This window comes from Photorhabdus hainanensis (assembly GCF_018448965.1).
In the GTDB taxonomy this organism is placed as follows: Bacteria; Pseudomonadota; Gammaproteobacteria; order Enterobacterales; family Enterobacteriaceae; genus Photorhabdus; species Photorhabdus akhurstii.
In genome coordinates, this window is sequence record NZ_RCWD01000009.1 from 1 (window position 1) to 57,671 (window position 57,671).

A 57,671-nucleotide genomic window follows, 5' to 3' on the forward strand; every position below is an offset into this window, starting at 1 on the left:
TGAAATAAACTCATGAATAGAAATGCCTTTTTGGAATTGAATCTGATTTTTAGCCATTTTCATTTACCTCCACACAGACTTATTTTAAGTATACGCCTATGGGAGCTGAATTTAAGTGATAATCAGGATACTATATGGCTCAACATCTTTAGTGACAACGCTATTAGCAGCAACGATAGCGCCTTCTCCAATAGTAACGCCGGGCATAATCATTGAACGCATACCAAGCCACACGCCATCATGAATATGCGTGTCACCTTTGCCTACATACGCCTCTTCAATATATTCCATGAATGGATATAAACAGAACCAATCCGCTCTGTGTGTATTGTTCCCACCCATAAGAATGATAGTTTCAGCGCCGATGCAAACATAATCGCCAATATACAATTTATCAATTGGCCACTTAGATTCCCATTGAAGACTGATCTTATCACCATACAAATAGCGAACGACAGATTCTTCAAAACCGCCACTCCAGCAATCGCTATAATAGCTATGGGTTCCTTTGATGACAATACTTTGATTAGTTATAGCTTCATGTAAAAATTGGATTTTTGACCAATGTTTTTCTTTCATGGTAAATAGTCTCTATTAATTATTTATTTACCATAGAATGCTTTCTATGGTGATGTATTCGCACTCAAAATACATCACGCCTAGCTGATTCGGGGTTGATTTAATAATGGGATTCTTTTCATATTAGACAATGAGTTAATTATTAACTTATATTGATTATCATTCGTAAATTCTTTTGATTTAATTTACATCATATCAAAAGGTATATTTTCAATGCGACAGCATTTTCTAGAAATAATACAGAACTGGAGCGAGCGAAGGGAATCGAACCCTCGTATAGAGCTTGGGAAGCTCTCGTTCTGCCATTGAACTACGCTCGCTTAAGGATAACATAAATTATTATAGCGACTTCGTTGGCATCAGCAAGCCATTATCTGTTTCAGTTGTCTATATTTAAGGCAGTTGAAAATAAAAACTCCCCTAGCCGTTATGCTACAGGGGAGTTGGAATTTAAAATTTAATTCAAGCTGTTATTTCTGCGGGCGCATTGCCGGGAATAGAATGACGTCACGGATGGTATGGCTATTTGTCAGCAACATAATCATACGGTCAATACCAATACCCAAACCGGCTGTTGGCGGCATACCGTGTTCCAAAGCCGTGACATAATCTTCATCGTAGAACATGGCTTCGTCATCGCCTTCGTCTTTCTGGCGAACCTGTTCAGCAAAACGTTCCGCTTGATCTTCGGCATCATTTAATTCTGAGAAGCCGTTGCCAATCTCACGTCCGCCAATAAAGAATTCAAAACGGTCAGTGATAAACGGATTTGCATCATTACGACGCGCTAACGGAGAAACTTCTGCCGGATATTCAGTGATAAATGTTGGTTGAATCAGATGGCTTTCAGCCGTTTCTTCAAAGATTTCACACTGAACACGACCAAGACCCCAACCTTTTTCCACTTCAATGCCAAGAGATTCAGCGATAGCCACCGCTTTGTCCATATCATCCAAATCAGCCATGTTGGTTGCAGGACGATATTGGCAAATGGCCTCTTTCATGGTCATTTGGGCAAATGGTTTACCGAAATCGAATTCCTGCTCGCCATATTTAACCAGAGTATTCCCCAAAATATTCTGCGTCAGCGTACGGAACAGCTCTTCTATCAGGACGATAAGATCTTTGTAATCCGCATACGCCATGTAGAGTTCCATCATGGTGAACTCAGGGTTATGGCGCGGAGATACGCCTTCGTTACGGAAGTTGCGGTTAATTTCAAACACACGTTCAAAACCACCAACAACCAGACGTTTCAGGTAAAGTTCCGGCGCAATACGCAGATACATATCAATATCCAGCGCATTGTGGTGAGTAATAAATGGACGTGCCGAAGCGCCGCCAGGAATAACCTGCATCATTGGCGTTTCCACTTCCATAAAGCCTTTACTGACCATAAAGCTACGCAGGGCCGATAAGACTTGAGAGCGAATTTGGAAAGTTTTGCGCGACTCTTCGTTGGCGATCAGATCCAGATAACGCTGGCGGTAACGAGTTTCTTGATCAGCCAAACCGTGGAATTTATCCGGCAATGGACGCAGCGCTTTTGTCAGCAAACGCAGTTCGGTGCAGTGAACAGAAAGTTCGCCGGTTTTAGTTTTAAACAGTTTGCCACGCGCGCCCAGAATGTCTCCCAGATCCCATTTTTTAAACTGTTCGTTATAAATACCTTCAGGCAGATCGTCACGGGCAACATATAACTGAATACGACCGCCCATATCTTGTAGCGTTACAAAAGAAGCCTTACCCATGATGCGGCGAGTCATCATACGACCGCCAACCGTCACTTCAATATTCAGTGCTTCCAGCTCTTCCTGAGTTTTGTCGTCGTATTTCGCGTGCAAATCTTCTGAAATATTTTCACGACAGAAATCATTCGGGAACGCAATACCATTTTCCCGTAAAGTAGCCAGTTTTTCGCGGCGAGTTTGCAGTTCATTATTTAAATCGGGAGCCTGTTCAGCACCCTGTTGTTGTTGTGACATTTTAGTTCCTCATAAGCCAGCTTTAAGGCTTGCTTCAATGAATTTATCGAGATCGCCATCCAGCACCGCTTGTGTATTACGTGTTTCAACGCCGGTGCGCAAATCTTTGATGCGTGAGTCATCCAGAACATAAGAGCGAATCTGACTACCCCAACCAATATCGGATTTATTCTCTTCCATTTCCTGTTTATTGGCGTTCTTTTTCTGCATTTCCAGTTCATACAGCTTCGCTTTTAACTGTTTCATCGCCTGGTCTTTGTTTTTATGCTGAGAACGATCATTCTGACACTGAGTCACAATGTTGGTTGGAATATGGGTAATACGCACCGCAGATTCTGTTTTGTTAACGTGCTGACCACCCGCGCCGGATGCGCGATAAACGTCGATACGTAAGTCCGCCGGGTTAATTTCAATATCGATATCATCATCCACTTCGGGATAGATGAAAGCAGAACTGAATGAAGTATGGCGACGACCGCCAGAATCAAATGGGCTTTTACGTACCAAACGGTGCACACCGGTTTCAGTACGCAACCAACCATAAGCATAATCGCCCATGATCTTGATAGTCGCTGATTTCAAGCCAGCCACCTCACCATCTGATTCTTCAATGATTTCAGTTTTAAAACCTTTGGATTCAGCCCAACGCAGATACATACGCATCAGCATACTTGCCCAATCCTGAGCCTCGGTGCCGCCAGAGCCGGCCTGCAAGTCAAGATAACAGTCCGCACTATCATACTCGCCAGAAAACATACGGCGAAATTCTAACTCACCCAACTTGTCTTCAAGCTGTTCCAGCTCTACCACTGCTTCATTAAAAGTCTCTTCATCGTCAGCTTCTACTGCCAATTCCAGCAGGCCCTGTACATCTTCCAAACCTTGCTCAAGCTGATCGATAGTCTCAACAATCCCTTCCAGTGAAGAGCGCTCTTTACCCAAAGCCTGTGCTCGCTCCGGTTCATTCCAAACATCAGGCTGTTCCAGTTCAGCATTAACTTCTTCTAAGCGTTCTTTCTTGGCATCATAGTCAAAGATACCCCCTCAGAACCATTGTCCGTTCAGACAGGTCCTGAATGTGGTTTTTTACCGGATTAATTTCAAACATATTTTCGTGTCTTACGTTGTGTAGTCGTAGATAAATGGATAATTTTCGAACCGCGTATTGTAGCGGATTCGACACAGGGTTTATAGCACTTCAACAGATTTGTCACGTATTCATACAAGCGTACATGACAATAACTGGCTACCTACTGATCACGCGGTTAATAAGGCCAGAGATGTTGGATCAAAAGCTGTACATTACGGTTGCCACGAAATTCATTAACATCCAGTTTATAGGCAAGTTCTACTTCGCGGACACTGTTATCCGGCCAGCGGGTAGGATCAATATTGAACGCGATACCATCCAGCATCGGCCCACCGTTTAATGGCTCCACTATCACCTTTAAATGACGTTCTCCAACAATGCGCTGTTGCAGTAGCTTGAATTTACCGTCAAAAACCGGCTCCGGGAATGCCTGCCCCCAAGGACCGCCATCACGCAACATCTCTGCAATGTCCAATGACAGCTCATTGATCGCTAGTTCACCATCACTCCAGATAACACCTTCAAGTTGCGAAATATCTAACCAATCCGCCATTAACGCAGAAAAGTGACGCTGAAATTGTTCAAATTTATCCTGCTCAAGCGACAAACCCGCCGCCATTGCATGGCCGCCAAACTTAAGTATCAACCCCGAATGCAACGTATCAAGCCGCTCAAGCGCATCACGCATATGCAATCCCTGCACTGAACGACCAGAACCTTTCAAAATACCGTCCCCTGCCGGTGCGAAAGCGATCACAGGCCGATGAAAACGTTCTTTAATGCGAGAAGCCAGAATGCCGACTACTCCCTGATGCCATTCTGGATGATAAAGCGCCAGCCCATAAGGCAGCTCAGTGCTGGTACGTTCAAGTTTGTCACAAATTTGCAGGGCTTCTTGTTGCATGCCCTGCTCTATTTCACGCCGGGTATGGTTAAGACCGTCCAGTTCGCAAGCTATCTGCCGCGCCTTTGCCATGTCGTCAGTTAGCAATAAAGCGACGCCAATGGACATATCATCGAGGCGACCGGCGGCATTCAGTCTTGGCCCCAGAAAAAAACCCAAATCGCTGGCCGCTAGCTTATAGGCATCACGTTTTGAAACTTCCAATAATGCCCGAATTCCCGCACAGCAACGCCCTGCGCGAATGCGATTCAATCCCTGATAAACCAGAATCCGGTTATTGGCATCCAAAGGTACGACATCGGCAACCGTGCCTAACGCAACCAAATCCAACATTTCTGCCAGATTCGGTAGAGCAATTCCTTGCTTTTCAAACCACTGATCTTTTCTCAATGCCGCCCTTAAAGCCGACATCAGATAAAATGTGACGCCAACCCCTGCCAGTGATTTAGATGGGAAAGAGCAATCGGATAAATTGGGATTAATAATGGCATCGGCAGCCGGCAAAATATCGCCCGGCAAGTGATGATCCGTGACAATCACTTTCATACGGTGCTGATGGGCAGCCGCAACTCCTTCATGGGAAGAGATACCATTATCCACGGTAATAATTAGGTCAGCGCCTTTTTTGACGACCTCTTCGACCACCTGTGAACTTAAACCATAACCATCGTCAAAACGATTTGGCACCAGATAATCCAGATGTCGATATCCCATCGAGCGTAGTGATCGGATCGCCAATGCCGTACTCGTTGCCCCATCAGCATCAAAATCACCGACAATAACAATACGCCAGTGTTCATGAAGTGCTGTCGACAAGAGCGCCACCGCCTGTTCCACGCCGCTCAAATGCTGGTAATTCAATAACCCTTGAACGCCACGTTCCAATTCATTCGCTTGCTGGATACCACGAATGGCATACAAACGACGCAGTAATGGATGAATCTGTTGTGGAAGATGACTGTCATCCACCACCTGGCGGCGGCGGAGTTGTGTTTCAATATTCACTAAACTTATTTACCACGTTGCGCCAGTGCCGCTGCCAAAGCCTCTGGCGGCATATATCCACCTAACAGACTGCCATCCTTAAGGATAATCGCCGGCGTTCCCTGGACGCCAAACTGGAGACCCAATTTATAATGGTTAGCAATATCCACCTTACAGCTCTTAATTGGCGAAACATCTCCATCTTTAAACGCAGCATCCAATGATTTCCGCGGTGTCGCGCTACACCAGATAGATTGCATATCTTTAGCAGATTGGTGCTGCATACCCTGACGGGGGAACGCCAGATAGCGCACAGTAATACCCAGTTTATTGTACTCTTGCATGTTCTCATGCAATTTATGGCAGTAACCACAGGTAATATCCGTGAAAACGGTAACGACATGCTTCTCTTCTGGCGCTTTGTAGATGATCATTTGATCTGTCATTGCTTCCAGCTTTTTCATCAACAATTGATTACTGACATTCACAGGCGCGCTGCCACTGACATCATAAATTGGCCCTTGCAATAAATATTTCCCGTCATCAGAGAGATAAATAATTCCTTGCTCAGTCACTACCGTATTTAAACCAACAATAGGCGATGGCTGGATGCTTTCTGCTTTTATCCCTAATTTCTGCATTGTTCTATGAACAGCATCATCAGCAAGCGCATTTCCGCTAAACCAAGCCAGTAAAAGAGGGAAACATAACACGCTTTTTTTCATTTTCGGTTCCTTTAAATCCGTGCTCACCCACGCGGATGATGTTGTTGATGTAGCAATTTGAGCCGTTCTGTTGCTACATGAGTATATATTTGTGTTGTGGATAGATCACTATGCCCCAATAACATCTGCACAACTCGCAAATCAGCGCCATGATTAAGCAAATGTGTGGCAAATGCGTGACGCAAAACATGGGGAGATAACCGTTCAGTATCGATTCCAGCCAACAGCGCATAATGTTTAATACGATGCCAGAAAGTCTGCCGGGTCATTTGTCGCCCCCGTTTGCTAGGAAAAAGCACATCCAGCGCTGCGCCATTCAGTAACCCGGTTCTCCCATACTCCATATAATGCTCTAGCCAGTAAATCGCCTCTTCCCCTAAAGGTACTAACCGCTCTTTATTCCCTTTACCAATCACTCTCACCACACCTTGACGCAAGCTGACATCGGAAAGGGTCAACCCTACTAGCTCAGATACTCGCAAACCACAGGCATAAAGCACTTCAAGCATCGCCTTATCCCTTAGTTCCACCGGTTGATCTATACAGGGCGCATTAAGTAGATCCTCGACCTGCTTTTCACTCAAATCTTTAGGCAATCGCTTTGGTAATTTCGGTGCGGACAAAAGCGCTGTCGGATCATCTTCCCGCATTTCTTCCCGATAAAAATAGAGAAACAACTGGCGCATGGCACTGAGTAAACGCGCCGAGCTACTGGCTTTATACCCGCCATCCATGCGTTCCGCCAGAAAAGCGTGCAAATCTATCGTCTGGACAGATAATAAATTATGACCATGATGTATCAACCAGTTATCCAGTGCTTGTAAATCCAGCCGGTAAGAAGCAAGCGTATTTTCCGCGAGATCATGTTCCAACCAGATAGCATCAAGAAATTGTTCTATCAGTGGATTAGTCAACTGAGTTAGTTGTTTTGACACGAAACACTTTCCTTAAATCTGCACATCTCTGCTGGCTATTATACCCTATGGATTTCAAGATGCATCGCGACGGCAAGGGAGCGAATCCCCGGGAGCATAGAAAACTATGTGACCGGGGTGAGTGAGTGCGGCCAACAAAGAGGCAACTTGAAAGATGACGGGTATATGCCTGAAAAAGCAATTATTCTGTTACAATGCCAATCCAGATATTCAAAAACCATAATGATTAATGATGAAGATTGGTCTTTTTTACGGCTCCAGCACTTGCTACACCGAGATGGCAGCAGAGAAAATTCGCGATATCCTCGGTGAGGATTTAGTTGATCTCCACAATATCAAAGAGACAACACCTGAATTAATGGAAGAGTACTCCGTACTGATTCTTGGCATCCCAACATGGGATTTTGGCGAATTACAGGAAGATTGGTTGGATATTTGGGATCAAATTCCTTCCCTCGATTTACAGGGGAAAATTGTCGCCATGTACGGTATGGGCGATCAAATTGATTATAGCGATTGGTTTCTTGACGCTCTCGGTATGCTATATCACCATTTACGCCCTTCAGGTGTCCATTTCATTGGCTTCTGGCCGACTGAAGGTTATGAATTTACCAGCCCGAAACCATTAACGGATAATGGCTCACAATTTGTCGGGCTGGCATTAGATGACGTAAACCAGTATGAACAAACTGATGATCGTTTATCGCAATGGTGTATGCAAATCCTGCAAGAAATGGAGCCTCTGCTTTAAATCAGGAAAATTTCAGCTCAATCAGATATCAGGATATTGCAACAACAGTTGATTAATATGCCTCCATTCATCCTGTGACATACCATCGGATGCGACCCATAAACGGATTTTTTTCTGGTTATAAAAAGATTGAGCCGTAATTAATATGCCATAGCGACATAACCACGGGCGCCGGATAATTCGCCACTCGTGCTTCTTCCATTGCAACTTATTATCACTGAACAGAACTAAAAGCCCTTGTGATTTACGGATATTTTTCTGGCTACGCCCCCAACTGGCAATAATCAACAGTACCAAAGGGAGCCAGAAGATCCAGAAAACAGCGTTATCCGCAGGCCACGGAGCAAGTAGCACTATAAGCGCGACCACACCATGAACACAGGTGGAAATTAACTGGGTATGCCAAGATACCCTGAGATCACATTTCCACAGGACCACGATCTTTATTTCTATTCTGAATAAGTTTAATCATGCGAAATAGCTCTTCATCTTCTGGACGTCCATGATTCATCAGCCAGTTAAATAGATCAGGATCAGCACATTCAAGCAAGCAAATAAAAAGTCGTTTATCATCATCACTGAGTGAGTCATATTCATACTCAAAAAAAGGCATAATTGAAATATCCAGCTCACGCATTCCACGTCGACATGCCCAATGAATACGTGCTTTATTATCAATATCCATGTTCAAAAAATCCCCTTTTTAATTCTCATTGTTAGTTTTAACGCCATTAGCCATTAAGTTCGCCCGGCAAACTCATGCATCATGCCAGCTAATAGCAATAATAACTACTTGCATTGTGCTTCAGCTCTTTTACCATAATGCATCATTGACTCAAATATCTGACTGGCAGGATGTGTCATGGCTTATAAAATACCGTTCTCTTCACAATCTCCATCGTCTTCATCAACCCTTCCCCTGACATTAATATCACTGGATGACTGGGGCCTGATAACCGCAACTGGACCGGATACAGAAAAATATCTACAAAGTCAGGTTACAGCAGATATTTCCGCACTTGCAACGAATCAGCATGTACTTAGTGCGCATTGTGATGCAAAAGGCAAAATGTGGAGTAACCTGCTCCTCTTCCATCGTGGTAAAAGCCTTGCTTATATTGAGCGTCGTAGTGTGCTGGAAAACCAGCTTACAGAACTGAAAAAATATGCCGTATTCTCCAAAATTACGCTAGTTCAGGATGAAAACGCGGTACTGCTCGGCGTTGCAGGTAAAAACTGCCGCGAGGCGCTAAATAATATTTTCCCAACACTACCCGATGCTGATAACGCTGTCGTTGAATATGAAACTACGACTTTGCTCCATTTTACCTTGCCGTCTGAACGTTTCCTCTTGGTAACAAACACCGCAACCGTTGAGCAATTAACAGAAAAACTTCAAGCTCAGCTTAATAACAGCGAACAGTGGTTAGCTCTGGATATTGAAGCAGGTTTCCCGGTCATTGATGCCGCAAATAGCGCGCAATTTATTCCTCAAGCAACTAACCTCCAGGCATTGGCAGGCAGTATCTGTTTTAAAAAAGGGTGTTATACCGGTCAGGAAATGGTGGCCCGCGCCAAATATCGCGGCGCCAATAAACGCGCCATGTACTGGCTGGCTGGCAGTGCCGCCAAAACTCCTATGGCTGGAGATGATTTGGAATGGCAATTAGGGGATAGGTGGCGGAGAACCGGTACCGTTTTGGCTGCCGTTAAACTGAATGATAATAGTGTCTGGATACAAGTCGTCATGAATAACGATATGGAAAATCACAGTGTATTCCGTGTCCGCGACGATGAAGGACATTCACTCGCCATTCAGCCTCTGCCTTATTCTCTCGATGAAGAAAAATAATTGATGAGGTTTATATGTCGTTAGCAGTACCTACCGTTGATTTTGGCCCTTTTACGAATGTCATCGGTTTTTTGATGGAGCTGGATAAGCTAAAAAAAGTTCAGCGGCGAACTAAGTTACTGGATAACTATCGTCGGGAAAATTCAGCCGAGCATAGCTGGCATTTTGCTATCGCCGCAATGAGTTTTGTTCCCTATGTAAAAGAGGTGGATATCCAGCGTGTTATTCAAATGGCATTAATTCACGATATTGTAGAAATTGATGCCGGTGATGTGATGGTTTACGATTTAGCAGCCCGTGAGGCCATTCATGAACAGGAAGTCAAAGCCGCCCACCGTCTTTTTGGTTTACTCCCCGAACCACAGAAAAGTCATTTTATGTCACTTTGGCAAGAGTATGAAGCAGGAGAAAGCCAAGACGCCCGCTTTGCTCTTACACTGGATAGACTAATGCCGATGCTGATGAATCTGTATAATAAAGGGCAGAGTTGGGTAGAGGATGGTATTCGTTTTGAGCAGGTGATTAACCGCAATGAATTTATTGCCGATGTCTATCCTGAATTATGGCAATATCTGCTGCCGCAATTGAAAATCGCACAGAAGAAAGGTTGGTTAAAATAACTTTTCTCAAAAACTTTACACTACAAATTCAGTGCACACACTCACCATATGTGCACTGAATTAACTACAAACTACGGTTGTTTTAACACTATTTAGCACCGATATAAAACCTGCAAATCGAACCAAATTTCTATTTTCTAAATAGCTAATAGTCAGAATTTTGCCCCTGACTAATCACCAGATTAGCCAGAGCGAAAACATCGATTTTTTTCTGGCAGAAAATAAAGAATATAGACACCTCAACAACAGGCAGGCAGGCAGGCAGGCAGGCAGGCAGGCAGGCAGGCAGGCAGGCAGGCAGGCAGGCAGGCAGGCAGGCAGGCAGGCAGGCAAAAAAATAATTCCGATGAAAATTAATCAGGCAAGTATTTATTTTTAAATAAAGCAATTAGATGCAATATTTAAATAGCACAATTTAAAGTATTAATATAAACCTCCACTTTTTCCATTAATTATGGAGAATATTTCCGTGATACATCACTACTTTTCAATAGACGATAATTAAAAACTTCAATTCTATATTTATCTCATTGTATTATTAGAAAATAACAATCATTATTGTTTTAATTTTAAAAAACAACAATAAAATAGAAATCCATAGATATCACTGAATATTGAAATTATGAATATTATTTAAATTAAAGATAGAAAATAATTCTTCTATACAAGAGTAAGATTATTTCACGGATAAAATTCAACCTTTAAATAAACTCATTTTACAAAGATAGCCGAGGCGTTAAAAGTTAATAATCTGAAAGCCCTATCGGGCTTTCAGAAAATACTTTGGAACAGTTCACTCAGGTTATTCCTACTTCGCAATTAACTTAACTTGCAATCGATACGTAATCAACGACGCAAGTTCCGACAGTGGCTTATTGTTCAACAACAATTCCAATGGAATATCTACGCGTAACTGTTTGTTAATTTTTTGCACCAACATCACCCCATTCAGCGAATCAATACCATTGTCAGTCAGTGGTTGATCCGGATGAAAAACCTCAGCTTTCGTCCCAACAATCTCACCGCAGAAAGCCTGTAATAAACTGACAACATCATCCAAGTTATTGGCCTCAAGCCCCCTGTCTGCTGGTAAAGCCTGAGCTACGCTTTCCTGCTGAATATCACGAAATAATGCCAGATGGCGCATTGGACCGGAGAGTAATACTGACCAATCAGCCAAGAACGGCACCAGTTGCGGCTCAATGCGGGCAAACAGACGCTCTAACGTGGCTAACCCCTCCTCTAAGCTAAATAGCGGCAGCCCATTGTCTTCGGACACCGGGAGCATGCGACTATCTCGTAAAGCAATACCTGCCTTCCACGGCCCCCAGTTAAGGCTCAACGCAGGTAAACCTTGCTGACGCCGCAAATAGGCCAAGCTGTCCAGCATGGCATTTGCGGCTGCATAAGATGCCATACCCGGCAAAGACAATAATGAGCTTATTGAGGAAAACATAACGAAATGCTCTAACGGCGCATCAGCTAATGCCTGATGCAGTGTCCAGGCAGAAAGTGCTTTAGCGGCAAATACTCTATCGAAAGCCTGAGTACTCAGTTCACGATATCCTTGAGCTTCAACATGCGCGGCACAATGAATTACGCCTCGTAACGGCTGACTGGCCCGTTGCCGATACTGAGCCAGACAATTATTAGTCATTTTTACATCACCCAGATCAACCGGCAGATATTCTGCTTCAATCCCCTGTTGACGTAGCATTTCCAGTAACATCTGATCATCCGTCTCAAGCGTATGACAACGGCCGATCAACAACAAATGACGAGCACCATGCTTTACCATCCAGGAAATCAACTGACGTCCCATTCCCCCGAAAGCGCCCGTCAGCAAATAGCTGCCGTCTGGACGAAAATGCACCAACGGCAACAAAGGCGGTATTTCTGGCAATGGCACAAGACGTAGCGCATAGCGTTGATCACGACGCAGAGCTAATTGATCCTCACCATCATCCGTTAATAATGCATTCCACCACTGAGCTGGCGCAGTAGTACTGTCAATATCCAACAACCCTCCCCAGAGTGAAGTCGCTTCCTGTTGACCGATGACCCGCATCATTCCCCATAATGCCGCCGCAAACGGATCAGGCAGATCTTGTTCAGTCACCTGATGAGCATATCGAGTTATGACCCACAGGCGTGGTTTCACCGCTCGTTCCGCCAGTGCCGCACATAAATAGATCAAAGCATGATAGGTCTTGCGTGGATTATGTAACGGCCAGAGGATCAGTATCCTTTCAACCTCGGAAGGAAGCGTATCCACCAACTCCTGAACTTTCTGCTCACTGTCAGGCAGGCCAGAACGTAGATAGGCATATCCACCACGCCGTCGCAATTCACTCGCCAATTCCTCTGCCAACACAGTTTCACCGCCAAAAATAGCCCATCGTGCTAAACATGGTGCTAAAGGTGCTAGCAATGGGCAAGAAGGCACTTCACGCCACAGGGGTTGACCTATCACCAGATTGTGAGGCACTGGCAATAAATCGCTTTTCCTGTTACTGACAAGCTGAACGCAAAATCCTTTGATTTGGCAAATCAGTATGCCGCGGTCAGTGCATACATCAATATCACCAAGCCACTGTTGTTGTGTCTGCTCAGTCATTCGAGCACAGGCTCTCACTCGGCCGGATAGTTTACCGTTAATGCGTAGATGTCGAATCGTTACCGGAATACGGAAATCGCTAGCAGGGATTGGAGCATTAACGCCAACAGACTGAATCGCCAGCAGCGACTGGAAAATGCCATCCAAAGCCGCCGGGTGGAAATTCATTCCCTCTGGCGTAGGTGGCAACTCAATCTCACAGATTGTCTCCTTTTCACCGATAATCGCTTGACACAGAGTACGGAATACCCCGCTGTAACTAAAATGCAGGTGTTGAAACGCCTGATACAACTCTTCCTGACATAATTCCTTCTGATACAATACCCCCTGACACAATGTCTCCTGAGCCTCCTGATTCTGCGTACCAAGATAGCGCTCATTTACAACTGATGATGGGATAACACAGGCAGTCGCGCCCGGCACGACAATGTTTACTTGTGCACTGGCTGCAAATTGGTATTGGGTATCTTCATCCAGATGACTGGCTGTGTATACCTGCACTTCCATTCGCTGGCGATCCAAGCGGGTTTTTAGTCTGAATTCCATACCGGGTTCCAGCAGTAAAGCCGATTGCAACACAATATTATTCAGCGCCAATCCAACACCCGGAAAGCAGATACGAGCCGCGGTTAACATGACTTCGATATAACCGGCGGCAGGGAACATCGCATTTCCCATGACGACATGATCGAGTAGCCAAGGCGCCTGCTCAACAACCAATTCAGCCTGCCAACTCTCGCTACCTGGCTGTGCCTCGCCCAATAACACACCGCTCGACTTGCGCAGCCGGTGGCGACGGCTGATTTTCGGTTCATGCCAATAAGATTGCTGATGCCAGGGATAAGTTGGCAGATCGATTAAATGAGCCATAGGCGTCATAGTCCGCCAATCAGGCTCAATACCGGCTTCAAATAATTGGCCCAATAGCTGTGACCAGTTTTGCCCTGTTCGACAAGCAAACACCTGGCCGCGATAAGGTTTACTCCAATCCTTCAATCCACCGCTCAACAGGGATGTGGGTGAAATTTCAAGGAAATGGTGGAAACCTGCTTTCAGCATATTTTCCATCGCATCATCAAAACGAAAGGGTTCGATCATATTGTCAGCCCAATGCTCAGGACCCAACTTATCATTAATTTTCTTCCCTGTGACTGATGAGAACACAGGTAATAAGGGTTTTGAGGCCGGAATAGTCGCAGCATCGGCAATTAACCCTGCCCGGAGTGGTTCCAGCAATGGAGAATGGGCAGCAATACCATAGTTAATGTGGCTAATGGCGATACGATGATGTTTTAAACGATGGGAAATGGCAGTTAATCCGCTTACAGGACCCGATAACAGACAACTATTGGCGCTATTTCTTCCAGCAATCACGACTGCGGGATCAACATCATGGGCAGACAAATAGGGCTGTATCTGTTCCACCGTAGCCGCCACCATCAACAATCCGCCCTTCTGATCCAACGCGCTTTGCAGATCACGATAGCGGTAATAACGATGATACAAAAGTGTCAATGCCTGAGTCAGATCATAAATTCCCGCCAGATAACAAGCCGCCATTTCACCGGTACTATGACCAAGCAATGCCGCTGGCCTAAATCCCCACTGCTGCAACTGAGCGACCATAGATATTTGTACCGCAAACTGCACCGGCGGCGCCATTAAATCGTCAGTAACCAGTAATGCAGCACGTAGAGACGGCGCAGAAAACTCAGCCCAAATAGCTTCGCAACGCCTGAATTGCTCGGCAAATGCAGGAAATAACTGAAACCAAGTTGCCACCTCCTGCCACCCTTCACCGCCAACACCAGGAAACACCCAAGCCAAGTGATCTACCTTTCTATTATTATGCTTCGGCGACAGACTCAGATGCGTTAACTGTTGTCGCAACTGTTTTCGATCACTAAATATTATGGCTTTACGCAGCGGGAAACGGTGACGAGTCATCGCTGAACTGTAACATAGATCATCAAGGGCAATCTCTGGCTGCTGCTGTAGTAAATCGGCAATACGCTGTGCTTGTTGTGTCAGGGAAAACTCAGATTGGGCAGATAATGGCAACATAAAAGCCTGCCCTTCGGTTTCGCGAAGTTGTACGCAAGGGGCCACATAATTACTCAATACCACATGGACATTCGTCCCGCCAAAACCAAAAGAATTCACTCCCGCGACAACTCTACCTTTAGGCAATGACGTTAACTGTCGTGGAACCTGCAATCCTAATTCCGCAAAACGGATATAGGGGTTAGGCGGATCGGCATGTAAATTGCCCGGCACTTGCCTTCGCTGTAAACATAATACCGCTTTAATCAATCCGGCAATGCCCGCCGCGGCTTCTGTATGACCAATCACGGATTTACACGCACCGATCAGTAATGGGCGATCTGTCGGTTCTGGACGACATACCAGCCCCAAAGCTTCTGCTTCTATCGGATCACCGACCGCCGTTCCAGTACCATGAGCCTCAATATAATCAATCTCTTCCGGCGAAATCCCCGCCTGAGCGCAAGCTGCTCGAATCACCCGCTGCTGTGCCGCGCCGCTTGGTTGGGTCATCGTGGCAGTACGGCCATCCTGATTTGCGGCCGAACCGTGGATCACTGCCAAGATGGGATCGCCATCCTGTAAAGCCGCACTCAAGGGTTTCAGCAAAACAGCGCCCACCCCCTCACTACGCACATAACCATCAGCGTTAGCTGAAAAGCTGTGACAACGATTGGTAAGCGACAGAAAACCAGTACGGCTTTCCACTATCGAAAAATCAGGGATCAGCATTAACTGACTGCCGCCTGCCAGCGCCAATTGTGACTCTCCCCGCCGTAAACTGTCACAAGCCAAATGTACCGCCAATAAGGACGATGAACAGGCGCTATCGATGGTCAAAGACGGCCCTTGAAAATCAAACGTATGGGAAATACGGTTTGACAGCATGGTTCCCATTGTGCCAGTTGAGGTATAACCCGTCATCTGACGCAAATCAGTAAATTGCAGGTGCAAATAATCATGAGTGAAAGCGCCAATATAGACACCAACCGCCTGACCCGCCAACGATTTTGGTGGTATTCTCGCACGCTCCAACGCTTCCCAAGTTACCTGCAACATCAGACGATGTTGTGGATCAATAAAAGGCGCTTCTGTACTACTGATATTAAACACCGCCGCGTCAAAGCCAGCTATATCAGTGATAAATCCCCCTTCTCGCGACACCATTCGCCCCGGCAGATTGCGATCACGGGAACTATAAGCCTGAGTTGACCAGCGTTCGGGGGGGACTGGGGTAATAGCGTCACTTGAACCACACAACAGTTGCCAAAATTCTTCTGGGGAGTTAACGCCCCCAGGAAAACGGCAACCCATACCGATAATGGCAATCGGCATATTGTCACTTCTCATCATATTGATATCCATAGTGGGATTCTTTACTCCGATCTGTTACTTACCCGATTATCGCGCTTACTCATTAACACCATTCAGTCGGACTAGGAATACATTTCGGCGGATGAGGTGGTAAGCCAAAGCTCTGACCCCTCTCTCCCTTATTTATAGTCGTTTAGCCAGTCTAAAGCCTGATTATCACCATGCTTCTGTGCATGACCGTTAACATATACCTTGCCAGCGGTACCTGCATCGCCGGATTTTCCATCAGTACCAGCGTCACCAGATACTCCGTCATGACCCTCACTATTTAATTCACCACTACTTAATTCACCACTACTACCGCCACCTGACCCACCTATTCCGCCTGTTCCTCCCTTACCACCTATCCCTCCATTTCCGCCATAACCTTTATATGACAGCGCATTAATTACTGGCTGACCCTGAGTAAAATTGACATAGATGTTACCACTGTCCCCACCTTTACCCCCATTCCCCCCATCCCCTCCATTTCCGCCATCTCCTCCCCTGCCTCCATATCCAGCAATACATTTTTTTGTTGCATCTCCTCCATTTCCCCCATTCCCTCCATTCCCCCCATTACCGCCATATCCACCATTCCCCCCCTTACCGCCTATCGATGCCGCGTTGACTACTCCAGTAAAAAGTTCAACATCAATAATGACATCATTCGCACTTCCCCCCCTTTTGCCATCCATCCCTTGCGCTCCAGAAGAACCGCCAGTTGCATCAGTGCCTGGTGTGGATTTAACAGAGCAACCGTGTTTATCCTCTGAACCAATATAACCATTGCTGCCATTCACTCCATTACTTCCCTGTTCGCCCCCAAAACCATCGGCTCCATCAAGACCTTTACTGACAATGCTCTGCTTTTTATCATTGCCATTCCCTACAACAGTGTTAGCTTCGACCTTACCATTAGTGCGGTAAATAATTTGACCTCCCGGTTCAATGATTATCTGGTCATACACCAAGACAACGGGTTCGCCATAATCATCTTTATCTTCAACAATCAATGGCGCACCTGCGGTAACAGTAATTCTTTCGCCACTGTATAACGCAACCTTCATCGGGAAACGCTTAGCATTAAGAATTCTTTCATAATCTTTAACCAAAGCAGAATCACCATAAATATAGGCCCTAAAAGCTTTGCACAAATCGATATGATAACCGGTGACATTTGCTAGTCGTTCAGCAGAAAACGGTTCAGGTAACGGATGATGGGACTCCATTCTGCCAGGGCCATACTCACTGTCAGAAATACCCCCGAGCGCTTTCAGCTCCTGTATGGTTTGTACCGTAAAAAACGCAGGCGGCACAGAAGCTGTCTCTGGATCGTTAGAGAATATTACCTTGCCGGCAAAATCCGAGGTCTTAAGTTGCTTTGGCTGCCGTTCTACACCAATCAGATTATAATCCTGACGTAATACCGCCAAGGTTTCAGCAACAGTTTTTCTTTTATCCACGGGAATTCTCCTGAGTTTATATGTTGTTTAAGATAACTTCATATATCCATTATCCATTTGGTCAATCTCCAGAATATATGCTGTTATTACTACCGTTCGTGGTACTGAATGACTAACGGCCTATCCCAATAGGGCTATTTTATTTGCCATTCTTTGCCGTAAAGAGCGAACCTGGGCAGTGCTCAGACAAAAGCGTTAGCTTTTGAACGCACTTCAGTGCGGCCCGTAGGGCGAGCGAAGCGAGTCATCCTCACGTACTACGTGTACGCTCCGGTTTTTCCGCGCTGTCCGAGTTCACTGTTCATTGATAAGAACGGCCTGCAACAATTACGCCTATTGGGACAGGCACTAAATAGTCAAAGTTTTTCCTTTGACTAATCACCAAATTAGCCATAGCGAAAACATCGATTTTTTCTGGCAGAGGATATAAAATTTCAACAACGGATATGCCAGAAAAATAATTTCCATAAGAATTAATTAGGTAAGCATTTATTCACTTTATATAAAGGGATTGGATATAACATTTAAATCACACAATTTGAAATATTAATGTAATTATCCATTTTTTTCATTAATTAAAGATAATATTTCTGTGATACATCACTATCTTTTTATGTATGCTAGTCAAAAAATTCAATTTTATATTTATCTCACTGGTTATTATTAGGAAACAAAAACAATAAATATGATTGTATTTTTCAAAAATCACAACAAGATAGAAATCTATAGATATTATCTAATAATGAAATTATAAATGTAATTTAAATAAAGGATAAAAAATAATGCTTATCTATACCCGTCATCTTTCAAGTTGCCTCTTTGTTGGCTGCACTCCCTTGCCGTCGCGATCCATCTTGAAATCCATTAGGTATATGTATTAGCTCAGACCAATCCAATTGCCGCACCACTAATGATTAGGGTTTTTTTCTTTACCGTTGATATATATCTTGCCAGTGGCGCCGTCATCGCCAAATTCTCCCACACGACCAGTTTTACCACTGAACCCATATTTTTCACTTTTTTTAGGAAAGTGTGGCATAGGGTTATCTCCAGGATACCCACCTATTCCGCCCAACCCCCCTCTCCCGCCTTCCCCGCCAAAACCACAATATGACTCAACCTCAAGTATTGGATCACCGTCAGAGTAATTAACATATATGTTGCCACTGTCGCCACCTTTACCCCCATTCCCTCCATTTCCGCCATCTCCTCCATTTGCCCCATTTCCCGAATCCGCACTAAGACACTTCCTGATTTCTCCATTTTTCAAAGGTCCCGAACTCCCCCCATTTCCCCCTTGTCCCCCGGCGCCGCCAAGCCCCCCGGTACCGCCATTTCCACCTCTGCCACCTAACGTTACCGCCCTTATTATCCCAGTAGCATATTGAACATCAATAGTTAGGTCATTTGCTCCTCCACCCGGAGCGCCATCACCCCCAGGCGCTCCGGCAGAACCCGGCGCACCATCCATACCCGGCGTAGCGTCAATTAAGCAGCCATATTTATCCGATATACCATCACCACCATCGCTGCCGGTAGCTCCACGAGATCCCATTGCGCCATCAACACCATTGGCGCCATGACTGCCTTTATTAATAATGCCTTGTTGTACAGAGCTTCCATTCCCTACAAGAGTGTTAGCTTCGATCCGACCATTAGTGCAGTAAATAATTTGACCTCCCGGTTCAATGATTATCTCGTCATACACCAAAACAACCGGTTCGCCATAGTTATCTTTATCCTCAACAATCAATGGATTATCTGCGGTGATAGTGATTTTTTCCCCACTGTATAATGCAACCGTCATCGGGAAACGCTTCGCATTAAGCATTTCTTCATAATCTTTGACTAAAGCGGAGTTACCATAAATATAAGCCCTAAAAGCTTTGCACAAATCAATATGATACCCCATGACATCCGCCAGTCGTTCAGCAGAAAACGGCTCAGGTAACGGATGATGAGGCTCCATTTTGCCGGGGCCATATTCACTGTCAGGCACACCGCCGAGTTCCTTCATCTCTTGTATTGTCTGTACCGTGAGAAATGCAGGCGGCACAGAAGCTGTCTCTGGATCGTTAGAGAATATTACCTTGCCGTCAAAATCCGAGGTCTTAAGTTGCTTTGGCTGCCGTTCTATACCAACCAAATGATGATACTGATGTAATTTCGCCAAAGTCTCAGCAACAGTTTTTCTTTTGTCCACGGGAATTCTCCTGAGTTTATACATTGTTTAAGATAACTTCACATATCCGTTGTTCATTTGACCAGGTTTTAAAGTATCTACTGTTATTACTACCGGTTGTGGTGCTGAATGACTAAATAGTCAGAATTTTGCCTTTGACTAATTACCAGATTAGCCATAGCAAAAATATCGATTTTTTCTGGCGAAGGATATTGTCACTTCAACAATAGATATGCCAGAAAAATAATTACTATGAGAATTAATTAGGTAAATATTTATTCACTTTACAGAAAGTGATTGGATACAACATTTAAATTACACAATCTAAAATATTAATGTAATTCCCCACTTTTTTCATTAATTAAAGAGAGTATTTATGTGATATATCGCTACCTTTTCGTGATTAAATTTTTTACCTATTTTATCATCGGTGAAAATTCGGTAGTGATAGTTGCGATGCTAAAAATCAGCAATCTGAAAGCACAATAGTGTTTTCAGAAAATGCTTTTGGTCAGTTCACTAAGATCATTCTTACTTCGCAATTAACTTAACTTGCAATCTTATCAGCACGAAAAAAACACCAAATAAAATACAATAATTTGATTTTATTATTAAATAAAAAATACTAATCATGTGAGAATTGGAGATAATACTTATATTATACAATGATAAAAATACATTATTACCAATGAACCATTAATTTAATTAACTTAATAACAAAGATTTCAAATAAATATGATAAAATTATTATTAATTAATCATTCCATTTATCATATTCCTTTAGAATTTTAGAAATATAAATAATACTGTGGAATGAAATGTTATTTTCGGGATATTTAATAACTGCGGATAACCACTCAAAACATAGCCGCTCAAAACAATAGTGCAGCCATTTCTAATGGCTGCACGTCAAACTATCAGTACTCAAGCACTTGTTCTTTCTGCGGCGCTTTCAGCAAACGCCAGGCTAGCAATACCACCCCCGCAGTCAATGCCGCTGTCAACCAGCTCATCATATGAATAGCGCTGGTGAATGATTCCGCCGCCGCTGTCATCAGTTTCTGCCCTTCTGATTCAACTAATGAGTTTGCTACAACGTAAGCTCCCGCTAGAGTCTCTAAAGCCAATCCAGCTTGTTCCTGAGAGACCTCATTCGGCAATTGTAATGTTATACGATAGAAGGCCGTGACCAATCCCCCCAGAATCGTCGTACCAAGTACAACACCCACTTCATAAGCCGTTTCGCTTATTGATGATGCCGCCCCCGCTTTAGAGGAGGGTACTGACGAAAGCACCAAATCGTTAGACACCGAAGCAATTGCTCCCACACTAATATCTAATAACGCAAAAGCAACAATCAGAGTGACTAAATCACTGCCGATACTCGCGACCAGAAGAAATGAAATACCTGCAATACTCAGCAAAATCGGCACCAGATAATGAGCCGGCACCCGTTGAGCAATGGGCACTATCGCCATCCCCATAACAATCGCCATTATTTGTCCGGGAACCAGCGCCAGGCTAGCCATAATCGGCTCCATACCGAGTACGATTTGCAAGACCTGGGTGGCAAAAAAGACAAAACCAACCAGCAATGCCAAGCTCAGTAAGTTAACAATAATCGAACCGGTAAACATACCGTTACGGAATAGGGAAAGATCCATCAACGGCACAGGCAGACGCTGTTGTCGGCGAACAAATAGCACGCCGGCAATAAGGCCAACCGACAGTTCGAATATGACACTCATTTCAAACCCATCACTGGCAAGGTGTTTAATCGCGTAAACAATACCACCCATAGCAACGATCGATAGCAGAACGCTATACACATCGATAATACCATCCTGTTTTTTATCGGACTCTGGCAATAACATCGGTCCGAAAATCAGCAACGGTACTAATACCGGTACTGCCAAGAGAAAAATTGCACTCCAATCGAAAAATTGTAATAGAACACCACCCACTACGGGACCTAAGGCTGAACCGATAGTTAATGTCGTCGCCCAAATAGCGACAGCCAATCGACGCTGTTCACGATCCTCAAAAAGCACGCTTATTAAAGCCAAAGTAGAAGGCATCAGCATCGCACCAAAAAATCCAAGTACGGCTCGCCCGATAATCAATTGTTCAGGTGAAGTTGACAGTGCTGTGAACACCGAAATAACCGTGAATCCCAACGATCCAAATAACAGTAATGAACGATGGCCGACACGATCGCCAATACTCCCCATTGATACCAATAAACCAGCCAATACCAATGAATAAGCATCAATTATCCATAATTGCTGACTTGCACTGGGTCCCAGAGCTTCCGCAATTTTTGGTAAAGCAAAGCTTAAGATCGTATTGTCCACAGTCACCAATAATACTGGCAACATCAATATCAGTAATCCCAGCCAATTTCTGAGTCCTGCCCGCCCGTTAGCCTCAGCAACTCTATTTAACGACATCCCCTCAACTCCTTTCCTATATCATTCAAGCGTTGAAAAAATATGCTGGCAATCAGCAGCACTGATATCGAGCTGTTCCCCCAGTTGTTGCGCAATATCTCCGAGGTTATTGCCAAATTCAGTTTGATCGCCAGCCTGTACTATCGAATTTAACTGTTGTATGGCATGCAGCAACGCCTGACGCGGTTCAGCAGCCATCGGGTTTTCATATTGAACGTCCCAGTACACTTCTATTGGATTACGTAAGATCCTTGATAATAACGCCAGCATTGTACGCATCGGCGGTGGCGCAATAGTTGCCAAGGTACGAATATCTAACGGACTTTTCGCCAGTACCAAGCCAAAAATCAGGATCGCGGCATGAGGCAAAGCCTGACAAAACGCCATAACCCGATCATGTTCCTCCGGCGTCATCCTACTGATACGCATATCAGCCTGCGTCAATACCCGCTCAATCCAATGTTCACTAACATGACAGTTATCGAGAATGACTGCAACTGGCCTTTTTTGCTCCGGCAAAGATGGCGAGAACATCGGGTTAACACCAATGAAAGGCTGCCCGGGGGCGGCAGCTCTTAACGCAGAATAGAAAGGGGCCTGAACCGAACAGGTTGACACGATCTGTACATCATCACCAATAGCAGACAACACCCAAGGCAACCCCTGTATAGCAACGGCTTCCGGTAAAGCGAAGACTACCGCCTTCGCCCCACTAAAAACCTCTCCCGCATCAGCCGCCGGGTTTAAGATATCAATCTGATAGTCATGAGAATAATAGTCATGAGAACGCATTCCCTGCGTTCGTTGGTCAACACTGTAGGCTATGTGACCACAGCGAGTAAAAAGGCGGCTCAATAAAGAACCAATAGCCCCTTGCCCACCAAGAACGACCACTTTATGGCTATTCACACAATGGTTACCTACACAATAATTACTCACGCACTTGCTCCACCATATGACTAAAACTGAAATAGGGCACACTCGCTTTGACCAATGTTTCTTCAAATTCGCCATAAGGATCGGAATGAGCGACAATTGCGCCTCCAATGCCAAATTCAGCACATTCTTGATGTAATACCGCTGTACGTATCACAATGCTCAATTCCACTTCACCACTGAAGGATAACCATCCGAGCGCACCGGAATAAACACCGCGTGCCGATGATTCTAAAGCATCAATAATCTCCATTGTACGTTTCTTCGGCGCGCCGGTCATTGATCCTCCCGGAAAACATGCCCGGATAGCTTCCATCGATGAAGTTTCTTCGCATAATTCACCGCGTATGGTCGAAACCAATTGATGTACAGAAGAGAAGCTCTCCACTTTAAATAATTCAGGTACATGCACACTGCCTGGGCGACATACCTGATTAAGATCATGGCGCACTAAGTCCACTATCATCAGATTTTCCGCCCTATCCTTAGTAGACTGACTCAATTCCATCTGCAAACGCTGATCATCTGCTACTGTTTTTCCTCGTGGCCGGGTTCCCTTAATCGGTCTGGATTCAATATTTCTGGTCTCATCAATACGTAAAAACGTTTCTGGCGACGCGCTGAGTACAGAAAAATCCCCACATGCCAGATAAGCGCCATAAGGTACAGGGCTGGCATAACGCATACGCCGATAAGCGTCCAATGGATGCCCTGAATAAGCCATCTTGGCCCTATTCGTCAGGCAGATTTCGTAGGACTCGCCATCTGTGATGTATTGAAGTGATTTATGGATTACATCTATATACTTCTGAGCGCCATATTCCAGACAAATTTTATTCTGATCAACCGCGCCAGGAATAAAGTCAGGTATCACTTCACCGGTATTTTCTGCATTGGTAATTAAAAGTTCCGGCGGCCAATTTTGTGGCTGTCCTATTGGCGAGATAAGACACTCATAAAGCTTATTCTGTTGGTGATCAAATACAAAAAAATGCGGAGTAAATATTAAGCTGGCATCAGGATATTCTGAACGGTATTTGTTGCTGCCGATTGTCAGCGCTTTTAATTCATACCCCAAATAACCGACAAAGCCGCCTTTAAATACAAATGGCATCGATTCTGGCGTCAAAATTTCCACAAAACCAAGCAACTCAGACATCAGTGAGAAAAAATCGCCTTGAACACTTCTCTCGCCATCAGGACCGGTCAAACGCAAACTCTCAGTCTGTACACTATATTCAAGTCTGACAGCGCCCTGTTCATTACCGCTTCCCATCATTGAGAAGCGGGCATTAGGTCTGTCGGAATTTTCACTATCAAGCCAGAAAGCGTGTGTATCATTGCCGTAACGTTGAATAAACAAGGATTCAGGATCGACTATCTCCTTACATTCACGATAATTCAGGTTGAGATATTGTCTTCCACCTACCGCAAGATAAGCCTCATTGACATCAGTGCATATATTCCGAGCGGCAACCTCCTGTTTATTATTCTCTTTATACATTTTCGCGATACGCACGAAATTACTGAGTAGCTCATGCCCATATTCAGAATCAATCGATTCAGGATGAAATTGAACACCCCAGATCGGCCTTTCGGTGTGCTCAATGGCCATGATTAAGCCATCATCAGTCCAGGCCGTACATTTTAGATTGTCAGGAAGCCGGGTACATACCAGCGAGTGATATCTGACCACTTCAAATTGCTCAGGCAAACCGAGGAATAATCCTTCTCCAATGTTCCTGATGCGGCTGCGATAGCCATGTACCGGATTGGGGGCATGTTCCACACAGCCGCCAAATGCCAGGCTAATTCCCTGATGACCGAGACAAATACCTAACAGTGGAACTTTGGCGCGAGCAATAACCTCAGCACAGACCCCAAAATCACTGCTTTCAGCCGGATGTCCCGGCCCTGGCGAAAGGACTACCGCATCATATTCGTCTATTGTTAACTCTTCATAAGTCAAAGAATTAGTGACTACAGACGGCACACTGCCCGTCACTTCATACAGATATTGAGCAATGTTTTGCGTAAAGGAATCATAATTATCAATGAGCAGTATTTTCATTATTCTTTACTTTCTCTTGTAACAACTGGTCAATCAGCTCTTCTTCTCGACAGCAAGTCTCTTCAATAACCAATTGAAATATTGATTCAGTATATTCAGGCCGTAACCCAAAATCTGTTGATTTATCCCGCAACATATCCAATAACGAGATAATACGTTGTGTCTGCATCATCGGAATATCCTGTTCCGCCTTTACCTCGGCGATTTTCATGCAGACTCTCATTCGTTCAGCAAGCAGCGCCAGAATCTGCATATTAATAACATCCAGAGATTCCCTGTAAGGTTGTAATATGTCCTGCTTATTTATTATTGATTGAGTCATATGTTTAATCTTCGTCACTGATTCATTTCAATTATCTTCTTTATTGATAAGCCGGCGTCGTTTATACCTGTGGAACTACAGCCTGTGGCTCCACCCAATTCAGCCCTTTTTCCCTTATTTCAAATAAGGTATTTACTAAGTGCCTGATTTCGTCGGCCTTATGTTCACTAGAGAAAGCAAAACGCAACATCGCATTGCCATCCGGGACCAGCGGATAAAATACCGGGAACAATAAGATGCCGTTATCACGCAGCAAACGCGCCGCTTCAAGCCCTTCTGCTTCATTTTCGAATAAAGCGCCACGAACGGGAGATTGAACACCGGCATTCATCAAATGGTTCCCCATCAGAGAATCAAACAGATTGATGTTTTTCCATAACTGCTCCTGCCGGATTTCTATCTCAAGGCTGAGATGAAGTTTTGCTGAGGCAACGTTAGCTGCCAACATCGGCACCATGATCGAATGACCAAAAACCAGAGGATTCGCTAAGGTACTGATCACTTCGACATCATCGGCACTTGCAACCACCACAAAACCTCCGGCGCCGCCAAATGCTTTGGATAATGAACCTGCAAGTATGAAGTTGGATGGCAAAACATGGTCAAGCGCAGCAAAGGCATAACCGGCGCCATGACGCCCCATAATGGAAATACCATGAGCATCATCTACATAAACATAGCCTCCAGCCACAGCCAATTGTCGAGTTAATTCCGCAACCGGAATTAAACCATTCATTGAACCAATACCATCAATCAGCAGGATAGGCGTCCGCTGATTCTCCTGACAGTTCTGCAAAGCTTGCTGTACTGACTGTGCATCTGCGCTATCAACCCGCGATACCGGTCCGAACTGTTCGAGAATACCGCGTAATACCTGCATAGATGCGTGAGCGGTTTTATCCATCAACCAATGTACAGGCCGGGAAAGAGGATAACTGGGTAAAGAACCACTACCCAATAACGGTAATACACCAAGATGAACATTGCTGGTGGAAGTAAACACAGCGACAGAACCACCCGGATAAATCTCTTCTAGCAGTTTCTCTAATTGCCCCAAATATTGTGGCCGCATCGCACCACGGGACGATGACAAATGTATCCCTGTGCGGGACATTGCCTGATTTGCCGCTTCAATTAAAGCAGGATGATGTTCTAATCCCAAATAAGAGCAGGAAACAAATTCAGTAAAAACTTTTCCTTCCTCTGTAGTAATTTGCTTACCTTGACGCTCTACCACAGTGAAACTGGTCAAACCTTCATCGATAGCCTGTGCTAAAGCGCCGGTTGTCCGTGACCGGCGAATTGTCATCCAATCCTGCTTGTGTTTTACATTCATTATTTAGATTCCAACTGGTTAAGTTCAAAGGAGCTTACAACCAACAGTGATTATCGAACTGCCCGTTGTGTCAGAAACATCTTCATCAATAATGGTTCGTACCAGAGAAAAACCAGCATCTGAAAATAATGCTCTGACGCTCTCTTCCTGGCTTTCACCATGTTCAATCACTAACCAACCCTCTGATTGCAATAACTGTTTAGCTTGTTTGATAATCAACCGCGTTAAGTCAAGCCCATCATCCCCCGAATACACCGACACATAAGGATGATGCTCCTCCCATTCCGGCAATATTTCCTGCTGTTCCGGCACATAAGGTGGATTCGCCACAATCAACGCCACCGATTCGTTAAATTGAGAAAATGCTTGCCAATCCCGTAAATCTGCTTTTAATGCATCGGCTTTAATCGACCAATTCGCCAACCGATGGATATTGCGCGTCAGGTATTGAAAAGCCACATCATCATATTCGACACAAGTGACCTTTAAATCCGGGCGACGTTTAGCAATGGCTAAACCGATGGCGCCGCTACCGGAACATAAGTCCAGAACCGCTGCCCCGTGAGGCGCTTGATATTCACTCTCCAGCCATTTATGAATAACCTGGCTATGAGGACGCGGAATAAATACCCCCGTCCCCACCGTCAGAGGCAATCCATCAAAATCCACAGTACCGACAATATGCCCAAGTGGGATCCGATTACAGCGTTCATGAACCGCAAGCATAAATTCATCACGGGCGCGATCCTTACAACGTCTTTCCAGATAACGATCAATCAGGCATGTGAGATCAGTTTCCACATCCCAAACCCCTGCCTCTGACAGTAATTTCCTGGCGTTATCAATGACGACTTGATCTTTCAGCGAAAAACTCATGACCATGCCTCATAATAACTACGTAACCGTTCACGCATGGATTCATAAATATGAGAGAAAGCGACCAGCTCCGGCGGTGGCGTGAACTGCGGATGAAGAGACTCAATTACATTCTGATAATTGCGCATCATCCCTTCATTCAGCAGTGGCAGCCAGTAAGGTTTGATATCCCAACGATATTCATAACCGGTGGCAAACATTTGTTGGGCGGTCTCTTTAGCCATTACTTCACGGGAGAAACCCACCAGCGGCGGACGAACGGGCTTGAAATCATCAAGATTAATCAGTCTATTTTCTACTCCGGTCAAAGCGTTGGCGATGTAATCCGCCAATAATGGCGACTGATGTAAGCCATCGCGATAAGTACCGGTAGCCAGCCAAAGACCATTCACGCCACATTCACCAATCAACGGGAATCCATCAGCCGGGATTGGCCGGTTGCCAACTTGGATTGAAAGGATTTCAGCATCATGTAAATTAATATCCAACTGATCTAACGCACAATCCAACAAGAACTGCACATCAGAAATCAGCGCCTGACTGCGTGGTTTTTCAGACAGAATATTGGTCGCGCCAAGATACAGCACACCATCACCACGTGGCACACAATGCAGCCCACAGGCAAATGCCCGGTTAGGGGTACGGATGACTGAGGTCGGCAATTCTCTGCCTTTTGGCATCTTGACCAGAATGGATACCCCATAACCGGCAAAGATTGGCGGAATCTGGCGAACAATAGAAGGTATATTTGATAACAGATCCAACGAGTGCGCACCGGCAGCTACAACGACTTTATCTGCCATTAAACGCTCACCACTTAGCAATTCAACGCCGGTGGCTAAACCCTCTTCGATTAGCACACATTTAATATTCTCTGCTTTAAGGACACCACCCTCAGCCACAAATGCCGCATCCAGCTTTTCCAGCAATAAATGCGAGTTCAGCGCATGTTCATCAGGGATATACAGAGCACGCAGCGGACGCACTAAATCGTTGGGTTTTAACCACTCAATTTCACGCGGATCAACAGTTTCATAAGCAGCCGCATAATCGATCAGAGTTTGCTCGATAGCCTCATAATTGATCGTGTCAATCTCTTCCATCCCGGCAGTGTTGAGTATCACATGAGTACCTTGAGCAGTGAACAGCGATCGGGTATCACCGGAAGCGTCAGCTAACCGTTGCGCCCAAGCCGGCCAAAGCTCTTTGGCGATACAATCCATATTCAATTTCAACTTACCGTGTTCACTCGCTAATAAACCACTGGTAATTTCGCCAAAACAACCATTCATTGCACCCGCCGCTTTGGAGGCAGCATTAGTTCGATCGGTCTCTCCAACCCTACAAACCGAGAAATTTCTGCTTGCCAGCTCATAAGCGATTGAACCTGCAATTGCCCCTGAACCAACGACAATAAAGTCGTATTTCACTTATTTACTCCTATATGGCCCGCGGCCAATCTATTTTAAATATTTTGTCAATAACGACGGAAAATAATTACCGTCCTCTTACAGTGAGGATATTTTTACTGCTTTACATCAATTGTAAAAAAATAACCCTGTGTTCATCCGCAATTAAAATGACGAATCACTCTCAGATTTATACTAAATTTAAAAACAAACATGCAATAACGAACCATTACATTAGAAATAGTTTCAATTTATTATCAACCAAATACAATCACCCATATTAATTAATTTATGAAAATAAAAATTTTCAACAAAAACAATATCTTAAAAAATAACAAAATGTCATTTATATTTAAAGTAATAATAACAGAAGATATTATTATATTTGAAATAACATCTGCAAATCAGGGATGAACAATAATCATCAAATACAAAACTGTCAAACAAATTTAGTCTTATATTATAAACAAAAAAATCATATAAATACTTTCAGTATAAAATAAAAACAATTTATATTTAAATTGTTACGGGGAACAATATTCTAAATGTCTTTTTTTCTTCAATAAAAAAACAAAAATTCTCAAGAAAGGTGTTTTTTTAAATTTATATTTTCCATCAACTTTCACCAATATAGATAGATAAAACACTCAAGTTATTATATCTTTATTAACTATAATATTAGTGATTATTTACGATTAACGTGCACGCAGTGAACATGCACATTTCAGATTATTGACTTTTAACGTCTCGACTATCACTGCTGAGTTTTCCTCAATAATGTTATATTCACCTATGCAAATAATATTAACTACACCTTATTCCAAGGTGATAAAACAGGTGTTAAGAAAACCATGTTTATCTTTCAGTGTGGTTTTAAAATCAGGAGAAAAGAGCAAGCACATCATGTTGTTAACAGTATTCACTTTCTCTCTTTACTTGCATTTTCCCTTTTTGGCGATCACCCCCTCCTTTTATCGGCAATGAGTAAACTAAGGGTTAAGAAAATCAGTGCGTTATTAATTCCCACTTTTAAAAGGTACAGAGTGATTTTAAAAATCTTATTTATCGTCATATTTAGTATATCTATCGGTGATATTATTCTTCGCTTATTTTACATTTAATCAATCTGCCATGATTATTTAAAGATGAGAATAAAGAGGAATTAAAGCTTTTATATAAAAAGCGGATTTAACTCAATAAGTAGAATTTTTTAGTGTAACAGTTAATCGAAATCCATTAATCATTAACAAAGAGTGAAGAAATAAATCGGCAAGTAAAATAATATTATCCATACAGCCTGATATTCAAATACTTTATTTCCATCACTTTACTAAGCAAATCGCTAAAATAATGTAATAAAAAATGGGTAAAACAGGTTAATTTGGCAGAATTTAAATCCTGAAAAAAGGGTGATTATCCGAAAACGTGTCTTTACATCATCAGGCTATTTACTGGCTGATTTATAAAGATAAAAAGCGAGTGAGATTAATGTTTTTTCAATATAAAACACAATAAACCATGATAATTAAACTTAATAAAAAACAGGCGGAAAAAGGGTTTTACAGGTTTTACAGGTTTTACAGGTTTTACAGGTTTTACAGGTTTTACAGGTTTTACAGGTTTTACAGGTTTTACAGGTTTTACAGGTTTTACAGGTTTTACAGGTTTTACAGGTTTTACAGGTTTTACAGGTTTTACAGGTTTTACAGGTTTTACAGGTTTTACAGGTTAAAACTATCGTTAAAACTATCGTTAAAACTATCGTTAAAACTATCGTTAAAACTATCGTTAAAACTATCGTTAAAACTATCGTTAAAACTTTATACCGATTAACCCAAGAGTTAAGACAATGTTTTTTAATTTTAATAACAGTCTAAAGCCTAACTATTATAAAGCCATCAGTGAAAAATGAAAAACAAAAATTGATTTTATTAATGCTTATGTCTGCTGGGAAAAACGGACAAATAAAAACATGAACAGGTTAATTAGATAATCTATTTTTCCAACAGGAATCGTCTTTAATAACGCCTAAAACCAAGGAATAAGCTTTTTCATAAACCAATTAAATCATCAATCATGAAAAATCTGAATAACAAAATCTTCAAATAAATGATTTAACGGCATACGAATTAGATTACTTTCAGCGTTATTATTTTATATTTATTATACAAAACCATAATAGCTTAAACCAGCTTTAGACTTTTTTATCCCATCTAATAACATCTCTTTTTTACTGTTTAATTTAGACCATTTCTCTTTTTATACCGTCAGGTGATTTAACACTAAAATCAATTTAATATCATTATTTTTCCGAGTTGTTTTCACTCGCTGTTAACGGTTAAACACCTATCTAACCGTTATCACATTTCTGACTTATTGATCCTAAAAATTTTTAACCTTTGTTGATAAAATAAAGCGTTATTAAGTATTAAAGAAAAGCTGATTAACCGACAATATATTATTGAAATTTTTAGGCGATTTAAGAATATTCCTTATTTTGAATAATGGATTAACATAGGTATCAGGTTTAGCATTTCTTAACAGCGGTTTTGCGGTATGATTCAATCCTTCTGCCAGATTGTTGACACTTTCTTTAATGCCTGAATTGCCATCGAGTCGCTAAAGGTTTTATCCAAGGTGATGGCGGCCAGTTCTGCGGCTAATGCGCCCACTGCCGCCCCTTTAGCATCTCCACCGCTAATCTCCGCCGCCAGCGCAGACACTGCGGCATGGCTAATCGCTTTACCCGGAACATCCAGAATCTGCCCCTGATCACCAATCAGTCTGGCGCCTTCCGCATTAATCTGATTACCAATATTACTCAACAATGCGGTTTGCAGATTATCCGTAAAACTGCTGCCATTAATGGCCGTGCCCAGTGTCGAACTCACGATGAAATAGTGGATAGAAGAGTCTATCCACTATGACCACCACGAAAGAATCAGCTTAAAGTGAAATAGCCTGAGTCCGGTGAAGTTCCGGACTCAGGTATCATTAGCTGCCGAGTGTAACCTGCCCAACTTTGGGGCAGCTCATATTCATAGTGGGGTTAAAATTATAGATTTACTATATTTACTAAAGTGATTTTCTCCTCAAGAAAAATACATTCTGGAATATCGTTATATATATATATTTCATCTCCCAAATTAAGCAAGCTAATCTGACCATAACTACAAAAAATAAAATTAAAACCAATGACGCATTGCTCAATTTCAGAGTAAATAGCATTAAAACGAGATAACTTCCGGCCTATCAATTCATTGAATATTGGATGTTGGGATATATCCTTAATTATTTGTTTCCCGTATTCACCTAAGTCACTCTCGAACATCGGTTTATTGCATACAACTAGTGATGAGCCGTCTTGACTGCAAGATATCTTCCTTGATACACCAGCCCCTTCAAATTCGAAAAGTAATTCTTGAGGGTGCTCTATATCCTCTACATGGAGTATATAGACTAATCCCTGAACAGATTTAAGACGGTTGCCAATAATGCCCATTCCCCAATCATGGGCTTCTTTAGAAATAATATTCAACGAGGTTCTCCTTTTAAGGCGTTTTTGACAGAAGTATTATTAACCCCATCTTTTAGGATGGTAACAAAAGTTCCGTCTGGTTTAGTAACAACAACGTCATTACCCTTTATTTTGAAGAATACATCACCTCTTGTTCCATTAGGGCCCTGTCCAGCAAAAACTCCTGGGATTGTTTTATCTGCGTTGTTACCTATATCATTTATTTTATCCAACAGCATTTTTCTGTCTGTAGCATTTGATGCATTACCGCCAAAATCTTCAACATGCTTTCCAAGTTTTTTCCCTAACTGAGCATCATCAACTTTGAAAACACTTCCCGCTCCAACACCACTACTGGGGAGTGATGTAGTTCCTGGTTTTGGTAACTGTCTTATTTCATCACTGGCCTTATTGAGCAGTTTGGAAGCTTCCCCAATATCACCTTTCTGTAAGGCTTTCTCTGCTGCCTTGATAGCCTTCCCAGCGGCATCACCTGCGCCGGGAATAATCGCTACTGCGGCGGCCAGATAATCTAACGCGCTCTCAGCTTCAACAAAACCTTTGATATCTCCGACAATCGGCACGAAGTCAGTACCAAAACTGATGACACCTCCAGCTTGTTTACACGCCTCCGGTGACTGCTGACAAAAAGCTTGCTTCTTTTCCTCGTAGGTTTTGAGTGTGCCCGACTTTTCTTTCTCTGCGGCGGACAGAAGATGTGCCAGTGAATTATAGACAATCACCATTTCACCGGCATTGGCGCCACTGTTGGCGCCTTCTGCGCTGTTGGTTGCAATGGCTCCCGCAGCGCAGCCGATGATTTTACCACCGGCCTGAATTGCCATCGGATCGCTAAAGGGTTTTATCCAAGGTGATGGCGGCCAGTTCTGCGGCTAATGCGCCCACTGCCGCCCCTTTAGCATCCCCGCCGCTAATTTCCGCCGCCAGAGCAGACACTGCTGCATGGCTAATCGCTTTACCCGGAACATCCAGAATCTGCCCCTGATCACCAATCAGTTTGGCGCCTTCCGCATTAATCTGATTACCAATATTACTCAACAATGCGGTTTGCAGATTATCCGTAAAACTGCCGCCGTTTCAGTCAATTGAAGAAGCAAACTCGCCATCGATTTTTTGCTTTTCGAGAAAAAAAGCTCCTAGATCCTCTGATTCCCTTTCAATAATACCTATGTAATGAGAGATGGATGTGACTAACTCAGAATAACCTATAATCGATTGTATCTTAAAATTATCATATAAGACTTTATAGTCATCATTTAAATGAGTTATACAAATTGACCAATTAGAAGACAATTTACCGTCTTTAATCTCGCATAAATTAGCAGGAATCCATACAGGGTTACCTTTATTAGGACAGATTAAATAATCGATTCGACATGAAAGCAACATCAAACCATAAACTACATATTCAGTTCCAATCTCCAAAAAAGAATAATCTGTTTCATCTGTTTCGCCCAAACAACGGCTATCATCAGGTAAATTTTTTCCCGAATTAAAAATACATTTAATTAACATAAAAATACTCACTTAAATTTAAAATCATCAATAGCCCCTGTCTTTGTATTCTTTACATAGTGGACTTCTATTCCGTTAATATTTTGAGACATTTTTACCCAACCATCTGACTCAGGCCACCGTTTATCAGTCATAGGAACAGGGAGCTGCCGCCCCGAATTAGGATTGGATATAGCTTGCTCAAGTGCTAATTTTTCATTCAAATTTGCAGGAGTATTGGAGCCTAAACCAAGGGGTTTATTTGCGCTCGTCCCCTTTCCAGCATACAATCTCTCATTTTCAATCAAACTAGCTACGGCATCAGTGTCAGGCTTATCATTTCTTAACAGCGGTTTTGAGGTATTACTCAATCCTTCCGCCAGATTCTTGGCTCCTTCTTTGGTATTACCTAATACCTTTACCGTGCCAGCAGCCAAAACACCAGTCCCAACCGCCGCTTCTAGCGCAACCGCATCAGCGACAAAAATGCCCACATTATTCAGGCACAGCGCCGGGTTGGTTTTACAGCCTTCAAGCGCAACACGCCCTGCCGTTGCTATTTCAGCCGAACCCGCAATCAGTATCTGACCGCCATAAACCAACGCGTAACCGCCTGCCGCCAAGATGTCTTTTTGATTCTCTACCGATAACTGATACAGCATATTTTTGTGTAAATCAGAATCCCCCCTGACCGACAACACGCTATCTGAAATTTTCGATGATGCGAAAATTCGCCCTCATTTTTCCATAGCTATTTAAATGACAAGCTTATAGCCCGGCTCTAGGCCGGGCCATTACTCAGATGAGTTTTAGGATATTCATATCATGAAGAAGTTCTTCTGCTTCTTCCTTAGGTACAACAGCTAATAAATCATCAAGCTTATTTTCAGTTAATAATCGAGATATTTCTTCTTGGTGATATTCCACTTGAGCAGGATACCAACCACCAACTAACACTAAAGCTACAACTTCTAGCATTAGATACTCAATAGGATAGTTAAAACTTGATGTATACCCATCATAAATATCAGCAACTATCGATTCATGTGTCCAACCGTCTTCACTATTCCTACGATCTCTACAACTCATAAAATATGACTCTAATAGCCATTCTTTAATTTCTGAATAAATGGTTCGTTCTTCCATTAATTTTTCCTCGGTGGTCTTAAGACAATACCGTTATTATCCAATACATTAACTTGTATATTGGGATATTTAGCCCTGAACTGATCTACAACACTGAGGCAACTTGCACATGCAGGTCGTTCAGTAAAAATATTCACTGTACCTTTAGCGAATGTATTGTTACCAAGTTTCTGAGCAATATTATCTAAAATTTTAGCTTCTGAATCAGTAGCTCTAGGGATCATTGCTCCAGCTTTATTTGGTAAGGTTTGTGTTGTGAATATTCCACTACTTTTACCAACAATGCCCTGAGCAGCCTGTGCTAGTGTTGGAGCATCAATTCGGCTATGAGCTGACATCTGTGATGGCAAACCTTCTACACTAATATTGGCAACCGCAACATTACCTTCTCGTCTCAAGGCTGAAGGTAAACCAGCCCTTACATCCATGACTTGTTGCTTCATTGCCGCTGATTGCAGAACGGCTTTCTCAGCATCCAAGTAACCTCCCCAAGCTTGAGTCGGTTTCGCTAATTCTGTCGTCCCCTTTCCAGCATACAATCTCTCATTTTCAATCAAACTAGCTACGGCATCAGTATTAGGCTTATCATTTCTTAACAGCGGTTTTGAGGCGTGACTCAATCCTTCTGCCAGATTCTTCGCACCTTCTTTAGTGTTACCTAATACCTTTACCGTTCCCGCAGCCAAAACACCGGTCCCAACCGCCGCTTCTGGCGCAACCGCATCAGCGACAAAAATACCCACGTTATTCAGGCATAGCGCCGGATTGGTTTTACAACCTTCAAGCGCAATACGCCCTGCCGTTGCTATTTCAGCCGAACCCGCAATCAGTATCTGACCGCCATAAACCAACGCATAGCCGCCTGCCGCCACTGCGGTGACGGCAATCGCGGCATTCCGCCGCGCAATAACGCGCTCTTCCGCAGCTTTATCCCCTTTTCCTGCCGCTAAGATGTCTTTTTGATTATCTACCGATAACTGGTACAACATGTGCTCAGTCATGTTATTTCGATAGACAAGCTCCGCGCTGTTCGCTGCACTGTAAGCGCCTTCCGGGGTATGGCTAATCAGTGCGCCTGACAACGCCCCGACAAATTTAGCGGTCTGGGCCTTAACTTCATTACCCGTCAACGCTTCCTGAAGCTTATGGATTTGTCGCTCTGTTTCATTCTTATACGCCGGTTCAAATAGCCTGCTTTCCATTGTGATTGCCGCTAATTCAGCCGCCAGCGCACCTACAGCCGCCCCTTTGGCATCCCCACCAGCAATTTCAGCACTGATGCCTGCCACAACCGAATGGCTCAATATCTTGCCTGAGTGGCCTAAAACCTCCCCATTATCCCCAATCAGTTTGGCGCCTTCCGCATTAATCTGATTACCAATATTACTCAACAATGCGGTTTGCAGATTATCCGTAAAACTGCCGCCGTTAATCGCCGTCCCTATTGTTGAACTCACGATGGATTGCGCCGCAACACGCTGGGCCACCTGACTCCAATTATTATTACTCAATAAGGGAAGCTGCGCTTTTATCGGATCAACAACGCCTTTTCCCTCCACTAATGTTCCCCAACCCATCGTGTGGTCTAATCCCCCTAATGCGCCACCCACGGCTATTTGGGTAACAAGGGATTTGATTGAATCGCGTTTCGCTAAGGCTGCCAGTGTCTTGGTGAGATCCCCTTTATTTTCAACTAAGGCCACCGCCGCCTGCGAGGTCAACCCTATCATTCCGCCATAAGCCGCCCCATAAACCGCGCTCGCCGTAGCTCCCGTGGCGCCTGTCGCCCCCACGGCGCCACTTCCCGCCCAAGCCGCCAAACCCGAACCCGCCGTGACCGCCGCGACAGCAATCGCAACCACCGCACCCACTACGGGGTTTAAGCTTTCGCTTTTTTTGTCCCAGCTACTGTAAGCGTCCTTAACCTGATTCCACTGGACATCATTGCGGTTTTGAAGATTTTTCAACCATTCGGTGCCGGGGGTGTTACCCAGTACTCCTAACGCGTCTTCCAGTAACTGCCCCTCTTTTACTTTCACATCCGCATTGATGCCTTTCGCCGCATCCACCGTCAGCGTACCGCCAACATGCACTGACGGGATTATCCAGGTTTCTTCACGATGACCTTTATCGCGCTGTGTAATAAAAAAGCCTTTTGATGTCGTGATGGTCTGCTCAAAATCAATATTGGGCATCGCCTTGAAGTTCACTTTCCCTGTCTGGCTGGTGATTTTCGCGTTTTTACTGGTCTCTATCCGACTCGCTTCCAATGTCACCTCATCTTTTGCCATCAGGTTAATATCACCCCCGGCCGTAAATTCCGTGACTTTGTTGGTCTTCTTGATTTGTATTCGATGTTCTGTTTTAGACCCAAACACTTTACACGACTTTATGGGGCCAAAACCTTTACAGCTTTTCTCTGTTTCTTCCCGTTTATAAACTTCCTCCATTGCTTGCGCATAGAGAAAGCCGCCTGTTGCCGCGATATCCATTACACCCTTGGCGATTAATTCCGTCGCCTGGAATAAAATACTGCCTTGGGAGCGAATCGTTAATGCGCCGCCACTATTCAGCCGGCTGGCGTGTTGCGTAAAGCGCTCAATATTCCCCTCGCGGATAAATTCTTGCCGCGATTCAAAACGAACATTTCCACCCGCGGAAAGCCGCATATCATTGCCGGATGTCAAGCTGGCCCCGGATGTCAGCAGGTTGCCTGCCGCAACTAATGTGAGATTTTGGGCCGCGTTGATGGCGCTGGCAGCATAAAGGTATTGTTTATCGCCATCATTAATCGGCGAATATTTCCGGGCAGAGAACAGTAAATCCCGGCCAGCGCTAACCGATACATTTCCTTTAGTCGATGTTAATCTCGCGATACCCGCGATATCGCCCCCCGCACTGAGTTGCAGGTGATCACCCGCGGTAATTTGCGTACCTAATTCAGCGAATTTGTCTAATCCATCTAATTCGGATAAATAAAACAGGCTCTCTGGCGTATTAGGGCGAGAGATATCAATATCACGGCCCGCACTGAGCATGACTTGTCGCCCCGCCCGGATACCAGCTTGCCGCAACATTAAATCATTTCCCGCAAACAGATTAATATTGCCCGCAGCGTTCAATTGGCTTCGACTGGCATTCAGGTTACGACCCGCACTTAATGTCAGGTTTTGTGATTTATCCAACCGGGTACCGGAGAGATCCAGATCCTTGCCCGCGGAAATCCGCAAATGATTATCGGCCGAAATTGAGGCTAATAACTCATGAGACCGATTCCGTCCCATTTGGATGTCGCCTTCCCGCACCAGAAGTTCAACATTTTCTCCCTTTAACTCTGCCTGACGGGCGGTGATATCTTTGCCCGCAATTAAGGTCAGATTTTTATTTGCCGCTAATTTAACCCGGTCGGCATTAATTTCACTCCCCGCATTTAATGTCATATTGTTGGCTTTATCGAACAAAAGATCCTGGATATTCAGTTCGTGTCCCGCAAACATCTGCACATTATTGCTGGCCGAAATACGCGAATCATGCCCGCCCATTTGAATGTTGCCTTCACGCGCGAGAAGCTCAATATTTTCCCCTTTCAGTTCAGTTTGACGGGCGGTGATACCTTTGCCCGCAATGAGGGTCAGATTTTTCTGTGCGGCCAATTTAACTTGGCTGGCATCAATTTCATGACCCGCGTTTAACGTTATCGTGTTTGATTTATCGAACAAAAGGTCATACAGATCCAGTTTGTGATCCGCCAATATCCGCAAATTGTTGCTGGCTGAAATACGCGAACCGTCCCCCCACATCCGAATGTCGCCTTCGCGCGTAAGCAGTTCAATATTTTCTCCCTTCAACCCGACTTGAAATGCCTCAATATCTTTGCCCGCAATCAAGGTCAGATTTCTCTTTGCCTCCAGTGTATTTTGGCGGGCATTTATTCCACGTTCAGCGATGACGGACAGATCATTGTCCGCCTTGAAGTATCCCATGCTGATAATTTCACCGGCATGAAGCAGAATATTTTTCGCCGAGATGAACGCAGTTCCGTTAAATTGATTAATAAAATCGGCCACCACATTAAGATCAGCTGAGAGTTTACCGTCCATCCCGCTGTTAAAATCGTGACCGGTTAAGATGAGATTTTTCTTCGCATGAAACTGGCTTTGACTGTTATCCAACTTTGTCGCATTGATATAAGCGTTCATTCCCGCAGAGACGCTGGCATTCCAAGCATTATTTAACGCTTTTGCGCGAATAATAATACCCCCGTTATGGGTTTTCAGCGTCGCTGAAGTGTTGTTAATTTCAGTGCTTAAATTACCGCTCGCGTCTTTTTGCAACCAGAGATGGTTATTTGCCTGAATCAGCCCCTTATTCCGATTGTATAAATGGTCGATAAATAACCGCATGTCACCTTCTGCGATAATCTTACCGGTGTTGTTCAAGGTGTTCGCGGCAAGCGTGATATCTTTCCCTGCCTGTACATGACTCGGTTCCGCCGTTTTAATGCCTTTACTGCTCACGGTGATGTCTGTTTTGGCCTGCACATTTCCTAGCGTCACCTCTCCATCAGCGGTCAAACGGATGTCGCCTTGCGTTGCGGTCAGGTTGGTAAGGTTAACTTCCTTACCCAGCTCGGTACTCACCAGACGGATTTTATTGGCATACATTCCCCCCAATGAGCCGGTATCAATCGCTTTCCAAGGAGTATCACCCTCTCCTGCAATGGGGACAAGGGTCCCGCGTTTGAAATCAATCCGGTTGGGGCCTTGTGTCAATGTCAGGTTTTTCGCCTGCACTTTGCCGTTAAGTATCGTGGTCCGGCTGATAATATCGACATCATCCTGCGCCGTCGCATCCAGCCCCTTTTCATCAAAGGTTATGGCGCCTTTTTTCACTGCTAAAGCCGCTAACGCGCCCTCTTTATCAAACACCGGCTTACCCGTCGATAAGGTGACAGCCGGGGTATTGATAAAGCCACAGCCATTACAGGTTATGCCGTTCGGGTTGGCGATGAAGACAGCAGCTTTTTGCCCCACCACTTCCAACAGGCCCTGTAGATCTGTGGCTAAAGTCCCCATCACTTCATTAATAATCAACTCAGCCGATTTACCGTTAAAGTGAGGGTTTGCCCCAATTTGTCCCGCCAGTATGGATTGGGTAGTATCGGTAGCATTATTGAGCACCAGCCCGGCAGCCCCAATATTAAATTCCTGATAACGGTTATGTGAAATACCTCGAGAATTAGGCGCTGCAATATGGATAATAGGCAGGTTATTTCTCACGGCAATCCGCGTTCGTTTATCCGCCAGTTGAATCCCGGGTATTCCACCGGCTATTTCTGGAATATTGATGGTCAGTTGGGGGGCATTGCCTAATGCAAGATCAATCAACGCCGAAGTCACCGGGGTATATTTCCCGTCGGCTAAGCGCAACGCGGTACTATATTGGGCGACTGTGGTCGCGCCTTCTGCCGATAATGCTGTCTCCTTCATATTGCTGCCGGCAATCAAGGTTAAATTGTTGCCGGCAGTAACCTTGCCAATATTAATCGATCCACCACTGGTCAGGGTAATATCTTTCCCGGCGGTCAGGGAAATCCCATCCAAATTTATCCCCCATCCAGCGTGAAGATCAATATTCTCATCCGCTACCAAAGGCTGATTAGTATTAACCCAACCATTACCTGCTAAAAAGATATTTTTCGCCCGGTTAATTAGCGTATTTGAAAGCGATATTCCCTGTTCAGACAGAATATGTAATGTATTAACCGCAGAAATAGTAGATAGCGCCTGTGTGCCTGCCGTAGTGGAATTATCTCCTCCAGATGAAACATAAATACCACCACCGCTGGAAATCAAGGTAATGTCATGACCTGAAATATCAGTGCCACGCACCGTAAGACTTTTCTCTGCCTGTAGCTGAACCTTGTTCCCGGCGGTGACATTTCCTCCATCTAAAGACAAGGTTTTCGCTTTAATGGCGATATCACCGTCGGCGCCAATTCGTCCCCAATGCTGCAATGTGTCGGTTATCAACATCAGATGCTGACCGGCTTGCATATGACTTTGTTTCGCCGTTTCAATGTCTTTACCGTTAACGGTGATATCCGTTTTAGCCTGTACATCCCCCAGAATCACCTTGCCATCCGCCGTCAGACTGATGTCGCCTTGGGTTGCCGTCAGGTTGGTCAGATTGACAGCCTTACCCGGCTCGGTACTCACCAGACGGATTTTATTGGCATACATTCCCCCCAATAACCCGGTATCAATCGCTTTCCAAGGGGTATAACCTTCCTCTGCAATAGGGACAAGGGTCCCGCGTTTGAAATCAATCCGGTTGGGGCCTTGTGTCAATGTCAGGTTTTTCGCCTGTAGTTTACCGTTAAGCTTAGTGGTCCGGCTGATGATATCGATAGAATCTTGCGCCGTCGCATCCAGCCCCTTTTCACCCAAGGTGATGGCGCCTTTTTTCACTTCCAGAGCCGCTAACGCGCCCTCTTTATCAAACACCGGTTTACCGGTCGATAAGGTGACAGCCGGGGTATTAACAAAACTACAGCCATTACAGGTAATGCCGTTCGGGTTGGCAATGAGGACATCGGCTTTTTGCCCCACCACCTCCAACAGCCCTTGCAGATTTGAAGCTAAGGTCCCCACGACTTCATTAATAATAAGTTCAGCCGATTGACCTTTGAAGTTAAGATTGGCGCCAATTTGCCCCGCCAGTAGAGACTGCGTATTATGGGTCGCGTTATTAAATACTAATCCTGAGGTCCCAACATTAAATTCCTGATAACGGTTATGTGAAACACCACGGGCGTTAGGCGCCGCAATATGAATAATAGGGCGATTGTTTTTCGAGGTGATCCGTGTTTGCTTATCCGCCAGTTTAATTCCCGGTACTTCTCCTTCTACTTCTGAGAAGTTTATTGTCAGTTGAGGAGCATGACTTAACGCACTTCCAATCAGCGCAGAAGTCACCGGCGTATATTTCCCTTCAACTGAGTTATACTTCCCCGCCGGTGAATGCAACTCTGCGTTGTTTTTGGTGATGGCAGTTGTCCCTTTTGCCAATAACGTTGCCTCAGTATCAATAATGTCACCACCGGCATTAAGGGTTAAATTATTGCCGGCAGTGAGAGTACTTTTTATTATCGGGAATTGAAATTGTGGGTAAGATTGTTCGTCTTCCTCGTCATCGGCATTTTCATAATGTTTTACATAGTCATCTCCATGCTCATTTGAATATTCATAAGGGTTCTCTGCTGTGATTTTACTCACATCAAGTATGCCGCCACTGGTCAGAGTGATATCTTTCCCCGCGGTTAAAGAAATACTTCTCAGATCGACAATCTTTCCTGCATGGATCTCAATATTTTCATCCGCTTGCAATTGGCTAAGCTGGCGCAGACGCTGATTAATTAATTCTTGTTTAGCGCCGTCACTAAGTGGACTCTGTTCATCAATTAAATCACCCGAGGCATAAATCTCAAGCTTATCATTGGTTGCCAAAAAGATATTTTTCGCCCGGTTAATCAGGGTATCTGCAATATCAATAGGACCATCGGCGATAATGCGTAATAGGTTATCAGCAGAAAGCGTGGTTAATACCCTTGTTCCTTCCGGGGTATAGTCGTCCCCAGAGACAACAGACAGCATTCCCCGGCTGGCAAGCAAGGTCACATCATGACCGGAGATATCATAACCATTCACATCAAGGTGTGACTTTCCATCCAGTATGACATGGTTCCCAGCTTTTAAATTCCCTTGTCCTAAATAGATTGTTTCCGCGCCAACGGTTAAGTTTTGTTCTGCCATCATTGACGCACGACTCGCTAAATCTCTGGCAGTGAGAGAAATGTTTTTCCCGGTGATTAACGCCAGATCAGTGGGTTTCTTTCCCTCGTTAAAATGTTCTTTATCAAAATCAAAACGAAATGTATCTTGAAATGTCGCCGTCAGATCCCCACCGGCACTCAGTTTACCAACGATATTTTCCTGACTGTCTTTTATTGCTTTGGTTGAAAAATTTTTGCCTGTCAGGGTGAGGTTTTGCGCCGCGCTTAACTCGCCAACATTATTTATCTCGTTAGCAGTAATGCTATTGTTTTTACCCGCAGTAATAATAGGGTGACTTTTCTTAGTCGGGTTTACGTTATCCAGTTTAGTCGCTTTAATGGTGACATCGCCACCCGCACGGATTTGTCCCTGATTTTGCAGTGTTTCGGTGGTCAATATCAGATGTTGGCCCGCCTGCACATGGCTTTTTTCCGCCGTTTCAACGGTTTTGCTGTTGATGTTGATATCTGTCTTGGCGTGTACCTCCCCCAAGATAATTTTACCCTCAGCGGTTAAACTGATAGCGTCTTGGGTTGTGGTCAGGTTGGTGAGATTAACCCCAACCCCCTTTTCAGTGGCAACCAGCCGGATTTTATTAGCATACATGCCGCCTAAGGCTTTGGTATCAACCGCTAATTGCGGTTTTGCCCCTTCTCCGGCGATAGGTTTAACCGTGCCGTCTTTCAAGCTAATACGGTTGGCCCCCTGAGTCAGCGACAGGGTGTTAGCCTGAATTTTTCCATTCAACTCCGTCGCCCGGCTGATGATATCGACATAATCCGTCGTCTTGCCGTCCAGCCCTTTGCCACCAATGGTAATCTGGCCTTTTTTCACTTCCAGTGCTTCTAGTGCGCCCTGTTGATCAAATTGTGGCTTACCGGTGGTCAGGGTTGCGCCGGTGGTATTAATAAAACCACAACCATCACAGGTAATGCCGTTAGGGTTGGCAATCATCACGTTGGCTTTATTGCCAACAATTTCCAACGGGCCTTGCAGGTCAGAGCGGCCACTGCCGGTGACTTCGTTAATAATCAGTTCCGCCGCTTTGCCTTTCAGGTTAGGGTTCGCGTTAAGTTGCCCTGCCAGTTGCGATTGAGCCGTTTGTGTCGCGTTATTGAGTACGGCCCCTTGAGTGGCGACATTGAACTCTTGATAGGTATTGTGGGATATCCCTGCATCATTCGGCGTGGCAATATTCACCACCGGCACATTGCCCTGATTTTGTACCTGTGTGCGGTTGTTATCCGGTGTTATGCCGACAGCCATAGCCGGGTGCAATGGCTGGATTGCCGTCAGGTAAATTAAAAGATAACTCGTGACCCTGGCCATCGAGTTGTGGCGTTTATCCATCGTACTGTCCCTTTTCTTAATTTAAGTGTGGCAAAGTCAGTAATGCTGACTAATAAATTACCCAATGAGGTATTAGCGGTTTTTCGTACCCGTGCGTTGGCGTTGATATCCTGCAAAGTTAACCCTGCGGGTAAATAAGGATGCATCGAGTATTCTTGGTCTAACCGGGACAAACTTTCTGTCCCTGCAAATTCAATCCGGTGAATAATGTGACAAATAGATCCCAATGCACCCGATGTTGAAACATGAGTCCATTCGGATATTGCCAGCAGGACAAGCGCTGCCAGACTGCGGTGATAAAGCGATAATCTTTCCATAGAAAATATTGATAATTTGATAGTGACATAATTAAACTATTCTAATGATGAATAATTTATCCGTCTAAATTATTAGTATAAAATGTGATCAGCGCCCGGATTTTTAATCCTGCTAATGGAGAATCTGATATATTAAATGCCAGAAAATCGCGGTAAAGGATGGAGATATTCAATGGTAACGGAGTAGAACACTCTCGTACTACTCGCCTTGTTTCCCTGTTTCAACAGAAGAGGCACTCATAGGAAAACTTAATTTATGCGGTTTCCAATATCGGGAATATCATACAATAATAATAAATTATTATATTAATAATAGTTTCAATTTTTTATTAATGAAATATTATTACCTATAAAAACTTATTTAAATAAAATATCAATAAAAACATTTTATTAAAAAAAATAAGCCATAATGAAAGATACTGTTAAATTAGAAATAGCATGTGAAATTTGGGAGAAAAAGGGATTAAATATATAAAATAATTTTATATTTAAATCGACTTCGCCAGTAAATATAAATAATAGCAACACCAGTTATTATACTGGTGTTGACTATTTTATTAGTGATTATTGATAATCACTGACAGGTGCGCAGGAACAATGCAGGTTACGATCACCGTAAACATCATCGAGACGTTTAACCGCAGGCCAATATTTATTGGCTTTGGTTTCCAAGGTTGGGAAAACCGCGGTTTCACGGCTGTAACTATGGCTCCAGTCAGAAACCAGTTCAGCTTGTACGTGAGGCGCATTGACCAATGGGTTATCTTCTAATGACCACTCGCCTTTCGCCACTTTGCTAATTTCAGCACGAATTGCCAGCATCGCATCCACAAAGCGATCAATTTCTACTTTGCTTTCTGATTCTGTAGGTTCCACCATTAGCGTACCGGCAACCGGGAATGACATGGTTGGCGCATGGAAACCATAGTCAATCAAGCGCTTGGCAATATCCATCTCTCTGATACCAAACTCTTCTTTCAAAGGTCGAATATCCAGAATACACTCATGCGCCACATAACCGTTATGACCGGTATACAACACGTCATAATCATTCTTTAAGCGGGCAGCAATATAGTTAGCATTCAAAATCGCCGTCTGGCTTGCCTGTTTCAGCCCTTGCGAACCCATCATACGGATATACATCCAGCTAATAGGCAGAATAGAAGCACTACCAAATGGCGCCGCTGAGACAGCTCTCTGTTCAGTAATACCATCCATTTGAACTACCGAGTGTCCCGGTAAGAACGGCGCCAAATGAGCTTTTACGCCAATCGGCCCCATTCCTGGACCGCCGCCGCCGTGTGGGATACAAAATGTTTTATGCAGGTTGAGGTGTGAAACATCAGCGCCGATAAAACCGGGCGCGGTGATGCCAACCTGCGCGTTCATATTCGCGCCATCAAGGTAAACCTGACCACCATACTGATGAATGATTTCACACACCTGACGGATCGTTTCTTCATATACGCCGTGGGTTGATGGGTAAGTCACCATGATGCAGGAAAGTTCGTCACCGGATTTTTCCGCTTTTTCACGCAGGTCTGCCAGATCAATGTTGCCTTCTTTATCGCAACTCACCACCACCACGGTCATACCTGCCATATGAGCAGAAGCTGGGTTGGTGCCATGCGCAGAACTTGGGATTAAACAGATATGACGATGCCCTTCTCCACGGCTTTCATGGTAACGGCGAATAGCAAGCAGGCCCGCATATTCACCCTGCGCGCCGGAGTTTGGTTGCATACAAACAACATCATAACCTGTTAGTTGCACCAGCCAGTGAGATAATTGGCTGATCATTTGCTGATAACCCTGCGCTTGCTCTGGCGGGCAGAATGGATGCAGTTCATTAAATTCAGGCCAAGAGATCGGTAGCATTTCTGCCGCAGCATTGAGTTTCATGGTGCAAGAACCCAACGGGATCATGGCCTGATTTAGTGCTAAATCCCGGCGCTCAAGACGATGCATATAGCGCATCATATCCGTTTCGCTGTGATAGCGGTTGAAATTTGGATGCAGAAGGATTTCATCACTGCGCAACATGGATGCAGGAATGGAGTGACTTTCCGTCATCAGTTCTTGATCCAGTGCTTCAACATCTAGCTTGTCATCTGTGCCTGTCAGCACAGAGAACAATTTGACCAGATCATCACGGCTGGTAGCCTCGCTCAATGTGATACCCACCGCGCCGTAAATATCGGTACGCAAATTGATTTCAGCTTTGTCTGCCCGGGCCAATACCGCTGCTTTATCAGCGACTTCAACCGTCAGCGTATCAAACCAAGTTTTGTAACGCAGAGTGAACCCGGCTTTCTGTAACCCGGCCGCCAGAATGTCAGTCAGACGATGAATACGGCCCGCAATGCGTTTCAGCCCCTTCGAACCATGATATACCGCATACATCCCGGCGATATTTGCCAACAACACCTGAGCCGTACAGATGTTGGAATTGGCTTTCTCACGACGGATATGTTGCTCACGGGTCTGCATTGCCATGCGTAGCGCGGTATTACCTGCCGCGTCACGGGAAACACCGATAATACGTCCCGGCATGGAACGTTTGAATTCATCACGGCTGGCAAAAAATGCTGCGTGGGGACCGCCATAACCCATTGGCACCCCAAAGCGCTGGGCAGAACCAAACACAATGTCAGCCTCTTGTTTACCCGGCGCGGTCAAAAGCACCAACGCCATCAAGTCAGCGGCAACACTGACAATGATTTTGCGCTGTTTCAGTTGTGCGATCAGATCAGCATAATCATGAACTTCACCGGTTGTGCCAACCTGTTGTAACAGCACACCAAATACGCCTTCCAGCTCCAAGACTTTTTCTGCTTTATCTACAATCACATCAAAGCCAAAGGTTTCCGCGCGGGTACGAACAACGTCCAATGTTTGAGGATGGACATCATCAGCAACAAAGAAACGGTCAGCATTTTTTAGTTTGCTGGTACGTTTTGCCATCGCCATCGCTTCCGCCGCCGCGGTAGCCTCGTCCAGTAGAGAAGCAGAGGCGATATCCAAACCCGTCAAATCGATCGTCACTTGTTGGAAATTCAACAGTGATTCAAGGCGACCCTGAGAAACTTCTGGTTGATAAGGTGTATAAGCGGTATACCAGCCAGGATTTTCTAATAAATTACGCAAAATAACCGGCGGAAGTACAACAGGCACATACCCCATGCCAATATAGGATTGGTAACGCTTATTTTGGCCGGCAATCGTTTTCAGTTCAGCTAGCGCTTGCTGTTCAGTCGCACCATCGCCAACATCGGGCGGCTCTGGCAACGCGATATCACGGGGAACAATTTTCTGTGTTAACTCATCAAGGGAACTTGCTCCCACTGTCGCCAACATCTCTTTTTTCTGTTCGGCGGAAGAGCCAATATGACGGCGGATAAACTCGCCCTGATTCTCGAGTTGGCTTAATGTCTGGATCATTTGTGACTAATTCCTGAAGCTGGCCAGAAATGGCATACAAATAAAAACGCCCTGCTCACAATGTGAAACAGGGCGACGGTAAGCATATTATTCTTCTTCGTCCAGAAGTGCCTGATATCCTTCGGCATCCAGCAAACGCGAAAGTTCACTTTCATCAGAGGCTTTAATACGGAGCAGCCAACCTTCGTTATAAGGCTCGCTGTTAACTAATTCGGGCGAGTCATTTAGCGCTTCATTAACGGCAATAATTTCACCACTCAGCGGCGCATAGATATCAGAAGCCGCTTTTACTGATTCAACCACCGCGCAATCATCGCCAAGATTGATTTCACCACCTACTTCCGGCAAATCAACAAAGACCATATCGCCTAGCAGCTCCTGTGCATGCTCGGTAATACCTACCGTGTATTCACCATTGCCTTCTGCACGAACCCACTCATGTGATTGGGCATATCTTAACTCTGCGGGTACATTACTCATTACCATCATCTCCTTCAATCTTAGAATCTACCCCGGTTAGGCTATTTTATGCTGCTGCGCCAATCATGCTTACCAGGATAAATTGCTATTTACTCATCAAGTTATTATTCGATAAAAATGACTATACGAGAGGCTTACCCGCCCGTACAAAGCTAGGTTTGACTACCTGAACCGGCATTTCACGATTGCGAATTTGGACAACCGCCTGTTCACCAATCCCCTGCGGCACTCGGGCAAGGGCAATACTGAATCCTAATGTTGGAGAGAACGTGCCGCTGGTAATAACGCCAGAATGTAAGGCGCCCATCTCATCAGTAAAACTAACTATTAAGCCACCACGTAACACACCCTTTTCTCTCATCACCAAGCCAACTAACTGCTCGGCGCCCTCTTCACGCTGTTTTTCCAGCGCTTCACGGCCGATAAACTGGCGATCTTCGGGTTTCCAAGCGATTGTCCAGCCCATATTAGCCGCAAGGGGAGAAATGGTTTCATCCATTTCCTGCCCATAGAGGTTCATACCGGCTTCAAGCCGCAGCGTATCACGCGCGCCTAATCCCGCGGGCTTAACGCCGACACTCAGCAATTTTTGCCAGAAATCCACGGCCTGCTCTTTTGGCAACGCCACTTCATAACCCGCTTCACCGGTATAACCCGTTGTCGCGATAAACAGATCCCCCGCCTGAACGCCAAAGAAAGGTTTCATTCCGGCAGTAGTCTGTTTTTGTTCATCATTCAATAGAGACTCTACTTTTGCCTGAGCCTCAGGCCCCTGAACCGCAATTAATGCCAGATCATCACGAACCTGAACATCAACCGGGTAACTGGCTACATGTTCATTAATCCATGCCAGATCTTTCTCACGGGTCGCAGAATTGACCACCAATCGATAAAAATCATTGCTGAGGTAATAAACAATCAGGTCATCAATGACACCGCCAGAAGCATTAAGCATCCCGGTGTATAGGGCTTTGCCCTTTTCTGTCAATTTAGCAATGTCATTTGCCAGCAAATAACGCAGGAAATCACGGCAACCAGTACCATGCAGATCCACAATCGTCATGTGGGAAACATCAAACATACCGGCATGAGTGCGGACAGTATGATGCTCATCCATTTGTGAACCATAATGCAAAGGCATCATCCAGCCATGAAAATCTACCACACGCGCACCACAAGCCAGATGCTGGTCATACAATGGAGTTTGTTTTGCCATTATTTCCCTCTTTTCATTTTCTACATGAAAACATACCGCGTATTAACCGACAGCTACTGTGAATCATGAACAAAAAGCGGCTAAAAAACGCGACGCAAACGATATCTTAAAATGAAAGTTATCACTGAAAACCAAAATGAACCATAAGTAAAAATAGGGTTCAATTTAGTGACCGTCAAAAAACGTGTTATGAGTATGCAGAATTTTCAACTATTAAAATGAGTCATAATACTCAAAATTAACAATTAACTTTAGAAAACACTCATTTTCTGTTACAAGCTAACTGAAATATGAATAAAATCATCTGTTCATATTTCAGCAAGACATGAGAAAAAGTTATCGATAAGCAGAGGCTAAATTAGATTTTTTCAGCCGAATAGGATTTAGAAGAGAGCCAGTCCGGTAAGTCATTCAACCCCATTGCCTGACGAAGTAATTTAGGTTTAATTCCCGGTAAATTATCTGCCAGAGATAACCCGATATCCCGCAAAAGTTTTTTCGCCGGATTATTGCCATCGAATAATTGACGAAAACCTTGCATGCCAGCCAGCATCACAGCAGCGCCATGTTTACGGCGGCGCTCATAGCGACGCAAATAAAAGTGCTGACCAATATCTTTTCCCTGACCATGCAAACGACGCAATTCACCTATCAGTTCAGCGACATCCATAAAGCCCAAATTCACTCCCTGTCCTGCCAATGGGTGAATGGTATGAGCGGCATCGCCCAACAGGGCCAGACGATGAGCCGCAAAATTACGAGCATAACGACCGGTCAGTGGAATTGTCAGACGTTCACTCATCAGTTCACATTGACCAAGGCGCAGATCAAAATCTACCGCCAATTGCTGGTTGAAACGCTTATGATCAAGCTGTTTGTACTGTTCTGCGATTTCACCCGGTAGTGACCAGACAATAGAACACAAATGGGGATCAGCAAGGGGCAAAAACGCCAAAATACCCTCACCATAAAAGACCTGGCGGGCAACCCGGCCGTGCGGCTCTTCGGTGCGAATAGCGGCTACCAACGCATGATGTTCATAATCCCAAAATGTGAGAGGGATATCAGCATGTTGACGCAACCATGAATGAGCGCCATCAGCGCCAACAACTAAACGAGCGGTTAACATGCGACCATCGGATAAAGTCATAAAAGCTTCATTTTCACCCCAGGCAACCTGTTGCAAAGCCGCCGGCGCCAACATGGTCACATCAGATAAGCTATCCGCTTTTTTCCATAATGCTTCACGAATAACCCGGTTTTCAATGATATGACCAAGATATTCCAGCCCATATTCAGCCGCGCTGAACTGAATACGGCCAAAGCTATCCCGCTCCCAAACTTCCATTTCCTGATAAGGACTGGCGCGCATATCCAAGATATGTCGCCACACACCAAGATGCTGTAATAAGCGTTCACTGGCTGCATTAATCGCAGAGACCCGCAAAGCATACTCTTCTCCAGCAATAACAGGTTGAGTAGGCGGATAACTCTCCACCACTGCCACCCGCAAGCCGCTGCCTTGTAAGCCACAAGCGAGCGCCAAACCAACCATACCGCCACCAGCGATAACCACGTCAAATGATTGCATAATATAACGTCCTCTTACTTTGTCTGCTTGATCCGCGGTTATCTTTGGGCAACCCAACCCAAAGTCTGACGGGCCAGTATATCCCGCATAGGAGAGCATTTTTCCATCATCATCAGGCCGAAGTGACGCCCGACTTGTAATGGAAAATAACGATTGGCAAATATCCGTATCAATCCATCGGTAATATCGATGGTGTTTTCTCGATCTAAAACTCGTTGTTGTTGGTAGTTGGCCAGAACCTGGTAAGCGCCGATATCCTGTCCAGCAGCAAAAGCCTCAGAAACAATCCGGGCCAGTGTCATAACATCCCGCATACCAAGATTGAAACCCTGACCTGCGATTGGATGTAATGTTTGCGCGGCGTTTCCCACCAGCGCCAATCGATGGCTAATTTGTTGATTCGCGGTAGATAGTGTCAATGGATAACTATGACGATGACCGGTTTCCAATATTTTCCCTAGTCTCCAGCCAAATGCTTGCTGTAACTGCCGAAGAAATTGCTCATTATTCCAACCCGCTATCTCCTTTTGCCGCGCCAACTGATGGCACCATACCAGCGAGCTGCGCCCCCCAGACATTGGCAACAAAGCAAGTGGACCATGTTCTGTGAAACGTTCAAACGCACTGCCCCGTGGATGCTCCGCAGTCAGTACATTAGTAATTACAGCTATCTGTTCATAAGCGTGCCGTTGCCACTGAATATTACAGGCGAGACCAATGGCAGAATGGCTGCCATCCGCCGCTACCAGCAATTCACCTTGCAGCCGTTCGCCACTGTCCAGAGTGACAGCCACCGATGACAGGGTTCTTTCAACAGCCATAACCTTGGATGGGCAATATAACGTGACACCAGGCGCATTTTTCAGTAATCCGAACAAACACTGCCCTGCATCATACAATTCGATAACATTGCCCAAAGCTGGAATGTTATATTCTTTTGCATAAAGGTTCACAAACCCGGCATGACCACGATCACTAACATGAACGTGAGTTATCGGTATCACATACTCTTCCAGAGCAGACCAAACGCCAATCTGTTGTAAACGCTGGCAAGTTCCGTAAGCCAGCGCTATCGCTCTGGCATCAAAACCGGGATGTTTCCGCTCCGGTTCTGCCGCTTCAATCAGGGATACATGAATCCGCCCCTTACTCAGGGAAGATATCGCCAGCGCAAGCGTCGCGCCGGTCATGCCTCCACCAACGATAATCACGTTCATTCTTAACTTAACCCTGCTTTGCTTTCGCCATCAGAGCTTCAATCTCATCAGCTTCTTTAACAACACTGGCTGTCAGGTTTTCATTACCTGTTTCAGTGATCAAAATGTCATCTTCAATACGGATGCCGATACCACGATATTCCATCGGCACATCAGCATCCGGTGCAATATAAAGCCCCGGTTCAACAGTCAATACCATTCCCGGTTGCAAAATACGGTCACGCTCTACACCATAGTCACCGACATCATGCACATCCAACCCTAACCAATGACTCAAGCCATGCATAAAGAACTGACGATAGGCTTTAGTTTCGATTAAATGTTCAACTTCACCGTGCATAATGCCTAGCTTCACCAACTCTTCCACCATAATCTGAACGACATGTTCCGTGACTTTGTCGATGCTGGCCCCCGGCTTATACAATTCCAATGAAACATTGAGCGTTTTCAGGACGATATCGTAAATTTCACGCTGAGCACGGGTAAACTTGCCATTGACAGGGAAAGTACGGGTGATATCTCCGGCATAACCCTGATATTCACAACCGGCGTCCACCAACACCAAATCACCCTCTTTCATCCTACTTTCATTCTCGGTGTAGTGCAGAATGCAGCTATTTTCACCACTCCCGACAATCGTGTTGTAAGCAGGGTAGCGAGCGCCCTGATGAGCAAATTCGTGATGAATTTCGGCTTCCAATTGATACTCGAACATACCTGGACGGCAAATTTTCATCGCGCGCATATGGGCCTGCGCACTGATTTCACCTGCCCGGCGCATCATTTCAATTTCTGCCTTAGATTTGAACAACCGCATTTCATGCACCCAAGGGCGCCAATCCGTTATCGTTAAAGGCGCTGAAAGATTACGACGACCGCCTTTTCTTAATATATCCAACGCATGGAAGACAATTTCATCGGCGTAAGCAAATTCGCCCTGTGCGTGATAAACCACATCCAAACCATTCAGTAACTGATAAAGCTCCTCCTTGATATCATCAAAAGGCAAAGCGCGATCAACACCTAGCTTCTCCGGCGCCGCTTCTTGCCCAAGACGGCGACCAAACCAAATTTCCGCAGTCAGGTCACGCGCTCGATTAAAGAGCACGCTATGATTATGCTTATCATCACTCTTAATTAATATCAGCGCCGCTTCCGGTTCATTAAACCCGGTCAAATAAAGGAAATCGCTATGCTGACGATAGGGATGTTCATTATCTGAATTTCGTGGCGCAGGCGGGGCGGAAAAAATAATCGCTGCGCTGGCCGGAGCCATTTTTGCCAGTAAAGCCTGACGGCGGGATAAATATTCTTGTTTGATCATATCCTCTCCTGCGACCTAGTTAATTATTTTGCCTTCAATAAACACCAATTAATGCAATGTTGGTTTGTCGTTTTTTGCGATTAAAACGGTTTTAGGTTCAGTAAAGGCGATATAGCAAAGCTGTGCCGCCACTCGCACATATTCAAGGACCTCTTCCAATGCCTGAGCCAACTCTTCTTGATCATCGCCTTCTTCATAACCAAGCAGAGCGATATTGCGTAAATCGCCAATAATCTCACTGATCTCTTTTCTATCCGCGAATTTCGGTTGAGCAACACCTAATCCCAGCAAAAAATGGTTAACCCATCCCGCTAATGCATCTGCGCGTTCAAACACATTATCTTCCTCATCTGGCAGCAATAAACTGAATGCAAAATTACTGTCATCCAATGATTCAAATGTGATTTCACGTAATTCACGCAATTGTTGAGCTAATGGATGGGAAAAAGCCAGCCCATCATTCGCTAAATCATGAACTAAGACCTGCCAGCTACTGTCGCGGTTACCGCCGCACAGCAGGCCGCTAATCAACCCATGCATCTCCGCTGCCGTCAGCGCCACTGACTGTTGATGCAATATTTCGTCAAAAGATTGATAATCTGGTAATGAATTCTGTATAGACATGTGTATTGGTCATCGTTGACGGTGTAAGTTCATGCTATGCTACCACCAAGGGGAGTCGCTATACCAGACAACAACCTAGCTAATCGTTAGTTGTCTGTCGGTATTGCGTTATAATGATTGGCGCCGGTTTCAATTCTATAATTCAGAATTAAAACCGGAGCGCAGTAATAAGTCAGGAAGGGGTCATGTCTGCACAACCGGTAGATATCCAGATTTTTGGGCGGTCACTACGTGTCAATTGTCCATCAGAGCAAAAAGAAGCATTACTGGCTGCGGCTGTGGAACTTGAGCAACGTTTAGATGATTTGAAAGAGCGCACCAGAGTAACCAATACTGAACAACTGATTTTTATTGTGGCACTGAATATCTGTCACGAATTGGCACAAGAAAAAGTGAAAACCCGTGACTATGCCTATAATATGGAACAGAAAATAAAGATGCTTCAACAGACTATAGAACAAGCATTAGTGGAACAGGGTCGCATCACTGAGAGCACTATTTCACCAAATGAATGAATTCTATTGATAAATCATACATTAGTGAGTGAATCATTCGAGAATTAGTTGCTTTCTGTATTTAGTTTCATACAATAGGTGTCACAAAGTTGCTTACAAGCACTGAATAAATTTCTCTGAGATGTTCGTTAACGGGGAAAGTCCCCTGAGCCGATATTTCATACATTATAGAATGTGGTGCTCCGTAGTCTGGTGTGCATGCTCGGTTTGGCCGAGAAGCCTAAAAGCTGCGACGCTGCGTTCACCTTGAACCAAGGGTTCAAGGGTTACTACCTGTAACGGCATCTTGGAGAATCTCAACCTGAATCACTGCTGCCATCCATTGCAGGTTCTATGCAATCAGAGTCCCTATTATCACTCAGACAAAGCATTAGGAAGAAAATACGCCAGCAACGCCGTGAACTCACTCCTGAACAACAATCTCTGTTTGCAAGACAGGCTGCTAGGCAAGCAATCAACCACCCCAAAATTTGCCAAGCCAACAAAATCGCGCTATTTCTTTCGTTTGATGGTGAACTTGACGCCCGTCCACTGATTAACCAACTCTGGCAGCAAAATAAGCAGATCTATCTGCCCGTATTACATCCTTTCCGTCATCACCATCTGCTGTTTTTAAACTATCAACCCAATACTTCGCTTGTCAGAAATCGCTTCCATATAGAAGAGCCGCCGCTAGATGTTAGGCAGGTTTTACCGTTATCAGAGCTGGATATTATGATAATCCCGTTGGTTGCTTTTGACCGCACAGGTCAGCGGCTCGGCATGGGAGGCGGCTTTTACGATCGCACACTGAGCCAGTGGCAACAAAAAAATTTCTATCCAATAGGTTTAGCGCATAACTGCCAGTTAGTCGATACACTGCCAACAGCCGAATGGGATATCCCATTACCAGAAATCATCACACCAGAAAAAATCTGGCAATGGCGGTAAAAAATGGGCGCTTTACACAACGCCCATTTATGACATCTCAAAATATACCTATGGATTTCAAGATGCATCGCGGAGGCAACTCGAAAGATAACAGGTATAATCAGTAAAGCAGACGAGAACGGATAGTACCCGGGAGTGCTTTCAGTTTCTGAAATACCATTTCAGCTTGAGCCGGATTTTCAGTCACAATATCAATAACCACATAACCCATATCTCCACTGGTACGCAGATACTGAGCGGCAATATTGATATCCTGTTCGGCAAACACTTGGTTAATACTGTTCAATATACCCGGCCGATTTTCATGAATATGCAGAAACCGGTTGGTATCATCAGCATGAACAGGAAGAGACACTTCTGGGAAGTTTACTGCCGATAAGGTAGAGCCATTGTCAGAGTATTTCGCTAACTTTCCTGCGACTTCGTAACCAATATTTTCCTGCGCTTCCTGGGTAGAACCACCAATATGCGGCGTCAGCAACACATTATCAAATTTACACAACGGTGACTCAAACGGATCATTATTGGTTGCCGGTTCAATGGGGAACACATCCACAGCCGCCCCTGACAGATGTTCACTTTCCAATGCATCACATAATGCCGGGATATCCACCACCGTTCCACGTGAAGCATTGATCAAGATAGAACCCGGTTTCATCAGTGTAAGTTCGGTTGCACCAATCATATTTTTAGTTGATGGCGTTTCTGGTACATGCAAACTCACCACATCACTCATATTCAGCAATTCTGACAAATGACGTACCTGATGAGCATTACCTAATGGCAATTTGTTTTCAATATCGTAAAAGTAGACATCCATACCGATATTTTCAGCTAGAATACCAAGCTGAGTACCAATATGACCGTAACCAATAATCCCCAGTTTTTTCCCACGCACTTCATAGCAGCCCTTAGCCTGCTTATCCCACACTCCTCGATGCGCATTCGCATTCGCTAAAGGGATACGACGCAGCAGTAACAACAATTCTCCAAGGACCATTTCAGCAACAGAGCGGGTATTAGAAAATGGCGCATTAAAGACAGGGATACCACGTTTTGCAGCCGCTTTCAGATTAACCTGATTGGTGCCAATACAGAAACAACCTACAGCAACCAATTTTTCGGCTGCCTGAAAAATGTCTTCGGTCAGTTGTGTGCGGGAACGGA

37 protein-coding genes, 1 tRNA gene, 1 other RNA gene and 3 pseudogenes (1 of these 42 running past the window's edge) are annotated in these 57,671 nt (G+C 44.5%); 7 read left to right on the plus strand and 35 right to left on the minus strand.

Features of this window, described 5'->3' with window-relative positions; genetic code table 11:
• Positions 1 to 123: 123 nt before the first annotated feature.
• The 7 genes and pseudogenes from EAE92_RS07330 to xerD form a co-directional block, all read right to left on the minus strand.
• Positions 124 to 579, minus strand: a pseudogene (locus tag EAE92_RS07330) (CatB-related O-acetyltransferase); the annotation flags it as partial.
• A 246-nt stretch (positions 580 to 825) separates the two neighbouring features.
• A tRNA-Gly gene (locus EAE92_RS07335) sits at positions 826 to 899 on the minus strand.
• A 150-nt stretch (positions 900 to 1,049) separates the two neighbouring features.
• Complete coding sequence (gene lysS, locus EAE92_RS07340) at positions 1,050 to 2,564, minus strand: lysine--tRNA ligase (protein WP_214067599.1); 1,515 nt, start codon at positions 2,562 to 2,564, stop codon at positions 1,050 to 1,052.
• Between the two features lie 9 nt (positions 2,565 to 2,573).
• Positions 2,574 to 3,672, minus strand: a protein-coding gene (prfB, locus tag EAE92_RS07345) for a peptide chain release factor 2 (protein WP_214067600.1) whose coding sequence is annotated in 2 segments (ribosomal slippage) — positions 2,574 to 3,596 and positions 3,598 to 3,672 — 1,098 coding nt in all. Because the reading frame shifts where the segments join, the coding sequence is not laid out codon by codon here.
• A gap of 157 nt (positions 3,673 to 3,829) precedes the next feature.
• On the minus strand, positions 3,830 to 5,563 hold the full coding sequence (gene recJ / locus EAE92_RS07350) for a single-stranded-DNA-specific exonuclease RecJ (RefSeq protein ID WP_214067601.1): 1,734 nt from the start codon (positions 5,561 to 5,563) through the stop codon (positions 3,830 to 3,832).
• A gap of 5 nt (positions 5,564 to 5,568) precedes the next feature.
• A complete protein-coding gene (gene dsbC, locus EAE92_RS07355) occupies positions 5,569 to 6,267 on the minus strand; it encodes a bifunctional protein-disulfide isomerase/oxidoreductase DsbC (protein ID WP_214067602.1) in 699 nt (232 codons plus the stop codon).
• 23 nt (positions 6,268 to 6,290) lie between these two features.
• On the minus strand, positions 6,291 to 7,202 hold the full coding sequence (xerD, locus tag EAE92_RS07360; protein WP_214067603.1) for a site-specific tyrosine recombinase XerD: 912 nt from the start codon (positions 7,200 to 7,202) through the stop codon (positions 6,291 to 6,293).
• A gap of 232 nt (positions 7,203 to 7,434) precedes the next feature.
• Here xerD and fldB point away from each other — a divergent pair, with 232 nt between their 5' ends.
• Positions 7,435 to 7,953, plus strand: a complete 519-nt coding sequence (gene fldB / locus EAE92_RS07365) for a flavodoxin FldB (protein ID WP_214067604.1) — start codon at positions 7,435 to 7,437, stop codon at positions 7,951 to 7,953.
• 21 nt (positions 7,954 to 7,974) lie between these two features.
• On the opposite strand, the gene EAE92_RS07370 is transcribed toward fldB, so the two are convergent.
• The gene (locus EAE92_RS07370; RefSeq protein ID WP_214067605.1) at positions 7,975 to 8,391 is read right to left on the minus strand and encodes a protein YgfX; all 417 of its coding nucleotides are present in this window, start codon (positions 8,389 to 8,391) and stop codon (positions 7,975 to 7,977) included.
• On the minus strand, positions 8,372 to 8,638 hold the full coding sequence (gene sdhE, locus EAE92_RS07375) for an FAD assembly factor SdhE (protein ID WP_214067606.1): 267 nt from the start codon (positions 8,636 to 8,638) through the stop codon (positions 8,372 to 8,374). Before sdhE ends, EAE92_RS07370 begins: the two co-directional genes overlap by 20 nt.
• Positions 8,639 to 8,815: 177 nt before the next feature.
• Between sdhE and ygfZ the strand changes: the two genes are divergently transcribed.
• From ygfZ to EAE92_RS07390, 3 genes are all read left to right on the plus strand, one after another.
• The gene (gene ygfZ, locus EAE92_RS07380; protein ID WP_214067607.1) at positions 8,816 to 9,805 is read left to right on the plus strand and encodes a tRNA-modifying protein YgfZ; all 990 of its coding nucleotides are present in this window, start codon (positions 8,816 to 8,818) and stop codon (positions 9,803 to 9,805) included.
• Positions 9,806 to 9,819: 14 nt separating this feature from the next.
• Positions 9,820 to 10,425, plus strand: coding sequence for an HD domain-containing protein (locus EAE92_RS07385; RefSeq protein ID WP_214067608.1), 606 nt, complete (start codon positions 9,820 to 9,822; stop codon positions 10,423 to 10,425).
• Positions 10,426 to 10,585: 160 nt separating this feature from the next.
• Positions 10,586 to 10,804, plus strand: coding sequence for a hypothetical protein (locus EAE92_RS07390; protein WP_214067609.1), 219 nt, complete (start codon positions 10,586 to 10,588; stop codon positions 10,802 to 10,804).
• Between the two features lie 429 nt (positions 10,805 to 11,233).
• Here the strand turns inward: EAE92_RS07390 and EAE92_RS07395 are convergent, their stop codons facing one another.
• The 25 genes and pseudogenes from EAE92_RS07395 to EAE92_RS07520 all read right to left on the minus strand — a co-directional run bounded on the left by EAE92_RS07395 (position 11,234) and on the right by EAE92_RS07520 (position 55,059).
• Positions 11,234 to 16,438 carry a type I polyketide synthase gene (locus EAE92_RS07395; protein ID WP_214067610.1) on the minus strand — a complete coding sequence of 1,735 codons (5,205 nt, stop codon included), beginning with the start codon at positions 16,436 to 16,438 and terminating at the stop codon, positions 11,234 to 11,236.
• A gap of 140 nt (positions 16,439 to 16,578) precedes the next feature.
• A complete protein-coding gene (locus tag EAE92_RS07400; RefSeq protein ID WP_214067611.1) occupies positions 16,579 to 17,904 on the minus strand; it encodes a hypothetical protein in 1,326 nt (441 codons plus the stop codon).
• A gap of 907 nt (positions 17,905 to 18,811) precedes the next feature.
• A complete protein-coding gene (locus tag EAE92_RS07405; RefSeq protein WP_214067612.1) occupies positions 18,812 to 20,107 on the minus strand; it encodes a hypothetical protein in 1,296 nt (431 codons plus the stop codon).
• An 896-nt stretch (positions 20,108 to 21,003) separates the two neighbouring features.
• A complete protein-coding gene (locus EAE92_RS07410; RefSeq protein ID WP_214067613.1) occupies positions 21,004 to 22,536 on the minus strand; it encodes an MFS transporter in 1,533 nt (510 codons plus the stop codon).
• Positions 22,537 to 22,557: 21 nt separating this feature from the next.
• Positions 22,558 to 23,475: a prephenate dehydrogenase dimerization domain-containing protein gene (locus tag EAE92_RS07415; RefSeq protein WP_339959360.1), complete on the minus strand. Its 918-nt coding sequence runs from the start codon at positions 23,473 to 23,475 to the stop codon at positions 22,558 to 22,560.
• The gene (gene pabB, locus EAE92_RS07420) at positions 23,468 to 25,543 is read right to left on the minus strand and encodes an aminodeoxychorismate synthase component I (RefSeq protein WP_214067614.1); all 2,076 of its coding nucleotides are present in this window, start codon (positions 25,541 to 25,543) and stop codon (positions 23,468 to 23,470) included. The genes EAE92_RS07415 and pabB overlap by 8 nt, the downstream gene beginning before the upstream one ends.
• Positions 25,524 to 25,865, minus strand: coding sequence for a chorismate mutase (locus EAE92_RS07425; RefSeq protein ID WP_246545070.1), 342 nt, complete (start codon positions 25,863 to 25,865; stop codon positions 25,524 to 25,526). The genes pabB and EAE92_RS07425 overlap by 20 nt, the downstream gene beginning before the upstream one ends.
• Before the next feature lie 61 nt (positions 25,866 to 25,926).
• Positions 25,927 to 27,201: an 8-amino-7-oxononanoate synthase family protein gene (locus EAE92_RS07430; protein ID WP_214067616.1), complete on the minus strand. Its 1,275-nt coding sequence runs from the start codon at positions 27,199 to 27,201 to the stop codon at positions 25,927 to 25,929.
• 24 nt (positions 27,202 to 27,225) lie between these two features.
• Positions 27,226 to 28,077, minus strand: a complete 852-nt coding sequence (locus tag EAE92_RS07435; RefSeq protein WP_214067617.1) for a HemK/PrmC family methyltransferase — start codon at positions 28,075 to 28,077, stop codon at positions 27,226 to 27,228.
• Positions 28,074 to 29,507 carry an NAD(P)/FAD-dependent oxidoreductase gene (locus EAE92_RS07440; protein ID WP_214067618.1) on the minus strand — a complete coding sequence of 478 codons (1,434 nt, stop codon included), beginning with the start codon at positions 29,505 to 29,507 and terminating at the stop codon, positions 28,074 to 28,076. Before EAE92_RS07440 ends, EAE92_RS07435 begins: the two co-directional genes overlap by 4 nt.
• 2,594 nt (positions 29,508 to 32,101) lie before the next feature.
• Positions 32,102 to 32,380, minus strand: a pseudogene (locus tag EAE92_RS07445) (DUF637 domain-containing protein); the annotation flags it as partial.
• A 161-nt stretch (positions 32,381 to 32,541) separates the two neighbouring features.
• Positions 32,542 to 33,024 carry a hypothetical protein gene (locus EAE92_RS07450; protein WP_051560853.1) on the minus strand — a complete coding sequence of 161 codons (483 nt, stop codon included), beginning with the start codon at positions 33,022 to 33,024 and terminating at the stop codon, positions 32,542 to 32,544.
• Positions 33,021 to 34,101, minus strand: a pseudogene (locus EAE92_RS07455) (DUF637 domain-containing protein); the annotation flags it as partial. The pseudogene EAE92_RS07455 and the gene EAE92_RS07450, both read right to left, overlap by 4 nt.
• The gene (locus EAE92_RS07465; protein ID WP_214067621.1) at positions 34,102 to 34,539 is read right to left on the minus strand and encodes a hypothetical protein; all 438 of its coding nucleotides are present in this window, start codon (positions 34,537 to 34,539) and stop codon (positions 34,102 to 34,104) included.
• Positions 34,540 to 34,547: 8 nt separating this feature from the next.
• The gene (locus EAE92_RS24470; RefSeq protein ID WP_246545071.1) at positions 34,548 to 35,180 is read right to left on the minus strand and encodes a hypothetical protein; all 633 of its coding nucleotides are present in this window, start codon (positions 35,178 to 35,180) and stop codon (positions 34,548 to 34,550) included.
• Between the two features lie 136 nt (positions 35,181 to 35,316).
• A complete protein-coding gene (locus EAE92_RS07475; protein ID WP_040150920.1) occupies positions 35,317 to 35,664 on the minus strand; it encodes a hypothetical protein in 348 nt (115 codons plus the stop codon).
• Complete coding sequence (locus EAE92_RS07480; protein WP_214067622.1) at positions 35,664 to 44,849, minus strand: two-partner secretion domain-containing protein; 9,186 nt, start codon at positions 44,847 to 44,849, stop codon at positions 35,664 to 35,666. The genes EAE92_RS07475 and EAE92_RS07480 overlap by 1 nt, the downstream gene beginning before the upstream one ends.
• The gene (locus EAE92_RS07485) at positions 44,801 to 45,166 is read right to left on the minus strand and encodes a hypothetical protein (RefSeq protein ID WP_214067623.1); all 366 of its coding nucleotides are present in this window, start codon (positions 45,164 to 45,166) and stop codon (positions 44,801 to 44,803) included. Before EAE92_RS07485 ends, EAE92_RS07480 begins: the two co-directional genes overlap by 49 nt.
• A gap of 564 nt (positions 45,167 to 45,730) precedes the next feature.
• Positions 45,731 to 48,607: an aminomethyl-transferring glycine dehydrogenase gene (gene gcvP / locus EAE92_RS07490; RefSeq protein ID WP_214067624.1), complete on the minus strand. Its 2,877-nt coding sequence runs from the start codon at positions 48,605 to 48,607 to the stop codon at positions 45,731 to 45,733.
• Positions 48,608 to 48,694: 87 nt separating this feature from the next.
• Complete coding sequence (gene gcvH / locus EAE92_RS07495; RefSeq protein WP_214067625.1) at positions 48,695 to 49,087, minus strand: glycine cleavage system protein GcvH; 393 nt, start codon at positions 49,085 to 49,087, stop codon at positions 48,695 to 48,697.
• Positions 49,088 to 49,208: 121 nt separating this feature from the next.
• Positions 49,209 to 50,303 carry a glycine cleavage system aminomethyltransferase GcvT gene (gene gcvT, locus EAE92_RS07500; RefSeq protein ID WP_214067626.1) on the minus strand — a complete coding sequence of 365 codons (1,095 nt, stop codon included), beginning with the start codon at positions 50,301 to 50,303 and terminating at the stop codon, positions 49,209 to 49,211.
• A 358-nt stretch (positions 50,304 to 50,661) separates the two neighbouring features.
• Positions 50,662 to 51,894 carry an FAD-dependent 2-octaprenylphenol hydroxylase gene (gene ubiI / locus EAE92_RS07505; RefSeq protein WP_214067627.1) on the minus strand — a complete coding sequence of 411 codons (1,233 nt, stop codon included), beginning with the start codon at positions 51,892 to 51,894 and terminating at the stop codon, positions 50,662 to 50,664.
• A 38-nt stretch (positions 51,895 to 51,932) separates the two neighbouring features.
• A complete protein-coding gene (ubiH, locus tag EAE92_RS07510; protein WP_214067628.1) occupies positions 51,933 to 53,111 on the minus strand; it encodes a 2-octaprenyl-6-methoxyphenyl hydroxylase in 1,179 nt (392 codons plus the stop codon).
• A 7-nt stretch (positions 53,112 to 53,118) separates the two neighbouring features.
• Entirely contained in the window at positions 53,119 to 54,435 is a 1,317-nt protein-coding gene (pepP, locus tag EAE92_RS07515) for a Xaa-Pro aminopeptidase (protein ID WP_214067629.1), read from the minus strand.
• 48 nt (positions 54,436 to 54,483) lie between these two features.
• Positions 54,484 to 55,059 (minus strand): YecA/YgfB family protein, encoded by a 576-nt coding sequence (locus EAE92_RS07520; protein WP_214067630.1) that lies wholly within the window; start codon positions 55,057 to 55,059, stop codon positions 54,484 to 54,486.
• Between the two features lie 185 nt (positions 55,060 to 55,244).
• Between EAE92_RS07520 and zapA the strand changes: the two genes are divergently transcribed.
• The 3 genes from zapA to EAE92_RS07535 all read left to right on the plus strand — a co-directional run bounded on the left by zapA (position 55,245) and on the right by EAE92_RS07535 (position 56,504).
• Positions 55,245 to 55,574 carry a cell division protein ZapA gene (gene zapA, locus EAE92_RS07525; protein WP_049582342.1) on the plus strand — a complete coding sequence of 110 codons (330 nt, stop codon included), beginning with the start codon at positions 55,245 to 55,247 and terminating at the stop codon, positions 55,572 to 55,574.
• Between the two features lie 110 nt (positions 55,575 to 55,684).
• Positions 55,685 to 55,871: non-coding RNA, 6S RNA (gene ssrS, locus EAE92_RS07530), on the plus strand.
• 36 nt (positions 55,872 to 55,907) lie between these two features.
• A complete protein-coding gene (locus tag EAE92_RS07535) occupies positions 55,908 to 56,504 on the plus strand; it encodes a 5-formyltetrahydrofolate cyclo-ligase (RefSeq protein WP_214067631.1) in 597 nt (198 codons plus the stop codon).
• 100 nt (positions 56,505 to 56,604) lie between these two features.
• Here the strand turns inward: EAE92_RS07535 and serA are convergent, their stop codons facing one another.
• A protein-coding gene (serA, locus tag EAE92_RS07540) for a phosphoglycerate dehydrogenase (RefSeq protein WP_214067632.1) crosses the window boundary here: on the minus strand, positions 56,605 to 57,671 show its 3' portion. The gene runs 175 nt beyond the window's last position; 1,067 of the gene's 1,242 nt are visible here — the last part of the coding sequence; the start codon falls outside the window, past its right edge; it ends in the stop codon at positions 56,605 to 56,607.

Coding starts and splice junctions, on each gene's coding strand:
- ubiH (WP_214067628.1), bottom strand. CDS start 53,111: ATGAACGTGATTATCGTTGGTGGAGGCATGACCGGCGCGACGCTTGCG.
- gcvT (WP_214067626.1), bottom strand. CDS start 50,303: ATGGCAAAACAAACTCCATTGTATGACCAGCATCTGGCTTGTGGTGCG.
- fldB (WP_214067604.1), top strand. CDS start 7,435: ATGAAGATTGGTCTTTTTTACGGCTCCAGCACTTGCTACACCGAGATG.
- gcvP (WP_214067624.1), bottom strand. CDS start 48,607: ATGATCCAGACATTAAGCCAACTCGAGAATCAGGGCGAGTTTATCCGC.
- EAE92_RS07385 (WP_214067608.1), top strand. CDS start 9,820: ATGTCGTTAGCAGTACCTACCGTTGATTTTGGCCCTTTTACGAATGTC.
- EAE92_RS07535 (WP_214067631.1), top strand. CDS start 55,908: ATGCAATCAGAGTCCCTATTATCACTCAGACAAAGCATTAGGAAGAAA.
- pabB (WP_214067614.1), bottom strand. CDS start 25,543: ATGAAAATACTGCTCATTGATAATTATGATTCCTTTACGCAAAACATT.
- ubiI (WP_214067627.1), bottom strand. CDS start 51,894: ATGCAATCATTTGACGTGGTTATCGCTGGTGGCGGTATGGTTGGTTTG.
- gcvH (WP_214067625.1), bottom strand. CDS start 49,087: ATGAGTAATGTACCCGCAGAGTTAAGATATGCCCAATCACATGAGTGG.
- EAE92_RS07425 (WP_246545070.1), bottom strand. CDS start 25,865: ATGACTCAATCAATAATAAATAAGCAGGACATATTACAACCTTACAGG.
- EAE92_RS07475 (WP_040150920.1), bottom strand. CDS start 35,664: ATGGAAGAACGAACCATTTATTCAGAAATTAAAGAATGGCTATTAGAG.
- sdhE (WP_214067606.1), bottom strand. CDS start 8,638: ATGGATATTGATAATAAAGCACGTATTCATTGGGCATGTCGACGTGGA.
- EAE92_RS07435 (WP_214067617.1), bottom strand. CDS start 28,077: ATGAGTTTTTCGCTGAAAGATCAAGTCGTCATTGATAACGCCAGGAAA.
- EAE92_RS07485 (WP_214067623.1), bottom strand. CDS start 45,166: ATGGAAAGATTATCGCTTTATCACCGCAGTCTGGCAGCGCTTGTCCTG.
- pepP (WP_214067629.1), bottom strand. CDS start 54,435: ATGATCAAACAAGAATATTTATCCCGCCGTCAGGCTTTACTGGCAAAA.
- EAE92_RS07410 (WP_214067613.1), bottom strand. CDS start 22,536: ATGTCGTTAAATAGAGTTGCTGAGGCTAACGGGCGGGCAGGACTCAGA.
- ygfZ (WP_214067607.1), top strand. CDS start 8,816: ATGGCTTATAAAATACCGTTCTCTTCACAATCTCCATCGTCTTCATCA.
- EAE92_RS07430 (WP_214067616.1), bottom strand. CDS start 27,201: ATGAATGTAAAACACAAGCAGGATTGGATGACAATTCGCCGGTCACGG.
- EAE92_RS07395 (WP_214067610.1), bottom strand. CDS start 16,438: ATGATGAGAAGTGACAATATGCCGATTGCCATTATCGGTATGGGTTGC.
- lysS (WP_214067599.1), bottom strand. CDS start 2,564: ATGTCACAACAACAACAGGGTGCTGAACAGGCTCCCGATTTAAATAAT.
- EAE92_RS07465 (WP_214067621.1), bottom strand. CDS start 34,539: ATGTTAATTAAATGTATTTTTAATTCGGGAAAAAATTTACCTGATGAT.
- zapA (WP_049582342.1), top strand. CDS start 55,245: ATGTCTGCACAACCGGTAGATATCCAGATTTTTGGGCGGTCACTACGT.
- EAE92_RS24470 (WP_246545071.1), bottom strand. CDS start 35,180: ATGCTGTATCAGTTATCGGTAGAGAATCAAAAAGACATCTTGGCGGCA.
- dsbC (WP_214067602.1), bottom strand. CDS start 6,267: ATGAAAAAAAGCGTGTTATGTTTCCCTCTTTTACTGGCTTGGTTTAGC.
- EAE92_RS07520 (WP_214067630.1), bottom strand. CDS start 55,059: ATGTCTATACAGAATTCATTACCAGATTATCAATCTTTTGACGAAATA.
- EAE92_RS07480 (WP_214067622.1), bottom strand. CDS start 44,849: ATGGATAAACGCCACAACTCGATGGCCAGGGTCACGAGTTATCTTTTA.